Source organism: Arthrobacter sp. NPDC089319 (assembly GCF_040684925.1).
Taxonomy (GTDB): Bacteria; Actinomycetota; Actinomycetes; order Actinomycetales; family Micrococcaceae; genus Crystallibacter.
Genome location: NZ_JBFBGZ010000001.1, coordinates 450,261 through 506,322, shown reverse-complemented (window position 1 = coordinate 506,322; position 56,062 = coordinate 450,261). Strand labels below are relative to the sequence as shown.

The window sequence follows — 56,062 nt, the reverse complement described above, 5'->3', positions numbered from 1 at the left end:
ACGTTGAGCGTGCCGCGGATCTTATTGACAACCAGGGTGGACAGGGCTTCGCCGTCGATGTCTTCGGCGATGATGAACAGCGGCTTGTTCGCCTGCAGCACCTTCTCCAACAGGGGCAGGAATTCCTGCACCGTGGAGATCTTGCCTTGGGAGATCAGGATCAGCGCATCCTCGAGGACGGCCTCCTGGCGCTCCTGATCGGTGACGAAATACTGAGACAGCAGGCCCTTGTCGAACTGCATTCCTTCAGTGAGCACCAGTTCGGTGTCCATGCTGGAGGCTTCTTCGATGGTGATGACGCCGTCCTTGCCCACCTTGTCGAAGGCTTCGGCCAACAGCTGGCCGACCTCGGGGCTCTGGGCGGAGATGGTGGCCACCTCGGCCACCTTGTCCTCGACCTCGCGGGCGTTCTCCAGCAGGCGTGCGGAAACGGCCTCGACCGCTACCTCAATGCCGTGCTTGAGCGCTCCCGGTGCGGCGCCGGCGGCCACGTTGCGCAGGCCCTCCTTGACCAGGGCCTGGGCCAGCACAGTGGCGGTGGTGGTGCCGTCGCCGGCCACATCGTTCGTCTTGGTGGCGACTTCCTTGGCCAACTGCGCGCCAAGGTTCTCGTACGGATCGTCCAGCTCCACCTCGCGGGCGATGGTCACGCCGTCATTGGTGATCGTGGGGGCGCCCCACTTCTTGTCCAGGACCACATTGCGGCCGCGGGGGCCGAGGGTGACCTTGACGGTATTGGCGAGCTTGTCGACGCCGGCTTCCAGCGCCTTGCGGGCCGCGTCGTTGAACTCCAACTGCTTTGCCATGAATTTGTTCCTTTCACGCGAAATGCCCCGGTTGCGCTGCAATACAGCGGCAGCCGGGGCATTTCGGTTGTCCGTGGTTCCGGCTGCGGGCGTCGACTGCGCGCGCCCGAGCCGCCGGACTCAGCTGATGGGCCTTACTTGGTGACGATGGCCAGCACGTCGCGGGCAGAGAGCACCAGGTACTCTTCGCCGCCGACCTTGACCTCGGTTCCGCCGTACTTCGAGTAGATGACTACGTCACCCTCGGCTACGTCAACGGGAACCCGGTTGCCATTGTCATCGACGCGGCCGGGGCCGATCGCGACAACTTTGCCTTCCTGCGGCTTTTCCTTGGCGGTGTCCGGGATAACCAGGCCGGAGGCCGTGGTCTGCTCTGCTTCGAGCGGCTGGACAACAATACGATCCTCAAGAGGCTTAATCGAGACCGACACTCGGCTCTCTCCTTTTCATAAGCTACGAATAGGTTTGGCCAAGGAGATGTCTGCCGTCGTCGCGGTGCCGGCAGGCGGTTCCTTGTATTAGCACCCACACGGGGAGAGTGCTAACTGCGACTCTATGAGACCGATTAGCACTCGGTCAAGGCGAGTGCCAGCAGGAGATGGATCCCAGCTACCTGCACGTCCTCTTATGACGCGAGGTGGCATTTCGGGCCGCGGCCCAAGTTGCGTAAGGCTTACCTAACCCGATAGTTTTCACAGTACGCGCAAATAGCAAACGTTTATGTTGCCTAATGCCGGACTCCTCCCTCGGGGCCCGACATTTGACGAATGATGGAGTGTCAGTGAAAAAGTCCCTGAAGTCCGGCCTGCTGGTCGTGACCGCAGCCGTTTCCATGCTCGCTATGAGCGCTTGCGGTCAGCAGACCAATGCCGCAGCAGGCGCCGATGCAGAGACGATCAGCGTTGAGCATGCCTCGGGAACCACGGATGTGCCGGTGAACCCGGAGACCGTCTACACCTTCGACCTGGGCGTGCTGGACAGCCTCACCGCCCTGGGCGTCGAGGTCGACGGCGTTCCGCAGGCCGTGTTCCCCGAGTCCCTGGCGCAGTATGGCGAAGACAGCTACACCAAGATCGGCTCCATGAAGGAACCAGACTTCGAGGCGATCAGCGAGGGCGCTCCGGATCTGATCATCATCTCCGGCCGGACTGCCGAGGCGTACGACGAGCTGAGCAAGATCGCCCCGACCATCGACCTGAGCGTCGATACCGCGGCGCCGGTCGAGAGCTTCAAGGAAGTCTCAACGACTCTGGGCGAGATCTTCGGCAAGGAAACCGAAGTCGACGAGAAGCTTGCCGCCCTCGACACCAAGATTGCGGACACCAAGGCCGCGGCTGCCGACGCCGGCACCGGCCTGGTGCTGATGACCAGCGGCGGCGAAATGACCGCCTACGGCGCCGGATCCCGCTTCGGCATCGTCCATGACGTGCTGGGCGTGCAGCCCGCTGCCGAGGTGAAGTCCGAGGGACCGCACGGTGAGGCGATCTCGCACGAATTCATCGCGGAAACCAACCCGTACCACCTGTTCGTGATCGATCGAGACTCGGCCGTCGGCGAATCCGGTGAGGCAGCCACCGCTGTTCTGGATAACGACCTGGTCAACGGCACCAAGGCGGCAAAGAACGACAGCATTACCTATCTGGATTCCGCTTCCTGGTACCTGGTGGGCTACGGCCTGAACAACACGGATGCGATGATCAGCGCCGTCCAGGCAGCCGTTACGAAGTAGCACCCGTATGGCCGCCGGCTCTGAAGCCGGCGGCCTGCGCGGTGGTCCGATCTATGGCCTCCTCCACGATTTCCACACCAGCTCCGGCACCGGTTGCAGCCGCGGCCCGGCGTTCGCGTCCCCGGGGATCCGGTGCGCAGCTCGCCTGGGCGGGCACCGCCGTCGTTATTTTGGCCTGTGTCAGCATGTTCGTGGGGGTCAGCGATGTCACCCTGCCGGCGCTGCTGTCCGGCGACCAGACCGCCTGGGACATCTTCTGGATCAGCCGGCTGCCGAGGACCCTGTCCGTGATCCTGGCCGGTGCGGCACTGGGCATTGCCGGGCTGATCATGCAGCTGATGGCCCGGAACAAATTTGTGGAGCCGTCCTCCGTGGGAACCGTGGAGTCCGCTTCGCTGGGCATCCTGGTGGTCACCGTGGCGATCCCCGGCGCATCCCTGCTGGCCAAGATGTCCGTGGCCACCGTGTTCGCGGCGGCCGGAACCGGGCTGTTCCTGCTGGTATTGCGCCGGATCCCGCTGCGCAACACGCTGATCGTGCCGCTGGTGGGCATCATGCTGGGCGGCGTGATCGCGGCCGTGACCACCTTCTTTGCCTACCGGTACGACCTGCTGCAGACACTGAACAGCTGGATGATCGGCGACTTTTCCGGCGTGCTGCGCGGCCGCTACGAACTGCTCTGGATTGTTGCGGTCCTGGCCGTGGTCGGATATCTGTGCGCGGACCGGTTCACCATGGCGGGCATGGGCCAGGAATTCTCCACCAACCTGGGCCTGCACTACGGGCGGGTGATGACGCTGGGACTGGTCATCGTCTCGCTGATCAGCGCCGTGGTGGTGGTCAACATCGGCGCCATTCCGTTCCTGGGCCTGGTGGTGCCCAACCTGGTGTCGCTGGTGTTTGGCGACAGCGTCCGCCGCGCGGTCCCGTGGGTGGCGGTGTTCGGCGCCGGCTTCGTGCTGCTGTGCGACATCATCGGCCGCACCATTCGGTTCCCCTACGAGATTCCCGTGGGCGTGATTGTCTCCGCCGTAGGCAGCGCCATTTTCCTGTACCTGCTGCTGAGGACCCGCAAGAATGGCTGACACGGTTCTGCCCGCCGCACTGACGCAGCACAAGCGCCGCACGGTCAAGACCGTCCGGCCGCGGACGTGGATCATCCTGCTGGGCCTGCTCACCGCCGTCCTGGTCGCCGTTTTCATGACCGTCGACCTGCGCGGCAACCTCGGCTACATCCTTCCCCGGCGGGCCATCAAGATCGGGTCGATGCTGTTGGTGGCGTACGCCGTGGGTGTGTCCACCGTGTTGTTCCAGACGGTGACCGCCAACCGCATCCTGACGCCGTCGATCATGGGTTTCGACGCCCTGTACATGCTGATCCAGACCGGGCTGACGTTTGCCATCGGCGGCCAGGCGCTGCTGAGCATGGGCGCACCGGCCCGCTTCGTGATCGAAGTACTGATGATGGTGGCGTTCTCCTTCCTGCTGTACCGCTGGCTGTTCACCGGCGGCGGCAAGAGCCTGCACCTGATGCTGCTGGTGGGCATCGTTTTCGGCACGATGTTCCGCGGCATCTCCTCGCTGCTGCAGCGGCTGATCGACCCGAGCGAATTCATCATCCTGCAGGACCTGTTCTTTGCCAGCTTCAACAACGTGGACGGTCTGTTGCTTGCCGTCTCGGCAGTGGCCGTTGCTGCCGCCAGCATCCCCGTCTGGCGGATGCGCCGCGAGCTGGACGTGCTGGCACTGGGACGGGATACCGCGCTGAACCTGGGCGTGAACCACCGGCGCGCCGTCACCAAGGTGCTGATGGTCTGCGCCGTTTTGGTGGCCGTCTCCACCGCACTGGTGGGTCCCATCACCTTCTTCGGCCTGCTGGTGGCCAGCCTGGCCTACCTGCTGTGCTCGCATTTCCGCCACACTTATGTGCTGCCCATCGCCGTGCTGTTGGGCGCCATTGCGCTGGTCGGCGGTCAACTGGTGCTCGAGCAGGTATTCAGCTTCGACACCGCGCTGAGCATTGTCATTGAATTTGCGGGCGGCCTCCTGTTTATCGCCCTGCTGTTGAAAGGCTCCGTCAAATGATCCACGTCTCGGGCGTCTCCAAGACCTACGGCACGCAGACGGTGGTGGACGATGTCAGCTGCTACATCAAGGACGGCGGCATCACGTCGATCATCGGGCCCAACGGCGCCGGCAAGTCCACGCTGCTGTCCATGGTCTCCCGGCTGTTGCCGATGGATGCTGGGGCCGTCACCATCGACGGCCTGGACGTCAGCAAGACCGCGGGCAAGGAACTGGCCCGCAAGATGGCCATCCTGCGCCAGGACAACCAGCTGACGGTCCGCCTGACCGTCCGGGACCTGGTGGGTTTCGGCCGTTTCCCGCACAACAACGGCCGGCCGACCGTCAGCGACAAAGCCCACATCGAACAGGCCCTGGAGTACCTGGACCTGACCTCCATGGCGGACAAGTTCGTGGACGAGCTCTCCGGCGGCCAGCGCCAGCGCGCTTTCATCGCCATGGTCCTGGCGCAGGACACCGACTACCTGCTGCTGGACGAGCCGCTGAACAACCTGGACATGAAGCACGCGGTGGAGATGATGCGGCTGCTGCGCCGGCTCACCGACGAGCTGGGCAAGACCGTGGTGCTGGTCATCCACGACATCAACTTCGCCTCCTGCTACTCCGACAGCATCATCGCCATGCGCTCCGGCCGGCTGGTCCATCAGGGGCCGCCGGCGCAGATCATGCAGGCAGAGGTGTTGCGCGATGTCTACGAAATCGACATCCGGATAGAGGAAATCGAAGGAAACCGGATCGGCGTCTACTTCGCCTGAGCGGCGCAAGGGCCAAGTTCACGGGCGCGCGGTTTCCGGCAGGGCGTTCACGGGCAGCGTGCTGACCGGCGGGCACGAGCATGCGCCGCACCGTCATTCCTTGAGGACCGAGAGTATGTTGCCGGCGGGGTCCTTGAACCACGCGATGTCCGGACCGTTGCCGCGCATGATGCCCTTGTCATCGGTGGGCAGCTCGGGATCGTTGTAGATCTTGGTCTGCACGCCACGGCCGTTGAGTTGATCCACCGCGGCTTCGACGTCGTCGACGGCGAAATTCAGGACGGTGAACGTGGCCGGTTCGTGGTCCGGCTTCGGGTACATGATCATCCGGCCGCCGCCGGGGAGATGGAGCTCGAGGATGCCCATCGGGCCATCGGCTACTTTGAGGCCCAAGGTTCCGCCATAGAACTGTTTGGCGGCGGCGGTGTCATTGACGCTGAAGCCGCTGAAAGCATGGTTGGGGGTAAACCCGGCGCTGTCCATGGTGGTCTCCTTCGCTACGCGGGCGGACACTTTCCAGAGTGGCACAGCGGCATCGGTCAGAACAGTGCCCCGCCCCGCTAGCATGGAACCAGGACCCGCCGCAGGTCCGGCCGCGGGTATCGACGGAGGCGGACATGGGACAAAATCCTGCGTGGACCGCGGACGTCCCGTCACAGCAGGCAATTGCCGCGTCGCAACTGAGCAGCCTGCCCGAGCCACTGCTAGGCGACCTCTTCACCGGCAGCACCCGGGTCCGGGTGCCGGCCGGCACCCTCACCCACCGCGAAGGCGATCCCTACCCCCACTTGGAGCTGATGGTCTCCGGGCTGCTGAAGTTTTATGCCACCGCCCCCGATGGACGCACCATCACGGTGCGCTATTGCCGCCGCGGGTCGCTGATGGGAGTGGTTTCCCTGTTCTCACCGGACTTCGCCCTGCCGGTGAGCGCCGTGGCCCTGACCGACACCGAACTGGTGCGTCTCTCCCCCGTGCACGTACGTGGCGCCGCGGCGCGCGAACTGCAGGTGGCCCACGTATTCCTCCGCGAACTCAGCGAGCGCGTGCTCGGTTTCATGGCCGAGATCCCCGGCAGCGCGTTTACCTCGGTGCGGCAGCGGGTGGCCCGGCACCTGTTGGACTTGGCCGCCGGGGCCGACGCCGGCCGACTGGGCATGCCTGCTCCGATGGCAGATGCCGGATCCGAGCTGGCCGTGCGTACCACGCAGCAAGAACTGGCACAGGCAGTGGGTTCGGTCCGCGAGGTGGTGGTGCGCATTCTGCGCGAACTGCGCGAAGCCGGTGTGGTCCGTACCGAGCGGGACCGGATAGTGATTGTTGAGCCGGGGAGGCTGGCCGAGCTGGCCATCTGGAACCCAGGTTCCTGACACCGTCCGTGTGGCTCTCGACACTGGACCTATGAAGACACTACCCAAACCGGCAAAGCAGCCGGGGGCCGCGCCCGATGTACAGCTGACGGCGGAGGAACTGCAACTGGCCTCCCGCAACCATGTGATGCCGCTGGAGATGCTCAGCGCCGGCCGCACCCCGGCAGGCATGCACTATTTGCTCATTCATTTCGATGTCCCCCTGATCGACGCCGGAGCCTGGCGGGTGCGGATCGGCGGCGCGGTGCGCCGGCCGCTGGAGTTCAGCTTGGCCCAACTTCAGGCCCGCGAACAGCGCACGCTGGCCGTCACTTTGGAATGCGCAGGCAACGGCCGGAGCCTGCTCACACCCCGTCCGGTGAGCCAACCGTGGACCCACGGCGGGATCGGCACCGCCGATTGGACCGGGACGCCGCTGGCTCCGCTGCTCGCCGAAGCCGGAGTGGAACCGAAGGCGGTGGATATCGTCTTCACCGGTGCGGACCGGGGCGTGCAGGGCGGCGAAGAGCAAAATTACGCCCCGGAGCCTGAAAATCTCCGAGGCGATGTCCCCGGACGTGTTGCTGGCCTACGCCATGAACGGCGTTCCCCTGCCGCCGCAACATGGGTTCCCGGTGCGGCTGCTGGTGCCCGGGTGGTACGGGATGGCCAGCGTGAAGTGGCTGACCGACATCGAGGCAACGGCTGTCCCGTTTACGGGATTCCAGCAGATGTCCTCCTACCGCTACAACCGCAGCGAAGCCGATCCCGGCGAGCCGGTAACCCGGATCAAGGTCCGTGCACTGATGGTCCCGCCGGGCATCCCGGACTTCATCACTCGAAACCGGCTAGTGGATGCCGGCCCGGTCCTATTGCGCGGCAGGGCCTGGTCCGGGAGGGCGCCCATCCAGCAGGTCAAGGTCGCCATCGACGGGGTGTGGTCCGAAGCACAGCTGGACCCGGCGGACGGCGAATATGCCTGGCGCGGCTGGACTTTCCGCTGGCAGGCGCAACCCGGCGGGCATCAGCTGATGTGCGGGGCGATGGATGCCCTCGGGCAGGTCCAGCCGTTGGAGCCGGAATGGAACTATCTGGGCATGGGCAACAATGCCGTGCAGACGGTCCCGGTGACTGTCCGTCCGTGAAAGCAGCATCCGGACGCGGTAATATTCCGGTTCATGGTTCTGCCCGGCCCGCCGGCCCGCTCGGAACGCCCTCGGCCTGCAACTGTGTGGAGAACTCCCGGGGAAACCAGAATTCTCCTGATTGCTATTCTGGCCTCCTTCGTTGCCTTCCTCGACGCCTCCGTCGTCAACGTGGCGCTGCCGGCCATTGGCCGGGACCTCGGCGGAGGCCTGGCCGTCCAGCAATGGGTGGTGGGCGGCTATCTGCTGTCCCTGGGCGCGCTGATCCTGGTCGCAGGTGCCCTGTCCGACGTGTTTGGCAGGATCCGGATCCTGCGGCTGGGGCTGATGGTCTTTGGGATGGCTTCCGTGACTTGCGCGGCGGCGCCGACGGCAGCCGGCCTCGTGGCCGCGCGGATCGTGCAAGGCGCCGGCGCGGCGCTGCTGGTGCCCGCTTCGCTGGCCTTGATCACCATGACCTTCGCGGGCAGAGAGCAGCACAGGGCGATCGGCGTCTGGACCGGCTGGACCGGCACGGCCTACATCATCGGCCCGATTTTCGGTGGCCTGCTCGTGGACTCGGTGGGCTGGCGGGCGGTCTTTGCCGTGAACGTACTGCCCATCGCCGCCACCTTCTGGCTGATGGCCCGGCTGGCAGATCCGCCACGGCCCGAGCCGAGGGCACCGATCGATGTCCCGGGCGCGTGCCTCGCCGCCGGCGGACTCGCCGGATCGGTGTTCGCGCTGATCGAGCAGCAACGGCTCGGCTGGGCAGACCCACGCGTTCTGGTCCCGCTGGTAGCCGGGCTGATAAGTCTGGGGCTGTTTGTGTGGTGGGAACACCGAACGCGCTACCCGATGATGCCGCTGCAGATATTCGGCGTTCGTAACTTCGGCGTCGGTAACATCGCCACCGCGGGGGTCTATGCCGGACTGGCCCTGGGCCTGTTCGCGCTGCCGGTCTTTCTGCAACAGGCCGCCGGCTTCAACGCTGCCGCCGCCGGCCTGGCGACCTTGCCAATGAGCGTTCTCTCACTCGCCCTTGCCGCCTGGTTTGGCCGGCTCTCGGGCCGCTACGGGCCGCGCCTGTTCATGTCCGCGGGCCCGCCGCTGGCCGGGACCGGGTTCCTGCTCATGATGTCCGCGCACGAGCCGCTGGACTTCTGGCAGCAAATCCTGCCGGGCGTGCTGCTGGCGGGCCTGGGCCTAGCGGTCACCGTCTCCCCGCTGACCGCCGCGGTGCTCGGCGCGGTAGCGGCGGAACGCAGCGGGATCGCCTCCGCGGTGAACAACGCGGTGGCCCGCATTGCCGGGCTGGTGGCCATCGCCGCCGCCGGCACCATTACCGGCGGCATGCTGGACTATGCAGGGTTCCGCCGCGCTGCTCTGGCCGCTGCGCTGCTGCTCTTCGCCGGCGGTGTGGTCTCCGCCGTCGGCATCCGCAACCGGCCCTAGCTGGGCAAGACTACACCACGGAAAAATCCCCCGGCAGGATGGTCCGGCCTGTCAACGCCAGCAGGACCAGTGCGCCGTCCCCACGTTCGGAGGCGATTTGAATGGCCAGCCGGCCGGCTTCCAGTTCCACGTCCTTGGGCAGTTCGGCCACCAGCCCGCACGCACGGGAAAGGTCCAAGGTGTGCACGGCCAGTTCGAAGATCCGGGTCGGCAGGTAGTCGCGGAAGCGCATCCCGCCGGCGGCCGTTTCGATGATCCGGTCTTCTGCCAGCGGCAGCGTGTTCTCCAACTGGGCCAGCAGCCGGTCCACCATATCCACCGGATGCGCCCCCAACTCCTTGCCGGCCGCTATGGCCCGCTCGGTGACCCGTGGGTCATTCGCCAGACCGGTGGCCAAGTAGTAGTCGGCGGCAGACTCCACCTGCACCTTTTCGGCTGGACGCCCCAAGTACGTCAGCACCGTGGACAGGGCGCGGTTGGTGTGTCCGGCCAGGGTCCTGACGGTCCAATCATCCAGTCCGGGCGCGTTCCACGCGGTAGGCGGCACGTTGGCCAGGACTTCACGGAAGTAGCGTCCCGCGGACAGGAAAGTTGCCGCCGATTCGATCATGCGCCCATGCTAAGGCCGGCGGCTGTCCAGAACCAGCGTTTCGGCGCGCCCCGGCTCGGTCCGGTCGCGAACGACGGGAACCTCAGGCCAGGCGCCGCATGTCCTTCCGCCACGCCGGCGCGGGGACGGCGACCTCTTCCCACAGGGCCTGCCATCCGCGGTGGACGCGGTTGCTGGCCGCGATCAACTCGCCCAATTCCGCTTCGATTTCCGCCTGGCAAGCATCCGTATCGATGTCGCTCCAGTCACAGGGTGTTGACATAATCCGGGCCTCCTTCACAGTAAGCTTCCTTCGATCCTACGGATGCCCCGCTCCTCCGGCCATGGGGAGAACTACCCATGGCCTGCCACCGGCACGGACAGGGACCGTGCACCGGCCCGAATCGGCTGCACTAGGCTTGAAACCATGGCACCCGAGACCCACGCCGAGAGCATCGCCCCGATTCTGACTCCGGAAGGCTGGGAACTGCTGAACTCGCTCGGCCCGTACTCCGAGGCCGAGAGCCTGCACACCGGAACCGAACTGCGCAAGGCCGGCCATTCCCCCGAACTCGTCGCCGCAGCGATGACGCAATCGCGCCTGCGGGCCAAGGCCGAGGCGAAATTCGGCCCGTTCGCGGAGAAGATGCTCTTCACGCAGGCCGGGCTGGAACAGGCCACCCGGCTGAACATCGCGGCCCTGCACGCGCAGCGGTTCCAGGCTGCCGGGGTGGAACACGTTGCGGACCTCGGCTGCGGAATCGGCGCGGACTCCATGGCTCTGGCCACCCTAGACCGCAGGGTCACCGCCGTCGAACGTGACGAGACCACCGCCGCGGTGGCCACCATCAACCTGATGCCCTGGCCGGATGCTACGGTAGTCAACGCCGAAGCCGAAGACGTGGACCTGACCGGGATCGACGGCGTGTGGCTGGATCCGGCGCGGCGGACCACAACAACCTCGGGCACCACGCGGATCTTCGATCCGGAGGCGTTCTCGCCCCCGCTGTCCTTTGTGGAAGAACTTGCCGACCGGGGCCTGCCGGTGGGCGTCAAGATGGGTCCGGGAATCCCCCACGATGCGCTGCCGGAGAACTGCGAGGTGCAATGGGTTTCCGTCAACGGGGACGTCATCGAGGCTGCGCTGTGGTTCAACACGCTGGCCCGACCGGACGTGCGGCGTGCCGCCCTGGTGGTTGGTGCCGGCGGCACCGCCGAACTGACCAGTGCCATCAGCTTCGACCCGGCGCACCAGGACGTACAGACCGGCCCGGCCGAGGGCTACCTCTATGAGCCCGACGGCGCAGTAATCCGCGCGGGGCTGGTCGCCGACCTTGCCCGCGGCCTGGCTGGACACCTGCTCGATGAGCACATCGCCTACATCTGCGCTCCGCAGCTGCAGGAAACCCCGTTTGCCCGCGCGTATAAGGTGCTGGAGGTCAAGCCCTACAACGTCAAGAAGCTCAAGGCGTGGGTGAAGGCCAACCACATCGGCACGCTGGAGATCAAAAAGCGCGGCACCTCGGTCACCCCGGACGAGTTGCGCAAAGCCCTGTTGACCGGTTCCGGCAAGGGACCAAACAAGGCCACGCTGGTGCTGACCCGGATGGGCGAGGACCGGGTGGCGATCGTCGTCGAGCCCCTTCCGTCCGCCGGCGGCCGCAGCCGTGAGCGCACGGCCAGGCCCTGACGCACTAGAATCAAATCAGTGTCGCCGCCCGTTCTGCGCGAGACGTGCATCTCCGGCGGCAGCCGGTACCGCCAGATACGGAGCAGCGTTTGAACATCGATTTCGCCCAGTCCGCCCAATCTTCTTTGGGGGTCGAGTGGGAGCTGGCCTTAGTGGACGCACAAACCGGCGAGCTGGTCTCCGTGGCCGAACGGGTGCTGGACGCTGTCCGCGCCGGCCATCCTGAGCTGAAAGACGACGACGAGCACCCGCACGTGAAGCAGGAGCTGCTGCTGAACACGGTTGAGCTCGTCACCGGCGTCTGCAATACCGTCGGCGAGGCCAAGGCCGACCTGAGCAGCGCGATGACAGCGGTCCGCGACGTGACCGACCCGATGGGCGTGGAACTCTTCTGCGCCGGCAGCCATCCGTTTGCCGCCCCGCGGTCGCAGCCGGTGACGGACAAGGCGCGCTATGCCAAGCTGATCGACCGCACCCAATGGTGGGGCCAGCAGATGGTGATTTACGGCGTGCACGTGCACGTTGGCCTGGACCACCGGGACAAGGCGCTGCCGGTGCTGGACGGACTGCTCAACTATTTCCCGCACTTCCAGGCCCTCTCCGCCTCATCCCCGTTCTGGGCCGGAGAGGACACCGGATACGCCTCGCAGCGCGCGCTGATGTTCCAGCAACTGCCCACCGCCGGCCTGCCGTTCCAGTTCCCCAGCTGGGCGCTGTACGAAGACTATGTGCAGGACATGTTCACCACCGGTGTGATCGACACGATCAGCGAGATCCGCTGGGACATCCGGCCGGTTCCCGCGCTGGGAACCATCGAAATGCGGGTCTGCGACGGCCTGTCGACGCTGCAGGATGTCGGTGCCATCGCCGCACTCACCCAGTGCCTGGTGGACGAGTTCTCCACCGCACTGGACAACGGCTGGGCCATCCCCACGATGCCCCCTTGGCACGTGCAGGAGAACAAATGGCGCGCTGCCCGCTACGGCATGGACGCCATCATCATCCTTAACGCCGCCGGCAAGGAAATGCTGGTCACCGAACATTTGCGCGAGCACGTGCTGAACCGGTTGGAACCGGTGGCCCGCAAGCTTGGCTGCAGCAACGAACTGGCAGACGTGGAGAAGATCATCGATGCCGGTGCAGGCTACCAGCGCCAGCGACAGGTGGCCGCCGAACACGACGGCGACCTGCGCGCCGTCGTGCTCGATGCGGTTCGTCAGCTTCGCGGGGCCAACTGACCGGTTAGCTTACAGCCCGCTGGCCCGGCGCCGACGGTCGTGGCTGCCGCGCAGGTCGCGGTTCAGCCGCCGGTCACCGTGGTAGAGGATGGAACTGAAGTCGACTTCCTCGGCAGTCTTGGGAATCACCGCCGGTTCGGCAGGCTTCGACTTCTTCGGCTCCACGTAGAGCCAACTGATGGTCCCCAGCGCGATGTCCACCAGCGAGTTCTTGATCCCAATGTAGGAGTGGATCGCGTAGGTGGCCAGGCTGGCGTTAAGTGCGGCGAAGGCCGCATTGCCCCAATTGCCGGCCATGACGTCCCGGTAGAGCGTCAGCACAGAGAACGCCACCATCAGGTACGGGATCAACACGTACAGGGCCGGCGCCGCCGTGCGGTCCTTGACCTTCGGCGTACGCACGAACGGAATCTTCTCGCCGGTCAACGCCTGCTGCATCGATTTGAAGACGCCGGCCAGGTTCACCGGCAGCATCACCAAGTTGAATCCGTAGATGCGGAAGATGTCGCTGAACCGGTGGCCGCAGTCGCGCAGGTCGCTGCCCATGGCCAGGAAGTAGGGCAAGGCCGCGACGAACACCACCGGGCTCAGCAGCCGGCTGTCATATGGGTAGGCCAGCAGGAAGACCAGGCCAAAACTGGCCCAGGCGATCGAGGCCATGTAGTTCACCTTCATGAACACTTCGCGGACCAGGATCCGCTCGTGCCGGTGGCGCCGCTCAACCAGTTGCGACCACAGCTTGGGCAGGATCAGCAAGCCGCCGTTGGCCCACCGCCGCCGCTGCACCACCAGCGAGCCGAAGTCGGGCGGGGTGGCGCTGTAGCTCAGCCGCTCCGGGTAGTTGGCCAGCTTCCAGCCGTGTGCGCCCAAGTCGATGCTGGACTCGGTATCTTCGATGACCGTCCGGTCCTGGATATAGGTGCGGATCTCGAATCCGCCTACCGTCTCCACCTCGACGATGTCTTCCAGCGCCTCCTTGCGGATCACTGCATTGGCGCCTACCCAGAAGGTGGCCCCGTAGTAGGTCATGCCCTGATGCAGGATGTGCTGGATGTCGGTGGTCGCGCCGGCTACCCGCTCAATGCGCGTGGGAGCCCCGCGGAAGGCGGAGTAGGGCGTCTGGGTGACCGCAACGCGTTCATTGCCCGGGGACTCGAGGAAGTAAACCAGCCGCAGGCAGTAATCGCGCAGCAACTGGGAGTCGGCGTCCAGCGTCAGCAGATAGCGGGTGTCCGGGATGTCGAGGTCCGCATCCTCGCCCTCCGGCACCTGCCTCAGGACGGTGTCGCCGGCGGCGTCCTCCACCGCCCAGCGCTGGCCCATCAGGGAGATGTACGAGTTCAGGTTCATCGCCTTGTTGGCCTCGTGCGAGAGGTTCGCGTAGCGCTTCCGCTCGAATGTTTCGGTCTTCACGCTGAACGTCCGCACCAGGCGCAGGTGCAGCTCCTCGATCCGTTCGGGGGCCAGCTCCGCCGATTGGGCGGCGGCAGCCTCCAGCGCCAGCAGCACCAGCCGGAGTTCGCGGGCCAGCCCCATCACCACCAGGTCCACGAAGAACTCGTCCACATGGTCCTCGATGCGCTCCGCCTCGGCGAACTCCTCCAGCCAGACGGCAGCGGCCTGGTATTCGCTGATCAGTCGCTTCAGATCGGACGACGGCGCGTGGTCGCCATTGCGGAACGCGGTCAGGGCGGCGCGGGCACGTCCGGCCGGCTCCGCCAGCCTGTCGCTGATCTCGGTTTGCAGGGCACGAGTGCGCTCCAGCCGTTGGATGACGGCGGGATCGGTGGGGAAGGGCGGGTCGTCCAGCAGCAGCACCACGCGCAGGTCGGGGAATTCCTGCAGCGCCGCGGACCAGAGCGTGGCACGGACGATCTCCGGCTCTTCGGCGTACGACGGCACCAGGACGGTCACCCCGTCGTCGTAGCGGGCAAAGTGGCGGTCCAACTCGCCGCGCGGCACGCGCTGGTGGTCGCGGAACCGGTACAAGGCACCTTGCCGTGCCAGCAGGTACATCAAGGCGGAAAACGTCAGGAACGTAACCACCGTCAGGTAGGAGGCAGCCTCCAGCTGAAACCTGAAGCCGGCACCCGGGTTGTTGGCGAACTGGCGCAGGATGGTGGTGACCACGTAGACGATCCACGCCGTGACTGTGGTGATAATGCCCAGCCGTCCCAGCACGATCTTCCGCCCGGTCGGCTTCGGGTGCACGATGGACATCGGCTCCGACCGCTTTTCGGCACCCCACTGGCGGCGCCGCGGCGCGGGGTCCGCGACGGGAGCGATCGGCTCCGGGTGAGCGACAGGCATGGTGTCTAGCATGAAAACCCCCAACAAACAGGACGAAACAGGGCAGAGCCGTGGTGCTCTGCCCTGGTGGATCCTTGACCGGCGGAACGAACACCGGTGTTTCCATAGTCTAGAGGCCCGCGGCGCGCAACGTTACAACGTTTAAACGTGATTAACAACACTATTTCTGGCGTGTCGCCCCGTAGTGACTACCTGTTACCGTACTGACATGGATTCCAGAGTGCGGAATCAGTAGTTGGGGAGAACAATGTCGAAGAGATTTCCGGGCCGCCGCCTGTCCTGGCTGCGGCTCGGTGTGCTGATCACCGCAACCGCCGCCATCGTGGCAGCCGCAGGGGTCGGCTGGGGCCAGTTCACCGATGCCCGCGCCGCCGCGGGCAAAGCCTCCTGGTTTGCCAGCTACGTGGACGCCACAGCTACGCCGTTCTACAGCTTTGAGAATCCTTCCAGCGATGCCGAGCGCAGCGTCATCCTCTCCTTCATTGTGGCCGACCCCGAAGCGTCCTGCACACCGTCCTGGGGAGGCTTCTACGGATTCGACGAAGCCCAAGCCACCATGGACCTGGACCGGAGGGTTGCCCGGTTGGCGGATACCGGCGGACACATCGGCATTTCCTTCGGTGGCCTGCTGAACAAGGAACTCGCCACCAGCTGCACCGACCCGGCCGCACTGAAGCGGGCGTACAGCCAGGTGCTGGATCGCTACAACGTGGACATGCTTGATCTGGACATCGAAGGCGACAACCTCGCAGATACCGCGGCCGGCGAACGCCGCGCCACGGTCATGGCCCAACTGGCCGCCGAGCGGGATGCAGCCGGCAAGGACCTGGATATTTGGCTGACGCTGCCGGTTGCCCCGCATGGCCTGACCGACGAGGGCATCCGCACGGTTGAGCAAATGCTCGCCGCCAAAGTGCCGCTGGCCGGGGTCAACTTGATGACCATGGACTACGGCCAGAGCCGGCAGCCGGACCAAAGCATGCTCGATGCCTCCATCCAGGCAGCGCGGTCGGCACACGTCCAACTCCAGGCAGCCTACCGTGAGGCCGGACTGGAATCGGGCGAACGGACGGTCTGGAGCAAGATTGGCCTGACCCCGATGATCGGCCAAAACGATGTGCCGGGCGAGATCTTCAGCCTGGATGATGCCACCGGCCTGAACGCCTTCGCCTCGGAGGTCGGTATCGGCCGGATGTCCATGTGGTCCCTGAACCGCGACGCCACCTGCAGTGCCAACTATGGGGACGTGACCAAGGTTTCCGACAACTGCAGCGGCGTGGAGCAGCACGAGAGCAGCTACGCTGCCGTGCTGGGCCAGAACCTGGGCGGCCTGCCCCGGGCCGTTAGTGAACCGGATCCCACTGCCTCCGCCGCTGCGCCGGAGGACACGCCCGCCGCGTCCGCTCCCGAGATCGTGGACGACCCGGCGACCAGCCCCTACCCGATCTGGAACAGCGAGGCCTCGTACGTGGCAGACGAGCGCGTTGTCTGGCACCGCAATGTTTACAAGGCCAAGTGGTGGACGCGCGGCGATATCCCCGACGATCCCACCGCGACGGCAGAAGTGACCCCATGGACACTGATCGGGCCGGTCCTTCCGGGCGAGACTCCGCAGCCTGTGGTCACCGCCCCGGCCGGAACCTTCCCGGAGTGGAAGATTGACGCCATCTACCTCAAGAACGACCGCGTCCAACTCGAAGGCCGCGTGTTCGAGGCGAAGTGGTGGACCCAGGGCGACAGCCCCGAGGCCGCCCTGCAAGGATCGGACAGCACGCCGTGGCTGGTCCTGACCAACGAAGACGTGGCCAAGCTGCTCTCCGACCTCCAGAAGTAGCGGCTCCCCTGTAACGGGACCTTGCCCGGGTCGGGCAGGGCCCGTTACAGGTGCACGCTGGTGACCGGCATGGAGGAATCCGGCGCGAACTCGATGCCGGACGGCTGGCCGCCGGCCATCACCACCTGGGCGCCAAGCGCGGCGACCATGGCTCCGTTGTCGGTGCACAGCGAGACCGGCGGCACCCGCAGCGAGATGCCGTGTGCAGCGCAGCGCTCTTCCGTCAGTGCGCGCAGCCTCGAGTTCGCCGCCACTCCGCCGCCCAGCAGCAGGTTGCTGATGCCGTGCTCGGTACAGGCCAGCATGGCCTTGGCGGTGATCACGTCGGCCACCGCCTCCTGGAAGGACGCCGCGATGTCGGCCACCGGAAGCGGCTCGCCCGCGGCCTCGAACTGCTCCACACAGCGGGCCACGGCCGTCTTCAGGCCGGAGAAAGACCAGTCGTAGCGGTGCGGTCCCGGCGCCTCGGCCGAACCCATGTACTTGGGCTGGCTTAGCCCGCGCGGGAAGCGGATCCGTTTCGGATCTCCCTCACGGGCCAGTTTGTCGATGGCCGGACCGCCGGGATACCCCAGGCCGAGGATGCGGGCCACCTTGTCGTAGGCTTCGCCGGCCGCGTCGTCGATGGTCGAACCGAGCAGTTCCACGTCGTCGGTCAGGGAGCGCACCCGCAGGATCTCCGTGTGGCCGCCGGACACCAGCAGCGCACCCAGATTCTCCGGCAGCACTCCCCCGTCCAGCACACCGACGCCCACGTGGGCCACCAGATGGTTGATCGCGTACAGCGGCTTACCGGTGGCCAGCGAGAGCGCCTTGGCTGCACAGACGCCCACCATCAGCGCGCCGGCCAGCCCGGGCCCCGACGTCACGGCGAGTGCGTCCACCTCGTCCAACGTGACGCCGGCGGTCTCCAGCGCCTGCGCCAGCGTGGGGATGAACGCGTCCAGATGGGCGCGCGAGGCGATCTCCGGGATCACCCCGCCGAAGCGAACGTGCTCGTCCATCGAGGAGGAAACGGTGTTCGCCAGCAGGGTGTCGCCGCGGACGACGCCAACGCCGGTTTCATCGCAGGAGGATTCGATCCCCACCACCAGCGGCTGGGTGCGGTTCATCGGCTCTCCTCCGTCGTTTTCGGTTGCTCGCCTGCGGTGCCCGCCGCTGCGGCGTCCCGGCCGGGCATGCCGGCCCAGTCCTTGAGCTTCAGCCGCATGATCAGCGCGTCGGTTCCGCCGCGGTAGTAGCGCGGCCGCACGTGGATCTGTTCGAAGCCGAACCAGCGGTAGAGCCGCTGCGCCCGCGGATTGTCCGCGCGCACTTCCAGCAGCACGTCCTCCGCCCGCTGTTCTGCGGCCTGCTCGATCAGCAGCGTCAGCAGCCTGCTGCCGATCCCCTGCCCCTCGCGCTCGGGCACCACGGCAATGGTCTGCACATCGGCGATCGGCCGCACACACATCAGGCCGGCATAGCCGATGACTCCGCCGAGCGCATCGACGGCCACGTAGTAGCTTCGGGTGTCCTGCGCCAGTTCCTCATAGAACATTTCGGTGGGCCAGGCATCGGCCGGAAAAAGTTTCTGCTCCAGGGCGTCCACCGCCGGAATATCGGCCTCGGTCATCGCCCTGATCCGGCCCGCGGGCTGCGCGCCGGCGGTCACAGTGCGCGCTTCCGCGGTCCGGGGACCTTCGCGTCGGATTCGCGCAGGTACAGCGGCGCGGTGTCCAGCAGGTCAAGCCCCTTTTCCAGCTTGACGACGGCGGTGCGGCCCAGCGCTTCGGCCGTCGGCTGGGTGCCGCTGTACTCGGTGACGCCGCGCAGCTGCTCCGGGTACAACCCGGCGCCCATGCCGTAAACCGGCAGGTCCGGGACCTCGGACGGTGCGGCGACGTGCGGGCCGTCCAGCAGTTCATGTGTGCCGCCGGTGCTGCGGTAGCGCGCCCAGTACACTTCCTTGCGCCGGGCGTCGGTCGCCACCACGAATTCGTCCACGCCGGCGCGCCACGCGTCCAGCGCGGCATCCACGGCGATGGCATCCAGGCTCATCACGCCGTGCAGCGGTTTGCCCCAGGCGAAGGCCAGCGACCGAGCGGTGGCAATGCCGGAGCGCAGGCCCGTGAACGGCCCCGGGCCCACGCCCACCACCAGGGCGTCGATGTCTGCGCCGGTGACGTCTGCCGTCGTCATGATCTTGCCGATTCCGGGGGCCAGCACTTCGGCGTGGCTGCGGGTGTCCTCGGTGGCGAAGGCGGCCAGGGTCTCTCCCTGTCCGGTCAGCAGCGCGGCGCTGGCGATGGCGGAGGTATCAACGGAGAGGATCAGCACGCATCAATTTTACTTGAGGTCTACCGCAGCCCATCCCATCGGCCCCGGCGCCCGCAGGTCTGCGGGCGGGCCGAGCGGTCACGACGGCGGCTGGCCGGCGATATTCACCATCCACTGGACGCCGAACTTGTCGGTGCACATGCCGAAGGTGTCGCCCCAGGGAGCCTGTTGCAGCGGTTCGGTGACATCGGCGCCGTCGATCAGCTTGTCCCAGTAGCCGCGCAGTTCGGCCTCGTTGTCTCCGCTGAGCGAGAGCGAGTGACTGGAACCGGGGGTGTAGTCCATGTTGTTGGGCGTGTCCGCGGCCATCAGCACCAGGCCGCGCTCGGTGGCCAACTGCGCGTGCATGATCTTGTCGATCTCCGCCGGGTCGTCGCTGGCGTGGAAGTCGCCGAAGGTATTCAGCGTCAGTTCGCCGCCGAACACCGACTGATAAAAGGTCATGGCCTCTTTCGCCTGGTCGCGGAATCCCAGGTACGGGGTCAGCGCTGTCTCCATGGTTGGCCTCCTCGCGGGTCTGCTCTCGCCCTCGATTATGGACCTGTGCCCGGGGGCAGTGAAGAGCGCATGCACCAGGGGCGCCTCCCGCTGCGCTAAATCGTCCGGAACGCCCTGCGGCTTCAGGCTGCGGCTTCAGGCGAAGATGTACGCGGCCCAGCGCGGCCCGTAGGCCGCCATCCGGATCAGCCGGGGCTCGCCGTCGTCGGGCTCTTCAAAATCCAGTACGACGTCGGTGCTCGCCTGCGTGCCCGCGGCGCCTTCGGCCGGGCGGTTCACCAAGTCGGCCCCGCTGGGCCGGACCAGCGAAATGTCCAGCCAGCTGTCGGAGAGATGCTCCACCCGGCCGCGGCCCCACTCCACCACCGTGACGGCCTCGTCCATGGTGTTCTCCAGGTCGATGTCGTCGATCTCGCCCTCGGACTCCAGCCGGTAGGCGTCCACGTGGACCAGGTCCGGGCCGCCGTTCATGCTCGGATGGCTGCGTACCAGGACGAAGGTGGGCGAAATGATGCCCGGCCGGACGCCGAGCCCCTCCCCCAGGCCCTGGGTAAAGGTGGTTTTCCCCGCGCCAAGCTCGCCGCTGAGCACCACCAGGTCGCCGGCCCGGAGTATCCTGCCCAGCCGGGCCGCAAGCTCCTGCGTCTCCGCCGCGGAGCCTACATGGAACTCGCGTTCCCACACCGGCGCGGGCTGTTGCTCGGGGGCCACGCCTGCCGCGCACGGCTGGCCCGCTCCGCCGGTCATGCCGCCGGTCATGCCAGCACCGCGCCGGCGTCCCCGGCGCTGTCCGTGTTCCGGTCGTCCGCCACGGGCAAGGCGGCGCGGACTTGGGCGGCTGCGGCGGCCTGTTCCGCCGCGGACGCGGTAAGCCCCGCCGCTTCCGCCACGGGAGCGGCTTCCCCGCCGTCGTCCTGGTCCTCGGCGGTCCCGGTGTAGTAGCGCGGGACGCGCGGGCTCACCCGGGTGACAATCTCATAGTTGATGGTGCCGGCGGCGACCGCCCAGTCGTGGGCATCGGGAACATCCGGGCCCGGGCCGAAGATGATCACTTCCTCGCCGGTGAGGTCGCGGGCGTTGCTGGTCCGCAAATCCACCACGAACTGGTCCATGGCCACCCGTCCCACCACGTCGTAGCGCTTGCCCTCGATGGCCACCTGGACGCCGGAGGCGCTGCGCGGGATGCCGTCTGCATAGCCCAGCGGCACCAGGACCAGCGTGGTGGGCTCGGTGGTCAGGTAGTTCAGCCCATAGGAGACGCCCTGGCCGGGCGGTACCTGCTTGCAGTTGGCCACCCGGGCGCGCAGCGTCATGGCCGGCACCAGCCCCAGTTCCTCGGGGCTCTGCCCGTCAAAGGGCGACAGCCCGTAGATGCCCAGGCCCACGCGGACCATGTCGAAGTGTGCATCCGGGCGGCTGAGCGTGCCGGGCGTGTTGGCCAGGTGCCGGACTTCCAGATCCAAGCCGGCGTTCTCTGCCACCGCCACCGCCTCCCGGAAGCGGTCCACCTGCTCGTCCGTCTCGGGCCGGTGCGGTTCATCGGCAACGGCCAAGTGGGAGAACACGCCCACCACGCGAAGCAGCCCCTGTTCCTGGTACTCCACGGCCCGGTTGACCAGGTCTTCCCAGAGCGCCGGCGGACAGCCGTTGCGGCCCAGGCCGGTGTCAATCTTCAGGTGCACGCGCGCGGGACGTTCCAACTGTCGGGCGGCCTTGACCACCGGTTCCAGCTCCCAGCCGGAAACGCCCACGTCGATCCCCGCCTCGATGCCGGCGGCGAAGTCGGTATCCGGGGTGTGCAGCCACGCCAGGATGGGGGCGTCGATGCCCGCTTCCCGCAGGGCCAGACCCTCGGTGAAGTGGGCCACGCCCAGCCAGCCGGCACCGGCTTCCAGTGCGGCGCGGGCCACGGGAATGGCGCCGTGGCCGTAGGCGTCCGCCTTGACCACCGCCATCACGCGGGCGGGGGCTGCGATCTCACGCAGGTGCCGCACGTTGACGCGGATCGCGTCCAGGTTGATGACGGCTTGACGGTCATAGGGCAGCGGTGACGTTGTAGAGCTCACGGATTTATTCTCCCATCCGAAGCTTGCTTTCCAGCTGAAGGGTTACGCGGAGCACGGGCACCGCATGGGACACGCCGGCAGGGCCCTTCGACCGGGCCGCGGATTCACGCGGCAAGGATGCGTGGTTTGCCCTAGCTGGCACAATACAAGCAAGGGGCGCGTCCCGGGCTCGGGTCCGCCGATTGTTATCCAATGTCAATGTTCGGGGGAAGCGGTGGCAACACTTGCCATTCTGGGCGGCGGCGGGTTCCGCGTGCCGCTGGTCTACCGCGCGCTGGCCGAGGGGCCGGCGGCGGGATTGGTGGACCGGCTGGTACTCCACGACGTGGACGCGGGCCGCCAGCAGGCGATCGCCCGGGTGCTGGCGGATGCTCCGTTGCCCGGGGGCGTCCGGCCGCCGAGGATTGAGTCCGCCCGCAGCCTCGACGGCGCGCTGGCCGGTGCCGACGTCGTCTTCTCAGCCATTCGTCCCGGCGGCACGCAGGGCAGGACGCAGGACGAACGCATTGCCAGCCGGCTGAACCTGCTGGGTCAGGAGACCACCGGAGCGGCAGGCATTGCCTGCGGCCTGCGGGCAGTCCCCGCCGCACTGGATATCGCCAACCGGCTGCGCGAGCTGAGCCCCGACGCGTGGCTGATCAACTTCACCAATCCCGCCGGAATGGTCACCGAAGCCCTGCTGCCGGTGCTCGGCCACCGGGTGATCGGCATCTGCGACACGCCCCTCGGGCTGGTCCGCCGCTCCGCCAAGGCCGCCGGTGCCCCGCTGCGCCGCGGCTCGTTGGCGGGAGTGGACTACGTGGGGTTGAACCATTTGGGGTGGCTGCGCGGATTGGAGCGCGACGGCGGGGACCGCCTTCCGGAGTTGCTCGCCGACCCCGGCAGGCTGCAGTCGTTTGAGGAGGGCCGCATCTTCGGGACCCGGGAACTGCAGATCCTCGGCGTCATCCCCAATGCCTACCTGTTCTATTACTACTTCCGCCGCGAAGCCACTATGGCGCTGGCCGGGGCGGCCCAGACCCGCGGCGAGTCCATCCATGAGCTGCAGCAGGAGTTGTACGGCAGGCTGCAGGCCTCCGGCACGCCGTACGCGGAATGGGAAGACGCCCTCCGGCGCCGTGAGGAAAGCTACCTGTCCGAGGCCCGCGAGATCGGCGTTTCCCGCGATGAGGAGGATCGCGCCGCAGGCGGCTACGAGCACGTTGCGCTGGACGTGATGCGCGCCCTGCTGACCGGAGAGCGGAGCGAACAGATCCTCAACGTCCGCAATGCCGGGACCATCCCGCAGCTGCCGGAGGACGCCGTCATCGAGGTACCCTCGGAGGTCGACGCCGACGGCGCCCGCCCCCTGCCGGTGAAGCCGCTGAGCCTGCACCAAGCCGGCTTGATGACCCAAATCAAAGCAGTGGAGCAGGAAGTAATCCGCGGCGGGCAGGGCGACCGTGCTGCCGCGCTGCGGGCCTTTATGATCCACCCGCTGATCACCTCCGGCCACGTGGCCCATCGGCTGCTCGAGGCCTACGAACAGGCCCACGGATACCGCTGGAACTGAGATGGAAGAGGGTCCGGGCACCAGCGGTTCAGGGTCAAGGGTGCCGACCGTGGTCCAGGCTGCGGCCTGCTTACTGGCACTGGCGGCCAGCGCCGCCGCCCTGTTCCTGCCCACGGTCGTGCAGGAGACGGTGTCCGGTTCCCCCGGAGCCGAGCCGGAACGCAGCATCGAAACTCTCACGCTGCTCCAGGCCAGTCCGGGGACCATCCTCATTCCGCTGGCTGTTCCGCCGCTGTTGACGCTGCTTCCGCTGCTGGTTCCCCGCCGCGCTGCCTGGCTGGCCGGTATCATCTGCTGCGCCTTGTTGTTTGGGTTCATCGCGCTGGCCACGGCAACGGTTGGCTGGTTCTACCTGCCCGCTTTGGCCGCAGCGGTGGTGGCCGTTTTCCTGCGCAACGCAGCCCGGGCCGCCCGCAATCCGAAGGCCGGCTGAGCGAGCCTCGCCGCCGCCGGCTTCCTGGGACATAATCATCACATGGACTTCGTTGGCGGCCTGATCGCCGTGGGCCTGGTGGTGTTGATCATCGCCGCGACCGTGGCGATGGCGTCCCGGCCATGGCGTGGCGGTCCCGGGTCATCGGGGCTCTCCGGCATGTTCGGCGCGATGGAGGAAATCTTCGCCCCGGGCCGCTACGAGGCGCGGATCGAACAGGAACGGCAACAGCAAGCTCCGGCCCCCGCCCCGATCCCCGGTGACAAGCCCAAACCCGGCGGCCAGAGCGAGGCCGGCGGCCGCGCCGACCGCGACGACGGAAACAGCCCGCAAGGCTGAGGCCCCGCCGGAACTGCCAGCCGGCCGGGCAACGCGTGGTCCGGATCAACCCTCCGACGGCGCTGGCGCCGGCGGTCGGAACGGTGGCAAGGTAAGTGCATGCCCACCGAGGACGATGCGCGCCGCCTCTGCCTGGCCCATCCCGGCGTCACTGAACGGCCCAGCTGGGGCCGGCCGGCGTGGTTCGCGAAGACGCTCATGGCCCGCATCTGGGAGCCGGGCGTGCTGACCGTCAAGACCGAGGAACGGGAGGCCCTGGCCGGCACGGACCCGGACGTTTTCTTCTGGACGCCGCACCATGACCGGTCGCCGCAACTGGTGCTCCTGCACTTGGCCAAGGTTTCACCGGCCGAACTCGAAGAACTGCTCGATGAATCGTTCAGAATCGCCGGCGGCCGGCACCTTCCCTGAGGGATGGTGCCGGCCGCCGGCAGCTGATTCGGGTTAGCGTTTCCTAGCGGATTCCGGCCGCCAGGGCCTGATCCTGCTCGGGCGTTTCCACCTGCTGAACCAGCTTGGCGCCTTCCACGTCCACGTCCGGCAGGATCTTGTCCAGCCATCGGGGCATCCACCATGCGGCCTTGCCGAACAGGTGCATGGCCGCCGGGATCAGCGTCATCCGGACCACGAAGGCGTCCAGCAGCACACCCAGTGCCAGTGCGAAGCCGATCGGCCGGACCATGGTTAGGTGGGAGAAGATGAACCCGGCGAAAACGGAGACCATGATGATGGCCGCGGCGGTGACCACCTTGGCGCCGTGGTTGAAGCCGCTGACCACGGCCGCCCTGGCGTCTTCGCCGTGCGCATACGATTCGCGCATGCCGGAGACCAGGAACATCTGGTAGTCCATCGCCAGGCCAAAGAGCACGCCGATCATGATCATCGGCAGGAAGCTCAGGATGGGCCCCGGGTCATGCACATCGAACAGGTTGCCCAGCCAGCCCCACTGATAGATGGCCACGACGGCGCCGAAGCTGGCCCCCAGCGAGAGCAGGAAACCGGCGGTGGCCAGCAGCGGAACCAGGATGGAGCGGAAGACCAGCAGCAGCAGGATCAGCGAGAGCCCGATGACGATGGCCAGGTAGACCGGCATGGCGTCCGCCAGCTTGTCCGAAACATCGATCTGCATCGGCGGCTGGCCGGTGACCGAAATCCCGACGCCGGTGCTCTGCTCGAGAGCGTCCGTCTGGGCCCGCAGGTTGTGGACCAGCTCCTCGGTGCTTTCGGCGGCCGGGCCTTCCTCCGGAATGACCTGCAGCACCGCGGTGCGGCCGTCCTCACTGGTGCCGGTCGGAACGGCGGCGGACACATGATCCATGGCGCGCAGTTCCTGCGAGAGCTTCAGCAGGGTCTCGTCCGTCTCGGCCCCCTCCAGTCCGGCCGGCAGGTCGGCCACCACGATCAACGGACCGTTGATTCCTTCGCCGAAGTTTTCGCCCAGCTGGGTGTAGGACTGGTAGGCCGTCGAGTCCGCCGGTTCGGAGCTGCCGTCCGGCAGGCCCAGCCTTAGCTCGGCGGCCGGCACTGCCATCACGCCCAGCAGGGCCACGCCCGCGATCAGCGCCAGCCACGGGTGTTTGGTGACCGATTTGCCCCAGCTGCGCTTCGGATCGTTGTGGAATTCGTGACCCGGCGCCGAGACCTGGGCATCGGCGGCCACCGGGCCGGTCAGCCCGGCCTTGGCCCAGGCCCGCTTGGAGAGGATGCGCCGGCCCATGATGGCGAGCAGCGCCGGAGTCAGGGTCAGGGCAACGACGACGGCGACGGCCACCGTTGCGGCTCCGGCCAGTCCCAGTACGGTCAGGAACGGAATGCCCGGCACGGCCAGCGCGGCGAGCGCGATGATCACGGTGAGCCCGGCGAAGAGCACCGCGTTGCCGGAGGTTCCGGTGGCACGGCCGATGGACTCGACCAGCGGAACACCGGACAGCATCTGGGTGCGGTGGCGGTTCACAATGAACAGCGAATAGTCGATGCCCACGGCCAGCCCCAGCATCAGCGCCAGCACCGGCGAAACGGAGCTCATCTCGACCAGACCGCTCAGGGCCATGGTGCCGCCTACCCCGACGCCGACGCCGACCAGCGCCATCAGCAGCGGCAGCCCGGCAGCCAGCAGCGTGCCGAGCATCAACACCAGCACCGCGGCAGCCACGGCAATACCGATGACCTCGGCCGCACCGAACAGGCTGGAAATGTCTTCGACGATGTCCTTGCTGTACTCCGCCTGGAGGCCGGAAACCAAGCCGGCTTCGGTGACTTGCTGGACCTGTTCGCGGTCCTCCTTGGAGACCGACATCATGTCCTGTTCGAACTGGACCTGGACGAAGGCGGCCGAACCGTCCTCGGCTACGAACCTGAGTCCGTCCGATGACTGCTGCTGCAGCTTGGCCGCTTCCAGATCGGCAACCCCGGTCTCATACTCGGCCCGGCCGTCCTCCAGCCGCTGCTCGGCTTCGTCCAGCTGCGCCTGCGCCTCTTCCAGCTGGGCCCGCTGCGGCTCCAGCTGGGCACGGACCTGCTCGGCCATGGCGGTTTGGCCGGCGGCTTCGAGCTGCTCGATCTGTGCCTCCGCGGCCTGTACTTGCTGCAGCCCCGGCTCCAGCTGTGCCTTGCCTGAATCCAGTTCGGCCCGGCCGTCGTCGAGCTTCTGCGCCGCGGCTTCCAGTTTCTCTTCGCCGTCGGCAATTTTCTCCGGGGCGGTGTCCAGCGAGGCCTGCAGGTCCACCGGATCCGTGGCGCGCTTGACGGCGTCCAGGTCGGTCAGGTCCGCGGAGATCTGGGCAATGGCCTCCTCCTGCTTGGCAGTGAATGCCGTGCCGTCCGCCGTCGTGAACACAATGGTGCCGAGTCCGCCGGAGGCGTCCGGCAGTTTCTCCTGCAGCTCGTCCGCCACCGCCTGCGCGGGGGTGCCCGGAATGGTAAAGCTGTTCGACAGCGTGCCCATGAAGGCTGCGACGGAAGCGCCGACGGCCACCATGATTACCAGCCATGCAGAGACAAACAACCAGCGCTTGCGCGCGGCCAGTTTGCCGAGTCTGTAGAGCAGTGAAGCCATGCGATTAGTCCTTGGAGTTGATGTTGAAACCGGTACGCAGCAGGTCGAGGCTCTCCAGCAGTTGCTGCCGGAAGGCCGACGGCGGAGGTGCCTCGCCGTCGGGCGTCTGGGTGGCTGCCATCCGCATGGCAGCCTGGGCACAGGCAATCAGCGATCCGGCGAGCGCGGTGACCGTCAGTTCGCCGGCGCTCTCCGGCAGCCGGTGGCGCAGCCCGTCTTCGAGCGACTGCTGGGCCTGGCGCCAGATCTGCAGCTGCATGCGTTCAAGCTGCGCGTCGTCGGCACCCATTTGGTAGATCTCGCAGAGCAGCGCCAGCCGTTCCTGGCTGATGTCCCCGCCCAACGTGGCGAGCACGGCGTCCATGATCGGTTCGTCGGCGGAGCGCTCATCGAGCCGTGCGAAAGACTCTTCCAGGAATTCCTCCACCGGCAGCGTGACCGCTGCCTCGATGGACGGAAAGTAATTGAAGAAGGTCCGACGCGAGACTCCCGCCTCGACGGCCAACTGGTCAACGGTGAAGCCGCCGGGCCCGTGCTCGCGGGCGAGCCGCAACGCCGCAGCCGTCATGGCTGCGCGGGTTGCCACCTTGTTCTTTTCGCGCCGCCCCTCCAGAGGGACCCCGCTGTCTACGTTCACCCCCACAGCTTAGAACTAAACTTGCACACCATGCAAAATTGCCCGGTGTGCACGGAGGACGCTTACGTAGGCATCTCCCTCAGCGGTACGCGTACATCGGAGCCGCCCTCCCGCGTCAATCGAGTCCGCACCGTCACCAGGCCCGGCGCTGGAACGAATCCGCCGGCAAAGAGGGCCTCGCCCTGCCGAAAGAACGGGGAGAGTTCGAGGAAGGTCCGCGGAACAAACCCGAAGGTGGACGCCAGCCCGTCCAGATCGCTCGGCGAGCTCATCTTCATGAGGGCCAGATTGTCGCATTGCGAGATGATGTCCGGGTCGAGCTTGGACGGCCGCTGGGTCGACAGGAGCAGCCACAAACCGAACTTCCTCCCTTCGGCGGCAATTTGGACGATGCGTTCGCGCACGGCTCGCTGCAAAGGGCTGCCAGGCTCGGATGAGCAGAGATTGTGGGCCTCATCGATCACGATGAGCAGCGGCTCTCGGGCATCCCGGGCAGCCCAGAGGCTGTCGAGGACGGACAGGACCACCACGAGCGACTCTTCGGCGAAATCGAACCCGCCCAAATCGAGTACGGTAGCGTCCGGTCGGCCGGCGAGGATCTCCGAAGCCGCGGCGTCGTGGCGTGCCCACACGCGCCATTCAGCGAGCCTGAGGTTTTCAATCCGGGATGCCAAGGCATCGGACCCTGGTGATTGGGCCCTCCGCAACTGTTCGACGATGGACTCCGGCTCGGCTCCCCCGATGAAGTTTTCTATATGCAGGAAGTCGTTGTACTCCGCCCGGTCAATCAAGGGGTCGAGGCGCAGTACCGCCGCCTGGGATCGGGTCGACATGGTTGAAAAACGGGCACGCAGCGGCTCCGCTCCCTCGACATTCGGACGCAAGACGCGGACGCTCCGGGAGCCCAGCGGGGCAGCGGACCCGGCCGCTGCTTTGTCGGCCGATTCACCCAGCAGTACGAAGTCTGCGTTGGGGTCGAGAATCACCATCGGCAGCCTGGTCCGCAGCAGTATCTCCTCAAGGACAACGCCCAAGGCATAGGTCTTTCCTGAGCCGCTTTGGCCGCACCAAAACGTATGGCGGTTGAATTTTTTCGGAATCAACCGTGCGTCGAAGCGGTCCGTGTTCGTGAAAGTACCAATCTCCAACAGGGCGCCCGAGGAAGAATGGAGCAACTCGACCAGGCTCCGGTCTGCGGCGGCGATCCGCGCCTCACGAAACCCCGCGGCGGGGACCGGTGTGACCATTCCTTCCGAATTGAAGGAACCTATGATCCGCCCCGAGCCGCTCATGACGCCGCTTTCCCCCATGCGGAGCTGATGGATCTGGCCCATCATCGGCAGCCGGTCGGGCACGTCGATGGAAACCAGTGAACCTAGATCAAGCCGTTCCCGACCCACGCCCTGAAAGCTGAAGGAACGCCCGTCCACGGACGCGGCCATGAAACCGTCAGCTGCTAGTGAGTGGTCATCGACATGGTCTGCGGCCATTGTCCCGGCTCCCGAAAGCGTGGCTTAAATTCAGCGGACTGCATTAGCTCCGCCTTGAGTTTCCCAAGCATTCCGGGCCCGCACAAGGGAGAATGCTGCCGCCGCTGAGGGCGCCCAAAGGCCGTTGAACCAGCCCCGGAATCTCACCCTTGCAGGATGAGGTGCCGGCTCTGACAGCCGGACGATACTAGCTCTACCTATCGGAGGCTCACTTGCCACGAGTCTCCGACGGCGCCTGAGAAGGCAGTCCGCTGGATAAGCCTGCGGGGTTGCGTTTGAGGGGAATCATCCCGGGCCGCAATATTTACGGTCATGGGCCAACATAATGAATAGGATTTCCGATGGACTTCTGGGAGAACTTCTGGAGCATCATCTGGTGGTTTGTTTGGGTTTTCGCCTTCACGACCTACTTGATCGCTGTGTTCATGATTATTGGCGATATTTTCCGCGACCACACTCTCAACGGCTGGCTCAAGGCAGTCTGGATGATTTTCTTGATCTTCGTACCGTTCCTGACGGCCTTGATCTATCTCATCGCCAGGGGCTCCGGCATGACGGAACGTTCGGCCGAGCGCGCACGCATCAATCAGGAGTACACCGAGTCGTACATCCGCGATGTCGCCCGGACGAGTCCCAGCGAGGAAATCTCGAAGGCTAAAGCGCTTTTGGACTCCGGAACCATCACCGAAAGCGACTACACGAAGATCAAGACCCGCGTCCTGGCCTGACGCCGGCGCTGACTTGGTGCTATGTGCGCCCAGAGGAGGTAGCCATGTGCCGCTGGCTGGCGTATTCGGGATCGCCCGTGCACTTGGACGACCTGTTATTCAAACCTGCCAATTCGCTCGTCATGCAGAGCAAACACTCCCGCTTGGGTGCTGAAACCACCAATGGAGACGGCTTCGGCGTTGGCTGGTACGGCAACTTGCCTACGCCGGGGATCTTCCGCAGCACGGAACCCGCGTGGAACGACCGCAACCTGCAGGAACTCTCGTCCCACGCGTCCTCCGGCCGTGTATTCGCGCACATCCGTGCCTCCACCGGGTCGGCCGTGCAGCAGACGAACTGCCATCCATTTCGCCACGGGCATTGGCTGTGGATGCACAACGGGCTCATCAGGGACTTTCCGAAGGTCCGGCGGGACCTGGTGCTGGCCGTGGAGCCTGGCCTCTTCCCCCTGATCGAAGGATCAACAGACTCCGAAGTGTTCTTCATGCTCGCGCTCACCTTCGGTCTGGAGCAGGACCCGCCGGCAGCGGTAGCCTCCGCAGTTGGGCTTATCGAAAGCACCGGCAAAAACCACGGCATCGAAAACCCGCTGCAGATGACCGTCGCCACTACCGACGGGGACACCACCTGGGCCTTCCGCTACTCCAGCGAAGGCCGGTCGCGCTCCTTGTTCCACAGCACAGACGTCGCGACCCTGAGAGCCCAGTATCCCGACAACCCCATGCTGAAATTGGTCTCCGACGATGCACGCTTGGTGGTATCCGAACCATTGGGCGATCTGCAGGGAGCCTGGGAGGAAGTGCCGGAGTCAACCTGCGTCGTTGTACATGACGGCGAAGTAAGCACGCATCCATTCACACCCGAGGATTCAGCCGCAACGACCTCCGGACGGTAGTTTGGGAGGGAACCCCCTTCCCCAACCCAAGGACCGCATGTGTCTCCGCGCACCCTGTTCCGGACCGTCGCTCTAGCCGAGGCCGTCACCTGGACCCTGCTTCTGGCCGGTCTGGTGCTGAAATACGGCACCCACACCACTGAACTCGGCGTGAGAATCGGCGGCGGCCTGCACGGCTTCGTCTTCCTCTGCTATGTGACCAGCACCTGCTTCACCTGGGTGAACCAGAAATGGTCCCTCGGTCAGGGCACGCTGGCGCTGGCTGCTGCCTTCGTCCCGTATGCCACGATTCCCATGGAACGTGCGATGGAGCGCCGCGGCAGACTCGATGGCGGATGGCGACTGGCTGCCGGCGGCGAGCGGCCACAGGGTGTGCTGGAGAAGCTTCAGGCGTGGGTGCTCACCAAGCCGGTCACCGCCGTCGTGGTGGCCCTCGCAGCGGTGGCAGTGGTCTTCAGCGTCCTGCTGTTCCTGGGCCCGCCCGGCACCTGGTTTTCGTAATTCGTGGGCCGCTGCTTTCCAAAGTCGGGTTCATCTCCCGCCGGCATCAGAGTTGGAGCAGGCTGTAGCCTCCGATAAAGGCACCTATGGCGAGCATCGTCACCGCCGTCACCAGTCGGCCGTTTCGTTGTAACCAGGCATAGGCGGCCGCCAGCTGCCCTTCGGCTCGTTCCGGCGCCCGAACCCAGTAGGTAATCGGCAGGACGACGGCCGACTGGGCGACAACCGCATAGCCGAGAACCAATAAGGCTCCCGCAAGGGGTGACGGTTCTTGGACGCTGATCAGCACCCCTGCGGTGATGGCCAGCAGGAGTGCCTTCGGACGCAGATTCAGTCCCAGGCCCAGTCCGATGAATTCCCACGTGCGGGCGGACTGGAACCGCGCGGTGATCTTGCCCAGCATGGCGCTCTCCCCTGTGCCCTTGCGCCGGAAAAGGTAGACGGCGTAGCCGATCAGGAAGGCGCCGATCACCAGGCCCAGCGCGGCCGTCAGCTCATCCTCGTTCCACCTCGGAATGACGGGCATGAGGCCCAGCCCAACCGAAGAGAGACCGACGATCACGACCGACCCGGCGATGGTGCTGATCAGGAACGCCAAGGCACGCCGCCGTGGACGAGGCGAGAGCAGAATGATGATGGTGATGCTGGCCGGCACCGTGCTCATCGCCCCGGCTACGGCGACCGGCACAAGGCTCACGATGAGTTGCAGCACGCGGTGCTCACCCGGCTCTGACGGCAGCGTGCCGCGACATCATTTCTTCCGCGTGCCATCGGGGTGCCGGCGGTCCGATTTCCGTCGTGGGCGGCGGGAACGGATGGCGTCGTCTTCGAGCCTCAGGGCAGATTCGATGTCCTTCTTGTCCCCCGTCAAAGCCCGACGCCAGACCTTGGTTGGGTCCGAGTCGAGGAGGATGGTGCGGACCAGCAAGGTCAGGGGAACGGCGAGGATGGCACCCACTGCTCCGAGGACGACGGCCCAGAATAGCACCGAGACAAAGGTCAAAGTCTCGCTGAGGGAGACCGCATTGCCAATGTACTTGGGCTGAATGATCGACTGGATGACGCTGTTAATCACGCCGTAGGTGAGTATGACGGCGAGGACAACGGGCCAGCCCCCGCTCAGGGCGCCAAAGACCAGCGGCGGAATAATGGCGATGAAGTAACCGATGTTGGGAATGAAGCTGCAGATAAACGACAGCACCCCCCAGGCCATGGCGCCGGGGACTTGCAGGATAAACAGGACGAGCCAGTTGAACAGGCCCTGGGCAGCTCCCAGGATGGCGGTGGCCACGGTATAACGGCGTACGTCGACGGCGAAGCCGCTGAAGGCAGTGGCCATGGCCGGCCGATGGGGCTGCAGATGGGTCAGGAGGGCGGCCACTCGTCCTCCGTCAATGGCCATCAAAATGAGCATCGTCAGGATGATCACCAGTACGCCGATAAGACCAGTGATGTTCCCCAGCAAATCGGTGATGACCCCGATGATGCGGCCGGGGGTGAATGCCTGCAGTACAGTCTGCGCCTGTTCGGAGCCGACTCCCACCGACTCCAGCATTTGGGCGATAGAGGCGCCCAGCTGGTGCAGCTGGGGAGCGTATTGCGGCAGCAGCGCAGAGAACTGAGCGAGTGCTGCAAGCAGGACAACGGAAAGGCCGATCAGCACGGCGAATCCGGCGGCGATGGTGGCGCCGGTGGCAACTCCCCGTGGTACTCCGTGCTGCTGCAACCAGCGCCGGACCGGATGCACGCAGATGGTGATCACCAACGCCAGGAATATTGGTGTGAAGATCCCCCGGATCGCGGCGATGCCGAAGGCTGCCACGGTTGCGCCGCCGAGGGCAAGCAGAATGGTGGTAGCGCGGGGAAGGCCAGGACGCGGGACCGGTTCGGACCCTTCGGGTACCGGTGATTCAGGCTGCATTGCCCCCTCCTTCGCCGCTAGTCGTAGTCTAGGGGCGCGGATGTGTTGTCAGAAGGGGACGGACGCGGCGCTTCCCGGCAGACCGGGTACGCTTCTCCGGTCCTGGACCAGCCAGCCCTCGAGGCATCGGACTTAACAGTTGAGCTCGCTTGCTACTCCGTCACGAGCGGATTTGACGTTGTCTGCTTCGTTCTTCAAGGAAGTAACCGCTTGCCGAACGGTGGCGTCATCGGGAACGTCGTCCACGGCAGCCTTCAGCTCGTCCATGGCGGAAGCCAGGGCGTCGGTCCTGTCCTTCGCCACGTTTGTGGTTGCCCCCTTGAGATCGTTAAAGGTATTGCTGACCTCTTCCCGGGCCGAGCGGATCTCATCGATGGTGGCATCCGGCGTCAGGGTGTCTCGAAAGTTTTGCAGGGCGGCTGTGAAGGCATCGGATGCCCCGCAGGCTTTGGCAACATTCTCCTCGGGACTGGCGGAGCAGCCCGTCAGCATCCCCACGGCCAGCCCTAAAGCGGCAGTTCCCAGCAAAACCGGGTGTTGTTTCGACATTGACTGTTCCTCTCTTGGATACCGGTCGCGCCGGCGCCGTCGGCCATTGGCAGACAGGTTTACAGACACTTCAAGTGTGGGTCGGGCCGCTGGTGGTGTGCTTCACCCACCGGGGGTGAATTCGGCTCCCTTAGGAGAGGGCTTTTTGCGGATAACGCCGTTTGAAGGCCGCGAGGAAGCCAGTTGGCATCGAGGAAGAGCACGACGGCGGTGCTCTGTCCGAGGAAGGGCGCGCACCCGGGCCAGCGATCAGACCCTCAGACGAGCCGGAAAGCGGTGGGCCGAGCAGACGGAGGCCCGCCGCCACCTACCTCACCCGGAATGGATGAGGTGCCTGCGACGATGGACGACGATCCTTAAGCCTAGAACGCAGGCAACGTGGCGGGACAGTGCATACCGTTGCCATTGCCTCCAGGGCGCGACCGAGAGGACTGATCGTGAACTTATGGGAAGACTTTTGGGACTTCTTCTGGTTCCTCTTTTGGACGGTCGCGTTTGTCGCCTACCTCATTACGCTGTTTTCCGTCGTCGCCGACCTGTTTAGAGACCGATCGCTGGATGGCTGGTGGAAGGCCATATGGATCGTCTTCCTGATTTTCCTCCCCTTCCTCACGGTGCTGGTCTATCTCATAGCGCGGGGAACCGGCATGGCCGAAAGAAGCCAGCAACGCGCCCTGGACACGCAGGAAGCGGTCAACAAATACATTGGGGACGTCGCCGGAACCAGTCCCAGCGACGAGATCGCGAAAGCGAAATCCCTGCTGGATATGGGCACGATCTCCGCCGACGAGTATTCGGCCATCAAGAAGCACGCGCTCCACGGCCTCCGCGTGCCCTAACGAAGATCGTCGGGGCATTTCCCCGCCCGCCACCCAGTGCGGGCGGGACCTCAGTCGTCGAACCGGGCGAAGGCACGCAAGGCGCCGCCGTCGTTGTCGGTGACCTGCGTATAGCCAAGGGATTCGTAGAACGCCTTCTGGCCTGCCTCGTCATCCGTCAGCAGGACCTTTTGCCGAACGTGGGAGACCGCACCAGCCGTCGGCCGATCCCCCGCCGCTGGAAGGCCGGACGGACCAGCACGTCCTGCAGATAGCAGATCGATGCCCCGTCGGATATCACCCGGGCCAGCCCAACCAGTTCGGTGCCGGCGTGGGCAACGGCGATGGCGGTGGAACCGGATAGGGCAGCCGAGACCGTCTCCGGCGACGAGGTGTAGGCGGTCCAACCGACGGCATCGTATAAGGCGAGAACCTGATCAAACTCCAGCGCGGCCGCATCGGTGAGGCGGACGTCCAGAGGCGTCTCGTCTGTCGCGGCGGGACGGTCCACGGAGCTAGCTTTTCGGCTTCCAGATGTTGATATCGGAGTCCACCGCGAACCGGTCGATGGCGGCGGCTTCCTCGCCCGTGAAACTGAGCTTGGCTACGGCGGCGAGGCTGTCCTCCAACTGCGTGACGCTGGACGCCCCGATCAGCGCCGAGGTCACCGGCGAGCCCTTCGACTGCTCGCGCAGCACCCAGGCGATGGCCATTTGCGCCAGCGACTGACCGCGGTTCTCCGCCATTTCGTTCAGCCCGCGCACACGGTCCAGGTTTTCCTCGGCAAGCATTTGCGGGAACAGCGACTTGTTCTGTGCCGCGCGGGAATCCTCCGGGACGCCTTTCAGGTAGCGGTCCGTGAGCATTCCCTGGGCCAGCGGCGAGAAAGCGATGCAGCCCATGCCCTCCTGGTCCAGCACTTCCAGCAGGCTCGGGCTGGCATCTTCCACCCAGCGGTTCAGCAACGAATACGAGGGTTGGTGGATCAGCAGTGGCGTTCCCAGTCCGCGCATGATGCGGGCCGCGTCCCGGGTCTGTTCGGGCGTGTAGGAGGAGATGCCGGCGTACAGAGCTTTGCCGGAACGGACCGCCTGGTCCAGGGCGCCCATCGTCTCTTCCAGCGGCGTGTTCGGGTCCGGCCGGTGGCTGTAGAAAATGTCCACATAGTCCAGCCCCATCCGCTTCAGCGAGGCATCGAGACTGGACAGCAGGTATTTACGCGAGCCCCATTCACCGTACGGCCCCGGCCACATCAGGTAGCCGGCCTTGGTGGAAATCACCAGCTCGTCGCGGTAGGGCAAAAAGTCTTCGCGCATGTGCCGACCGAAATTCGTCTCCGCGCTGCCCTCGGGCGGACCGTAGTTGTTGGCCAGATCGAAGTGTGTCACGCCCAAATCGAAGGCCCTGCGCAGGATGGCACGCTGCACCTCAAACGGCTTGTCGTCGCCGAAATTGTGCCAGAGCCCCAGCGAGACGGCAGGCAGTTTCAGGCCGCTTCGTCCCACTCGGCGGTAGGGCATGTTCTGGTACCGGTTCTGTGCAGCTTCAAACGCCATCCACTCATCATGCCATCGAGGGCCGGCAGATGCCGACCGGCCCTCGGCGGGCTACCTGCGTGAGGGTCGAATTGCTAGCGGCGGTCGCACTGGAACCGGACTTTGTTGCTCGACACCCAGCCGTCACCACTGCTGTAACTGACAGCCTTGTAGGTGCGGCCGCACCGCAGGCCGCCGTCATGGCTGGTGAAGTCGCCGCGATGGGTCCAGACGTAGTAATCGTTGACGGCCCGGTTACGGGAAACATTGACAATCCAGATATGGACGCGTTTGGCTTCGTAGTCCGAGCCGTGTAGCCGGTAGTCGCCCCGGCCGGAAATGCGCAGCGACAGTTCGGCCCCCCGACCTCTGTCCGCCTGCGACGTCGAAGACGTTGCGGCGACGCTGCTGGCACTGGCCGGCGCTGCCAGCCCCATGCTGGCGAGAAGTCCCCAAAGAACGCCGGCGATCAGCAACCACGCGCGCCATTTTGCTGAAGGTTTCATCACTCAAAGTGCTTCCGTGATTTCCGGGTGGCCCGGACGCGGAAGGCGCGTCCGCCTGTCGATCGACGGCTTGGCGGGGCCCCCGGCCCTTCTGTCGCCGCTGCCGCTTACTTGCGCCGGATAACCACGGGACTGCCCCCGGCCCATTAGTGGTTACAAGAGGTTGCCATCCCTCGGGAGGATCATGACTCCAGTGCTCCACCCCGTGCCCCTTTGGTGCGGTTTGCACGTGTATACAGCGTAGTGGAAACAGGTCAAGCCGGATACCCCGGAAAGCCCTTTTTTCCGGTGCCTCGGGACGTGCGCCGACCCATCTTCCGCCATCCCGCGGGCGGGCGGCTACGGGTTCCGGCCGGCGATGATCCTGCCTACCACATCAGGGACTGCGGCGCTGATATCGGATGCAGCCAGCGGCCGGCCCAGCGCGGATAACGACGGCGGTGCGCACCGCCCGCTGGCTGCCCCCGCAGCGCCCGGCGACGGTGTGGATGCCGCTTCGCCCCGTCGCGCCGCCTCAGCCCCGGCCAGGCCGTGGAGGCAGGCAGCCATGGCGGCAACCACCGCCCAGCGCTCCGGTTCCGCGAATCCGGCCGCTTCCAACTGCTCGCTCCGGATTGTCGCTGCGAGGGCTCCGAGGATCCCGGCGAGCGTGTCGCCGGATCCCGCCGTGGCCAGCCAGTCGGGCCCGTCGTCTTGGCAGAACAGGAGGCCGTTGGGTGCGGCGATCACCGTCACAGCGCCCTTGAGCAGCACTGTGGCGCCGGTCAGACCGGCCGCCAGCGCGGCGAATTCGGCGGGCGAGGCTTCAATATGTTCCCGATCCGTCGCCACGCCCTGGGCTTCCAGGATCCGGACCAGTTCGCCGGCGTGCGGGGTCAGGACAACATGGGGGCCAAGCTCAGCCGGGAGCACGTCGAAGGCGCCAGCGTCGGCAACCACCGGCAGCCCGGAAGCCATGGCGTCCCCGGCGCGCCGGCGCTGTTCCTCGTCGCCGTCGGTTCCAGGGCCCACCAGCCAGGCCTGGACACGGGCATCCGCCACTGCGCCCTGCGAACAGACTGCTTCCGGCGTTTGCAGGTTGATCAGCCGGCACACCTCCGACGGCCCCAGATACCTGATCATGCCGACGCCGGTGGCCGCCGCCGCCCTGGTGGCGAGCAGGGCCGCCCCGGGATAAGAGGCGGATCCGGCCGCGATGCCCAGCACCCCGCGGGTGTACTTGTGGTCCGTCCGCCGCGGCACCGGCCAGAGCATGGCCAGGTCATGCGGTTCGAGACGCCGCAGCCCCGGCTCCGGAAGCAGGAGGCCGAGGCCGATGTCCACCGTCTCGATCCTGCCGGCCAGCGCCGCCGCGGGATCGAGGAACAGACCCGCCTTGGCCCCGCCGAAGGTTACCGTGAGGTCTGCGGGCAGCACGGGGTCGTCCACCTGACCGGTTTCGGCGTTGACGCCGCTGGGCAGGTCGCACGCCACCACCAACGGCCGGCGGCCGTAGCCGCCGTCGGAATCCAGCAACGTCTGCACCAGCTCCCGGGCCGGGCCGCGGAGTCCGCCGGCGGCACCGGTGCCCACAATCCCATCGACCAGGGCGTCCGCGGCCGCGCAGATGCCTGCCGCCGCGCGAACCGCGTCGGCCAGAGCCGACGCACCACCGGTGGCCTCCGGATCCAGCCGGATCACCCGGCCGCCGCCCCGTTCGAAGGCAGCCAGCGCCTCCGGGTGCACTCGCTCGGAAGTGAGCACCGCCGTCGTCATGGCGCCGCGCTGCGCCATCGTGGCCGCAGCGAAGAGGGCGTCGCCGCCGTTGTTACCGCTCCCTGCCAGCACCACCAGGCGGGCGCCGTAGACCCGGCCGGTCACGCGTTGAAGTTCGCGGATGATGCCGCCGGCCAGCCCGGCGGCCGCGCGGGCCATCAGCTCCGGACCATGTCCATCCTCAAGCAGCGGGCGTTCGGCGGCGCGGATCTGGTCCGGGGTCCAGGCCTCGATCATGAAGTCCTTTCGGTCGGGCAAACGAGCGGGCTGGGGGGGTGGACGGTAGAAGGCGGGCTACTGCTGCCGCAGCGGCCAGGGCTGCCAGCCGTTCGGCAATAACTTCAGCGTCCGTTCGGCCTCGGAGAGTTGTGCTTCCGGGTAGTCGTGGGACGGCTCGCCGCCGCCGCCTTCCCAGCCTGAGCCATCCACCCGAACCAACTGGTATTCGGCACGCCGGTGCTGTCCCAGGGGGTAGCGCTCCGCGAAGCCCCCGGCCGCCACGGCGAGCACGTGCTGCTCCAGTCCGGCCGCCTCCGAGTCCAAGGTTTCATCGCAGGCATCGCAGCCGCAGGACGGAAACGGTGTGCTGTGCAGCAGTCCGCTGTGCAGCAGGATCCCGGGGAAATCGGTAAACGTGAAGACCAGCGGCGCCGCATCCGGACTGGCCGGATCCACCCGGACCGCCCGGAGAACGCGCACTTGGCCCCGCATCCGGGCAGTTGTTTCGGCCGTGACGTCCCTGATGCTGGCCGCGTAGGTGGAGGCCAGGTGTTCAATCAGGCTGTCCGCCACGGTGTGGAGGCCGCCGAAGCGCTCGGTGTTGCTGGTGACACTGTAAGAATCCGAGGCTGCTTCCTCGTCGCCCCACCGGATGCCGTAGGAGATTTCTGCCCCGTCCGCATCGCGGTAAACCTCCACCGGAAGGTCCGGCCGAACGTAAGGTTTCCAACCGGCGGGGAACGGAACCGGCTGCGGCAGATTCGCGTCGTGCTCCTCGAACCGGGGCAACGGCTCCGGATCCGACTCGGCCCAGCCGCGGATGGTGGCCAGCGACTCCGCAAACTGATTCACGTCGGCAGCGTGCAGCCGCTCCACCAGGCCCTGGACGACCAGGCTCATTTCGTGGTCCCCGGCCTCGGTGATGCCGCCTTCCACGCTGCGCCACTGGGCGTCCGGCCGCTGCGCCACCACGGTGTTGCCGGTGAAGACTTCCGCCGCGTTACCCAGTTCAGGTTCAGCCAGCAGCGCGGCAGTATTGGCCCGCAGGAACTCCAGCAACCGGACCGGATCGGCCGCCAGAGAAGCAGCATCTTCGCCGTGCCGGGCACAAAACCCGACGAACGATGCGTAGCCGCCGACGTGCCGGACCTCGGGTCCTTCCGCCTCCGAGCGGTACAGCGCCCGGCTGGAGTAGACGGGGAGCGGCGGCCCGGTGGCCGGTCCTTCGAACAAGTCCTCTGCAGCAGCCATGCAGCCGATCCTAGCCTGCGGCCCCGCTGTGGACTATGGCGGCCGAGTGCCCGGGCAGAACCAGTCCGGCAAACGCCCCGGCTGGCGAAGCACCGCCCGTGGTAGCGGCTGCGCTCCCGGTGGCGGCTGCGCTCCCGGCTGCAAATGCGGCGCCACCGTCCGTGGCCAGAACCACCGCGCCGGGCCCGGCCGGGACGGTGCTCGGCTCGGCGGAGAAGTTGCAGCAGATGGCCAGCGGGCCACGGTGCAGGATGAGCCAGCCGGCGGCCGCGTCGGTGTGCACCGACACCGCCGCAAAGTCAGGGTCCGTCAGCTCGGGATGCTGCTTCCGCAGCGCGATCAACCGCCGGTACAGCTCCAGCATCCGCGCGTGGTCGCCGGTTTCCGGCTCGCTCCAGTCCAGCTTGGAGTTGTGGAAGGTCTTCGGGTCCTGCGGGTCGGGCACCACCCGCGGGTCCCAGCCCATCCGTTCGAACTCCTTGAGCCGGCCGGCGGAGGTCGCTTCGCCCAGTTCCGGCTCCGGGTGCGAGGTGAAGAACTGCCACGGGGTGGACGCGGCGAACTCCTCTCCCATGAACAGCATGGGGGTGAACGGGGCGGTCAGGTTCAGCACCGCCGCGAGCGCCAGCTGCCCGTAGCTCAGGCTCCCGGTGAGCCGGTCGCCGGCGGCACGGTTGCCGATCTGGTCATGGTTTTGGGTGCAGACCACCAGTTGCGGTGCCGCCACCCGGTCCTTGTTGATCGGCCGGCCGTGGTGCCGTTCCCGGAACGAGGAATAACTGCCGTCGTGGAAGAAACCGTCCCGCAGCACCTTCTCCAGCGCTCCCAGTCCGGCGAAGTCGGCGTAGTAGCCGCTGGTTTCGCCGGTGAGGTTCACATGCACGGCATGGTGGAAATCGTCGCTCCATTGCCCGGCCAGACCGTAGCCGTTCGACTCCCGGGACTCGATCAGCCGCGGGTTGTTCAGGTCCGACTCGGCGATCAAAAACAACGGCTTGCCCAGTTCCGCCGCGCAGGTGTCCGTCACCGCCGCGATCTCCTCCAGGATGTGGACCGCCCGCTCGTCCCGCAGCGCATGCACCGCGTCCAGCCGCAGCCCGTCCACGTGGTAGTCGCGGAACCACATCTGCACGTTGTCCGTGATGAAGCGGCGCACCTCGTCCGAGCCGGGGCCGTCCAGGTTGACGGAATCGCCCCAGGTGTTCGCGCTGCCGCTGCTCAGGTACGGCCCGAACCGCGGCAGGTAGTTTCCGCTGGGGCCCAGATGGTTGTAGACGACGTCCTGGATCACGCCAATGCCTTTGGCATGCGCCGCATCAACGAACCGCTGGTAGGCGGCCGGCCCGCCGTAGGTCTCCTGCACGGCGAACCACAGCACGCCGTCGTAGCCCCAGTTGTGTGTTCCGTTGAACGCATTGACCGGCAGCAGTTCCACGTAGTCCACGCCGAGTCCGGCCAGGTAGTCGAGCTTGCCGGCGGCTGCGTCCAGCGTTCCCTCGGCGGTGAACGTGCCGAGATGCAGTTCGTAGACCACCCCGCCCAGTCCCGGGGAAACCCAGTCCTGGTCCCGCCACGGGTGAGCCGCGGCGTCGAATGTCCGGGACAGTCCATGTACGCCGTCCGGTTGGCGGCGCGACCGCGGATCCGGCAGCGCCCTGTCCTCGCCGTCCAGCAGGTAGCCGTAGTCAACCTCCCCCTCGGGCACGGCGGCGGTGTCCGGCAGCCGCCACCAGCCGTCGCCGCCGGGTTCGTGCAGCGGCAGCCGGGATGGGCCCGCCTGGAGTTCCACCGTGCCGGCCTGCGGGGCCCAGACCGCGAAGTCCCGGCTCATGCTCCTCCTTCCCCGCGCACCAGCAGCGCCACCGGCAACTCGGCCAGCACGTCGGACAGGTGGAGGGCGCCCTCGCTGCTGTGGCTCCGCCCGCTCAGCACGTCACGGTATGGTCCCGGCGAAAGGACGACGGCGGTATCCCGCCACCCGCCGTCCCGCTGCAGCCGCACCGGCAGCCGGGTGGCCAGCGTGATTGCGCCGCCGCGGTCGAAGCCGAACACGTGGTCGGCGGCGGGTCCCTGCACCGAAACGGCCTCGTAGCCGGTGAACAACTCTGGCCGGTCCCGGCGCAACTGCAGTGCCCGGGCGACCACCAGCATTTTGGCCGCCGCGCCGTCGTCGACGGGCGGGGTCCCGTCCCTGCCCAGATCCTCGAGCGCCATGCGCCGGGCCTGGAAGTCCACCCGCCGGCGGTTGTCCGGATCCACCAGCGAGTGGTCCCAGAATTCCGTGCCCTGGTAGACATCGGGCACGCCGGGCATGGTCAGCTGGATGAGCTTCGCGGACAGCGAGTTGCTCCGGCCGAAAGCCACGGTTTCCTCCACCAGGCCGACCAGCAGGCGGTTCACCTCCGGGTCGTCGAAGGCCGCATCCACGGCGGCATGCAGTTGCTTTTCGAAATCGGCTCTGGGGTCGATCCACGAGGTGCTGTTGCCGGCTTCGCGGGCCGCCTTCTCCGCGTAGGCATGCGCACGTTCCCGGCTGAACGGCCAGGCTCCCAGCGCCGCCTGCCACAGCAGGTCCGCGAACGGCAGGTCTCCGAACGGCGCCAACCGGTCCAGCTCCGTCAGCCGGGCCGGCCATTGGTCCGCCAGTTCGGCGAGCACGGAGATCCGGGCGCGGGTGTCCTCGCTGCGTTTGGTGTCATGCGTGGAGAGCGTGGTCATCGCCAGCGGCGCCTCCTGCTGCCGGCGGATCAGCCGCATGTGCAGCTCGAACGGCTCCACCGCGAAGATCGATGGGTCTGCGCCCACCTCGTTCAAGGAGGTCAGCCGCGTGTACCGATAGAACGCGGTGTCTTCCACGCCCTTGGCCATCACCATGCCGGAGGTCTGCTGGAAGCGCACCGCCAGCTCGGTCAGGACGCCCTCAGGCTGCAGCAACGGCAACAAGGTGGTGACCGCCTCGGCCAGGTCCGGGCGGCGGGCCTGGGCCGCGACTCCGGCTTCCGCTATATAGTCCGCGCCGATCGGCAGGTAACTCCGGTACACCGGAAAACAGCTCAGCAGTTCCGCCAGCGCATCCGCGGCGACGTCGAAGTCTACTCCCGCGTCGGCCGGGACCAGCCGCGCCAGGCGCAGTACCTCGGAGCGCAGGATGCCGTCCGCTATGCCCCGTTTGGTGTCATGGATCATGTGCTGGTACGGCTGGACCGGCGCCGCCTCGGTCAGGCGTTCCCGCCCGTCGGGATCCACCAGCAGCCGGTCTATCTCCGCCAGCGCGTCATACCCGGTGGTTCCCGCGCAGGCCCAGTCCGCCGGCAGCGTCTCCCCCGGTTCCAGGATCTTCTCCACCAGCACGTAGGCGCCGCCGGTCAGCTCCTGCAGCCTCTGCAGGTAACCCTTCGGGTCCGCCAGCCCGTCCGGGTGATCCACGCGCAGCCCGTCGACCAGGCCCTCGTCGAACCAGCGTTTAATCTCGGCGTGGGACTCGTCGAAGACCCACGGCACCTCCACCCGGACGCCGGCCAGCGAGTTCACCCCGAAGAACCGGCGGTAGTTCAGCTCCGCGTCCGCCCGGCGCCAGTTCACCAGCTGGTAGTGCTGGCGCTCGTGGACTTCCCGGGCGGTGGCGCCGTCGTCGGCTGTCCCCGCTGCGACAGGGAACCTGTTCTCGTAGTAGCGCAGCTCGCCGTCGTTCAGCTCCAGCGCATCCAGTTCCGCGTCCCCGTCGCCCAGCACCGGAATCCGGATCTTTCCGCCACCGGCGTCCCAGTCGATGTCGAACGCTTCGGCATAGCGGGACCCGCGGCCCTCGGCCAGCAGCGACCACCACCAGCGGTTGTTGGCCGGAGTCCCCACGCCCATGTGGTTCGGGACGATGTCCACCAGGACGCCCAGCCCTGCTTTCCGCGCGGCTGCGGAGAGCGCGCGCAGCCCGTCGATCCCGCCTCTGGCCGGATCCACCGCACCGAAGTCCACCACGTCGTAGCCGTGATCGGATCCCGGTTCCGCGGTGAGCAGGGGCGACAGATAGACCCAGTCGACGCCGAGGTTGTGCAGGTACGGCACCAGGTCTGCCGCGTCATACAGCGTGAGCGATTCCCTGATTTGCAATCTGTAGGTGGACGCCGGTGCCCTCATCCTTACTGCTTCCCCTTCTTGCCCTTGGCTGCCGGCTTTGCGTCGGATTCATCAGCGGCCGCCTCCGGCGCAGCGCCAGCGTCCGGTTGCTGCCCGGGGGCCGACGCCTGCGCAGATTCGGCGGCCTCGGGTTCCGCAGCCTGCCCGGATTCGGCCAGCCGCTCCGACTCGGACATGGCTGCCACCGAAGCCGCCACGGAATGGTCCGGTTCGTCTTCCTGCGGTGAATGGGCCCGCAGCACCATGGTGGACTTCGCCGCCACCGGCGCGGTCTCCCCGGCCTTCAGCGGCCCGGTCGAGTCCCCGCCGCCCGCGGTATCGATGATGATGTCCCACGCCGGCGCATATTCCCGCGGCGGCAGCACGAATGGCACATCGTCGTCGTCCGCATTGAAATAGATCAGGAAGTGTTCATCGGTGATCCGCTGCCCGCGGTCGTCGCGCCCGCGGATGCCTTGGCCGTTGAGGAAGACACCGATGCACCGGCCCAGCGCTTCGTCCCAGTCCTCCGGTTCCATCAACGTCCCCTCCGGGGTAAGCCAGACGACGTCGCTCAGCGGTTCTCCCTCGCCGCGGCGGACGGGCTTCCCGTCGAAGAACGTCCGGCGCCGGAACGTGGGGTGCTCGGCCCGCAGCCGGTTGATCGCAGCCACGAACTCGAGCAGCGGCTGGTCCAGATTGTTCCAGTCCACCCAGGACAGTTCCGAGTCCTGGCAGTACACGTTGTTGTTGCCCTGCTGCGTGCGGCCCAGCTCGTCGCCGTGGGCGATCATGGGCACGCCCTGGCTCAGCAGCAGGGTGGTCAGGAAGTTCCGCTGCTGGCGGGCGCGCAGGGTGAGGACCGCCGGGTCGTCGGTGGGGCCTTCGACCCCGCAGTTCCACGAGCGGTTGTGCGATTCGCCGTCGTTATTGTCTTCGCCGTTGGCCTGATTGTGTTTTTCGTTGTAGGAGACCAGGTCCCGCATGGTGAAGCCGTCGTGGGCGGTGATGAAGTTGATGGAGGCGACGGGCCGGCGGCCGGTGGCCTCGTACAGGTCGGATGACCCGGTGATGCGGGACGCGAATTCGCCCAGCGTGGAGGGCTCGCCCCGCCAGAAATCGCGCACAGTGTCCCGGTAGAGGCCGTTCCATTCGGTCCACAGCGGCGGGAAGTTGCCCACCTGGTAGCCGCCCGGACCGATGTCCCACGGCTCCGCGATCAGCTTTGTCTGGGACACGATGGGGTCCTGCTGCACCATTTCAAAGAACGTCGAGAGCCGGTCCACATCGTAGAACTCGCGGGCCAGCGTGGAGGCAAGGTCGAAGCGGAATCCATCGACGTGCATTTCCGACGCCCAGTAGCGCAGCGAGTCCATCAGCAGCTGCAGCGAGTGGGGGTGGCGCACATTCAGCGAATTTCCCGTGCCTGTGTAGTCCATGTAGTACTGCGGCTGGTCGTCCACCAGCCGGTAGTACGCCCCGTTGTCCAGCCCGCGGAAGGACAGGGTGGGGCCCAGATGGTTTCCTTCTGCCGTGTGGTTGTAGACGACGTCGAGGATCACCTCGATGCCGGCCAAGTGCAGTTCACGGACCATCGCCTTGAATTCCTGCACCTGCTGCCCGGTATCACCGGAGGAGCAGTAGGTATTCTGCGGCGCGAAAAAACCGATGGTGTTGTAGCCCCAGTAGTTGGACAGTCCCTTGTCCTGCAGGGTGCTGTCGTTGACGAACTGGTGGACCGGCATCAGCTCGATGGCCGTCACGCCCAGCTTCTTGAGGTGCTCGATCACCGCCGGATGCGCAATTCCGGCGTAGGTGCCGCGCTGTTCTTCCGGGATCTCCGGATGCAGCTGGGTCAGCCCCTTGACATGGGCCTCGTAGATCACCGAGCGGTGGTACGGCGTGCGCGGCTTGCGGTCGCCATCCCAATCGAAGAAAGGATTGACGACGACGCCGAGCATCATGTGCTCCGCGGAGTCCTCGTCGTTGCGGGAGTCCTCGTCGCCGAAGTTGTAGCCGAACAGCGGCTGGGCCCAGTCGATCTGGCCGCTGACCGCCTTGGCATAGGGGTCCAGCAACAGCTTGTTCACGTTGCAGCGCAGCCCCTGGCCGGGATCGTAGGGGCCTTCCACCCGGAAGCCGTACTTCTGGCCCGGCTGGATCTGCGGCAGATAGCAGTGCCACACGTAGCCGTCAACGTCTTTGAGTTCGATCCGCTGTTCGACGCCGTCGTCGTCAAACAGGCACAGGAACACGGCATCCGCTGCTTCACTGAACACTGCAAAGTTGGTGCCGTTGCCGTCGTAGGTTGCCCCCAGCGGGTAGGCGTCTCCCGGCCAAACTTCCATGCGCAACTCCTGATCATCGATGGGGATCCCCTCATCCTTTCTTACCTCATGGCCCGGACAATGGACATCCCGGGTGGTCCGTCCAACGGGTCGGATAACGACGACGGAGCCCGGCCCCGCGCGGAATCCGCCGTGTGGAGGGCGTGCTGAATTGCCCTGCCAACTGGTGCCTGCGGGGCGCGTCCGGGCACCCCGGCACCACCGGGCCTACACAACGACTGGTACTACTGTCGGCCGGGACAGGGCGGGCGTATCGTTGACCTACTATCAGGTTCTGGTGAAGCGGGGGCTGGCCATGGCTTGCGGCGATGCGGGATCCAGCGGCGTCGTCTCGCGGCGCGAGTTCACCACGGCGACGGCCCTGACGGTGCTCGGCGCGGCAGGCCTGCTCAGCGGCAGTCTTTCCCGGGCTGTCACCGCCGGCCTCCCCGGCGGCCCCCTTGAGCTGAGCCTGGCGGCAGCGGTCATTAATAGGGTCTACCGTGTCACAGCCCGGGAACCGGCCAGGGTCACGGATATGCCCAAGCACGAGTTCCGCGGCTTCTGGCTCTCCACCGTGCTCAACATCGACTGGCCGTCCCGCTCCGGGCTGACGGCGGCGGCCCAGCAGACCGAACTGCGCAGCTGGCTGGACCTGGCCCGCAACCGGAACCTTAATGCGGTCATGCTGCAGGTCCGACCGGCCGCCGACGTCTTCTGGCCTTCCGCTGCGGGAGAGCCTTGGTCCCGCTACCTCACCGGCACGCAGGGGCGGAACCCGGGCTACGACCCGCTGGCCTACGCGATCGGCCAGGCGCATGCACGGAACCTGCACTTGCACGCGTGGTTCAACCCGTTCCGCGTCTCCATGACACCCAATCTGGCCGACCTGATTTCCTGGCATCCGGCCCGTAAGAATCCCGGCTGGACCTTCGCCTTCGGAGGCCGGCGCTACTACAACCCTGGCATCCCCGCCGTTCGCAGCTTCATCATCAAGGTGATCGCGGAGGTCGCGGCGAAGTACGACGTCGATGGCATCCATCTGGACGACTATTTCTATCCCTATCCGGTCGCGGGGCAGAGCATCCCGGACTCGGCCGCCTACAACACCTACCGGCGGGCGGGCGAGAGTCTGGCCGATTTCCGCAGGCGCAGCGTCAATACCTTCGTCCGCGACCTGAGCGCCAAAATCTTCGCCGCGAAACCTCGGATGCTGTTCGGCATCAGCCCCTTCGGTATCTGGCGCAACCAGTCGACTGACAGCCGGGGCTCGGCCACCTCCGGCCTGCAGAGTTATGACGCCACGTTCGCCGATTCCCGTCTCTGGGTGAAGCAAGGCTGGATCGATTATGTGGTCCCGCAGCTCTACTGGCACCAAGGCAACGCAGCCGCGGACTACAACACGCTGGTGAATTGGTGGGCGGGGCAGGTCAAGGGCACCACCTGCAAGCTCTACATCGGTGAGGGTGCCTACAAAGTGGGCGACGCTGCCCAGGGAGCCGCTTGGCAAAAGCCCCGGGAACTCTACAACCACACCGCCAAGTGCCGGGCCACCTCGGGGGTCAGCGGGCAGGTCTATTTCTCCGCCAGCTCCGTCCGGTCCAACCGGCTGAACAGCATCGGCCTGGTGAAGGACAAATTCTACCGGCGCGTGGCGATGACCCCGGTGATGTCCCATCTGGGCGCCCAGCGACCCTACGCACCGCTGATCGCCAGCGCGCGGTGGAACGGCACCGCCGTCGAACTTATCTGGCGGGGCGCCACCAGCGGGACGCTGCCGCGGCATTATGCCATTTACCGCTGGGAATCCAACGGCGCCGCCGCTGCCGTGATCCCGTCTCAGGCCGGCGCGCTCCGGCGGGTGCAGCGGCGCCGCGGCAATCCGGAGCGGTTCGTGGACACGGGCACGGTCCGGGGACGCACCTATTGGTATGTGGTGGTCGGCATGAGCGATGTCATGGTCGAATCCGCCGCGGCTTCCGCCATCTTCATTCGAGCCTGAGAGGACGTTGTGACGAAACCGCCCCGGTCGGACGGCGATCAGGACCTTGTCCTGCTCGAGGCCCTAGCCCGCCGCTTTTCCAAGGACCCGCTGGTGGAGAGCGGCACCATGTTCCGCAGTCCTGGCCTTCGGGTCGGCGGAATAATTTTCGCGTTCCTCGGCCACGACCACCGCCTGATCGTCAAGGTCCCCCGGCCGCGCGCCAAATCTGCTGTGGCTTCCGGTGCGGCAGAACCGGTCACCATGGGAGAGCGGACCATGAAGGAATGGGTGGCCTTTCCGGCGGTAACCGACGATGCGTCGGCCACCGAGCAACTGTGGGGCAGCGTCGCCGAGGAGGCCTACTCGTACGTCAAGAGCATCGGCGGCGGCTGAGGGTGGCCACCGGTCACGCCGGTGCCTGCGGTGCGGGCTGGAACAGTTCCACTAGATTCCCTGCCGGGTCGGTGAGCAATATTTGCCGGCCGCCGGGCCCTTCCACCACATCGCTGCAGAACTGCAGCCCTGCACCGCGCAGCCGGCCGATTTCTGCGTCCAGGTCCTCAACGATCAGGTGGATGCGGTTGCGTCCGGCGGCCGCATACTCCGCCGGAGTGGCGCGGGCGCCCGAACTGGGTGGCCCGGATAGCAACAGCCGCAGCGGGCCGCGCGTCACGTCGGCAAAGCCGGGAAATTGCAGATGCACGGTGAAGCCGAAATTCTTGGTGTAAAAATCCACGGCCGCCCCCACGTCGTCCACCAGGTAGCGGACGCTTGCGTACTGGTCCGGTGCTGTCACGGCTCATTCTCCTTCGATCATGGCCTGCTGCCAGTGCCAGCAGAATACATCGGGCAGTCGTCTCCGAATAGGCCCGTATCCGCTGCGCCCGCGAGGACAGCAGCCGTTCCCCTGACGGAGCTGGTCGGCAACAATGGGATCACGCTCCCCCCGCCCTTCCGATCAGCTCAGGAGTTATCGTGGCCAAACTGCTGTATACAGCCATCATGTCGCTGGACGGCTACATTGCCGACCAGAACGGCAACTTTGACTGGAGCATGCCGGACGAGGAAGTTCATTCGTTCGTTAATGACTTGGAGGATCGTGTCGGTACTTATCTTCTCGGTCGCCGGATGTATGAGGTGATGGTGTTCTGGGAAACCGTGCCGACCGGCGGCGATGTCGCTCCGGTCGAACGCGAGTTCGCCGAGTCGTGGTTGCGGAAGGACAAGGTGGTCTATTCCCGGACCTTGGACAAGGCCTCCAGCGCCCGCACCCGGATCGAGCGGGAGTTTGACCCGGATCTCGTCCGCCGGATGAAAAACGAGGCTGCAGAAGACCTGAGCATTAGCGGACCGGAACTGGCCAGCCACGCGTTCAGCGCAGGGCTGGTCGATGAATGCCGGTTCTTCGTGTCGCCGATCGTGGTCGGCGGCGGAAAGCGCTTCCTGGCGGAAGACATGAAGGTGGACCTCGAGCTGCTGGACGAGAGGCGCTTCGGCAATGGGGTGGTGTACCTGCGCTACCGGGTGGCGGCTGGCTGACCGCTACTTTTCGGCTACCACCATTGCCGTGGCCAGATCGCCGTCGTGGCTCATGGACAGGTGCCAGTACTTCACGCCCCGGGCCTGGGCTGCCGCGGCAACGGTGCCGGTGAATTCCGGATAGGGATCTCCGCCAGCGTCGACGCAGATAGTGCAGTCCTGCCAGTTCATTCCCGAGGGGGCGCCCAGCGCCTTGGCGATCGCTTCTTTGGCGGCGAAGCGGGCAGCCAGTGACCTGGTGTTGAGTTCACGCTCAGCTGGGGTGAAGAGCCGCTCGAGCAAGGCCGGGGTGCGCTGCAACTGCCGGCGGAATCTGGAAACTTCCACCACGTCCACGCCGATGCCGACGATCATTTCCCGGCCCCGGCGCGCACGGCCCACGGCGAGCGGGCGCACCTAGGCGCCAGCACGGGCTCCGGACTGGATCGGAGCGTGCACCGCTCCGGCGGCACGGAGAGCAGCCGCACGCGCAGCCGCAGCGCTGCCCGCCCCGCGCGCACCCGACGCTGGGGAACCGAGCAGTCCCCGATCCGGTTGTACGGGGATCGGGGCGCTGCAAAGAGGAGGCGTGTGGCCATGCTTGCTGAGGCCCTTTATTCGACGGTGACGCTCTTGGCCAGGTTGCGCGGCTGGTCGACGTCGAAGCCTTTGGCCGTGGCCAGTGCGCAGGCGAAGATCTGCAGCGGAACCGTGGTCAGCAGCGGGGCCAGCAGGGTGGGCGTCTCCGGCACGAAGAAGACGAACTCCGCGAAGTCCTTGACCGCCTCGTCGCCCTCTTCGGCGATGACGATGGTCTTGGCGCCGCGTGCCCGGATCTCCTGGATGTTGGAGACCACCTTGGCGTGCAGCGAATTGCGCCCGCGCGGCGAGGGCACCACCACGAAAACCGGCTGACCGTCCTCGATGAGGGCGATCGGTCCGTGCTTGAGCTCTCCTGCGGCAAAGCCTTCGGCGTGGATGTAGGCCAGTTCCTTCAGCTTCAGCGCGCCTTCCATGGCGACCGGGAAGCCCACATGCCGGCCGAGGAACAGCACCGATTTGGTGTCCGCCATGCGGACAGCCAGGTCCGTGATGTCCTTGGCGTTGTCCAGCACAGCCTGGATCTTGGCCGGGATCTTGCCCAGATCTGCCAGGATGTCCCTGATCTCGCCCTGGAACTTGTTGCCGCGAAGCTGCGCCAGGTAAAGGCCCAGCAGGTAGGCCGCGGTGATCTGCGCCAGGAACGCCTTCGTCGAGGCAACGGCGATCTCCGGGCCGGCGTGCGTGTAGAGCACTGCGTCGGCCTCGCGCGGGATGGTTGAACCGTTGGTATTGCAGATGGCCAGTACCTTGGCGCCCTGCTCCTTGGCATAACGGACGGCCATCAGGGTGTCCATGGTTTCGCCGGACTGGGAGATGGCCACGATCAGCGTGTTGGCATCCACGATCGGGTCGCGGTAGCGGAACTCGTGCGAAAGCTCCACCTCCACCGGAATCCGGCACCAGTGCTCGATCGCGTACTTCGCCACCTGGCCGGCGTAGGCCGAGGTGCCGCAAGCCAGCACGATGATCTTGCTGACCGTCTTGAGCAGCTCCGGATCGATCCGCAGCTCGTCCAGGGTCAGGCGGCCGTCCAGGTCGGACCGGCCGAGCAGGGTTTGGCCGACAGCCTCCGGCTGGTCGTGGATTTCCTTCTCCATGAAGGACGGGAAACCGCCCTTTTCCGCGGCGGCTGCGTCCCAGTCGACCTCGAACTCGGTTCCCTGGGCCGCGTTGCCGAAGAAGTCCGTGATTTCGACAGTGTCGGGGGTGATGGTGACGATCTGGTCCTGCTCCAGCTCCACCGCGCGGCGGGTGAAGTCGATGAAGCCGGAAACATCGGAGCCCAGGAAGTTCTCCCCCTCGCCCAGTCCGACGACCAGCGGCGAGTTGCGGCGGGCAGCGACGACGACGTCGGGCTGGTCCTTGTGGATGGCCAGCAGAGTGAACGCGCCCTCGAGCCGCTGGCAGGCGAGCTGCATGGCGTTGGCCAGGGTGGCTGTGGCAGGGTCCTTGGCCACCAGCGAACGGTAGATGTCACCGAGCAGCACTGCCGCAACTTCCGTGTCGGTCTCTGAGAGCAGCGTGTGGCCCTTGGCCAAAAGAGACGCACGGATTTCGGCGAAGTTCTCGATGATGCCGTTGTGGATCACGGCCAGCTGATCATCGTCGGCCAGGTGCGGGTGCGCATTCTGGTCGGTGGGTCCGCCGTGCGTTGCCCAGCGGGTGTGGCCGATGCCGGTCAGCGACTCGGGCAGCGGGTCGGCCTCGAGTGCGTCCAACAGGTTACTCAGTTTGCCCGACTTCTTCCGCGATTCGATACCGGACTCGGAGATGACGGCTACCCCCGCGGAATCGTAGCCGCGGTATTCAAGGCGGCGAAGACCTTCGAGAACAACATCCAGGGCGCTGTGATCAGCAACGCTGACTCCGGCCCCGCCGTCGCGGCGGCCAACATATCCTACGATTCCACACATGGGGTTAAGGGTACCTGCCCGCAGCGCAGCCGTTGACAGCCTGGCCTCTCCGCCCTGCCATCGGCCGCGGGCGGAGAGCCGACGGCGTAACCAGGCTCGCCGCCGTCGCGCGCCTTTTGGGATTTGAAACCCGCAGCAGGCACAATTCATAGGTGACTGATGCGACACCGAAGACGACGGCGTCAAGCGGTGAGAGTAATTTCACACCATACGTTGAGCTGGACCGGCAGACCTGGTCCCGGCTGTCCAACGAGATTGAACAGCCCCTTGACCAGGACGATATTGAGCGGCTCCGCGGCCTGGGCGATGCCCTGAACCTGGACGAGGTCCGCGAGGTCTACCTGCCGCTCTCCCGCCTGCTGAACCTGTACGTGGGCGCGGCCGGCGAGCTGCATAAAGCCACCACCACGTTCCTGGGCGAGACCACCCGCCGCACCCCGTTCGTGATCGGCGTGGCAGGGTCGGTCGCTGTCGGAAAATCCACCACGGCCCGGGTGCTGCGCGAGATGCTGCGCCGCTGGCCGGACACCCCGAACGTTGAACTGATCACCACGGACGGGTTCCTGTACCCGAATGCGGAGCTGGCGCGGCGCGGCCTGATGGAACGCAAGGGCTTCCCGGAGTCCTACGACCAGCGGGCGCTGCTGCGGTTCGTGTCCGAGGTCAAGTCAGGTGCCGAAGAAGTGCGGGCGCCCTGGTATTCGCATCTGACCTACGACATCGTGCCGGACAAGGAAGTGGTGGTCCGCCGCCCGGATGTGCTGATTGTTGAGGGGCTCAACGTGTTGGCTCCGGCACGCCCGCGGGCGGACGGACGGACCGGGCTGGCCTTGAGCGACTTTTTCGATTTCTCCGTTTATGTGGACGCCAAGACGTCCTATATTGAGCAGTGGTATGTCAGCCGCTTCCACAAACTGCGGCGGACGTCGTTCGCCGACCCGGAATCCTATTTCCACCGCTACGCCTCGCTCAGCGACACCGAGGCCACCGAAACAGCGCTGGGGATCTGGCGCCGGATCAATGAACCGAACCTGAGGGAGAACGTGCTGCCGACACGCGGCCGGGCACAACTGGTGCTGACGAAGGATGCGGACCACTCGATCCGCAGAATGCTGCTGCGGAAAACCTGACATGACAGCTCTGAGGGCCCCGGTGCTCGCCGCCGGCCTGGCCGCCGTGCTGGCCCTGCTCACCGGTTGCGTTCCGGCGGACGAACCCACCCCCTCCCCCAGTACGACGGCGGCTGTGCCGGGTCCGTCGGAGGACGCCACTTCCCTCCCGGTTCCGTCGCAGAGCACGAAGGCCGCGAAGAAGAAGGCCGAAAAGTCGCCCGGTGCCGGGGAGGACCACACCAACCCGGCGAGCATCGGCGTCGTCGTGAACAAGCGCCGGCCGCTGGTCCCGCTGAACTACCACCCGGGCGACCTGCGCCGGCCGGCCGTGAGCATCGGGACCGGCGGCGAATCTGCCCTGCTGCGCGATGCCGTGGCGGACGCCACCGAAAAGATGTTCAACGCGGCCGCGGCCGACGGCGCGCCAATGGTCATGGTCAGCGGATTCCGTTCCTATGCCACCCAGGTGGACACCTACAACCACTGGGTACGCCAGCACGGAAGCGAGGCCGCCGCAGACATGATCTCGGCGCGTCCCGGCTATTCCGAGCACCAGACCGGCCTGTCCATGGACGTCGGCGACATCACCGGTGCGTGCAATCTGCAGCAGTGCTTCGCCGAGACCGCCGCCGGCATCTGGGTCGCCAACAACGCCCAGCGGTTCGGGTTCATCATCCGCTACTCGCCCGGGGAAGAGAAGGTGACCGGGTATTCGCCTGAGCCGTGGCACCTGCGCTTTGTGGGCAAGAAGGTGGCCGGGAAGATGGCACAACGAAGCATCAATTCGCTCGAAGAATACTTCGGCTTGCCCGGTGCGCCCGGATATTCATGATGCCTTCGGGAGACATTCCACTTGAGGTCTCTGCATCTGCGGCGATCAGGGATAAATTTGCGGCATGTTAAAGGGATTCAGGGAATTCATTATGAAGGGCAACGTCGTTGACCTTGCCGTCGCTGTTGTTATTGGCGGAGCTTTCGGCATGGTGGTCAATGCCCTGGTCAATAGCGTGCTGATGCCGTTTATCGCCGGTGTGGTGGGCTCGCCCGACTTCAACAGCTTCCTGCTGTGGAACTTCAGGGGCAACGAGGTGGCCTTCGGGGTGCTGCTGACCGCCATCGTGAACTTCTTGCTCATTGCGGCGGCGGTTTACTTTGTGGTCGTGGTCCCGATGAACCACATGATCGAGCGGCGTAACCGCCGGCTCGGCATCACCCAGGAAGAAGAAGCCATGGATCCGCAGATCGCGCTGTTGACCGAGATCCGCGACGCGCTGCAGGCCCCCAACCGTCGGTAGCAGCGAAGCGCGGCATCCGGCGCGCCAACCTCTTCAGGCCTGTCCCGTATCACTGCGGGAAGGGCCTGACGTTTCGGCTCGGTCGGCGTACGCTCGGAGCATCGACACCGGCAGGCGACCGGTGGACTCATCCCGAAGCATCCGAAGAATCAGGTGAATCTCCATGAAACACCATTCGCCACTTTCCCTGTTTGCCAAGCTGGCTGCCGCCCTGTTGACGTCCCTCGCTCTCCTCTTAACCGGGGTGCCGGCTTCCGCCGGCCATCAGGTGTCCGACAACTTCCATTCACCGTCCGGGCGGACGGACAGAATCATCGACCTGCCGGACGCTACCTCCGCCGAGGGAATTGCCGCTGGCCGCGGCAGCACGTTCTACGCCGGCGACTTGTACGCAGGCGACATTTTCCGCGGGGATCTGCGCCGCGGCACGGCCAAAAAGTTCATCGACGCCCCGAAGGGACGCTTCGCGGTCGGGATGGCCGCCGATACGCACCGGCACCTGCTGTTCGTAGCTGGCGGCCCCACCGGCAAGGCCTATGTTTACAACACCCGGACCGGAAAGCCGGTTGCCGATTTCCAACTGAACGACCCAGCCCATTCGTTCATCAACGACGTGGCACTTGGCCGTGGCGGCGCTTGGTTCACCAACTCTGTTGACGACGAGCTGTATTTCCTGCCGATCGGCGAACACGGGCGGCTCGGGAAGCCCAAGACACTGCAGCTGAGCGGACCCGCCGCAGAGCTGAGCGGGGACTTCAACCTCAACGGGATCGTGGCGGCCGACTATGGGCGGAAGCTGATCGTGGCCCACACGGCCAACGGGGCCCTGTACACGGTGGACCCGCGGACCGGTGCCAGCCGCAAGGTCTCCGGCGTCAAGGTCAGCAACGTCGACGGGCTGGACCTGAAGGGCCGTTGGCTGTGGGCCGTCCAGAATACCGACAACCGGATCAGCAAGATCAAACTGGACCACAAGCTGGCGTCCGGGACGGTCCGATCCGTCATCACCAGCGACGCCTTCCAGACGCCGACCACCGCAGCACTGATCGGCGACAAGCTGGCCGTGGTGAACGCCAAGTTCGACACCGGCAACCCGCCGACGGCGGACAGCTACGAGGTAGTAGTGGTCGATGCCTGGCGCTGACCTCGGCGGCGCGCGCTCTGGCCT

General features: G+C 66.2%; 54 protein-coding genes and 1 pseudogene (1 of these 55 running past the window's edge). 26 read left to right on the top strand and 29 right to left on the bottom strand.

The features are described from left to right. Positions 1–806: the 5' portion of a chaperonin GroEL gene (gene groL, locus AB0N75_RS02495; protein ID WP_364644543.1), read on the bottom strand. 799 nt of this gene lie to the left of the window's left edge; the window shows 806 of its 1,605 coding nt (coding positions 1–806); its start codon is at positions 804–806; its stop codon lies off the left edge, out of view. 134 nt (positions 807–940) lie between these two features. Then, positions 941–1,237 (bottom strand): co-chaperone GroES, encoded by a 297-nt coding sequence (gene groES, locus AB0N75_RS02490; protein ID WP_127511177.1) that lies wholly within the window; start codon positions 1,235–1,237, stop codon positions 941–943. Between the two features lie 350 nt (positions 1,238–1,587). Here groES and AB0N75_RS02485 point away from each other — a divergent pair, with 350 nt between their 5' ends. The 4 genes from AB0N75_RS02485 to AB0N75_RS02470 are packed head-to-tail and all read left to right on the top strand — an operon-like array spanning position 1,588 to position 5,375. Further along, complete coding sequence (locus AB0N75_RS02485) at positions 1,588–2,535, top strand: siderophore ABC transporter substrate-binding protein (RefSeq protein WP_364644540.1); 948 nt, start codon at positions 1,588–1,590, stop codon at positions 2,533–2,535. A gap of 53 nt (positions 2,536–2,588) precedes the next feature. Beyond that, complete coding sequence (locus AB0N75_RS02480) at positions 2,589–3,620, top strand: ABC transporter permease (RefSeq protein ID WP_364644537.1); 1,032 nt, start codon at positions 2,589–2,591, stop codon at positions 3,618–3,620. Next, complete coding sequence (locus AB0N75_RS02475) at positions 3,613–4,620, top strand: iron chelate uptake ABC transporter family permease subunit (RefSeq protein WP_364644534.1); 1,008 nt, start codon at positions 3,613–3,615, stop codon at positions 4,618–4,620. Before AB0N75_RS02480 ends, AB0N75_RS02475 begins: the two co-directional genes overlap by 8 nt. Next, a complete protein-coding gene (locus tag AB0N75_RS02470) occupies positions 4,617–5,375 on the top strand; it encodes an ATP-binding cassette domain-containing protein (protein WP_364644531.1) in 759 nt (252 codons plus the stop codon). Before AB0N75_RS02475 ends, AB0N75_RS02470 begins: the two co-directional genes overlap by 4 nt. Before the next feature lie 93 nt (positions 5,376–5,468). On the opposite strand, the gene AB0N75_RS02465 is transcribed toward AB0N75_RS02470, so the two are convergent. After that, positions 5,469–5,858 carry a VOC family protein gene (locus AB0N75_RS02465; protein WP_364644528.1) on the bottom strand — a complete coding sequence of 130 codons (390 nt, stop codon included), beginning with the start codon at positions 5,856–5,858 and terminating at the stop codon, positions 5,469–5,471. A gap of 134 nt (positions 5,859–5,992) precedes the next feature. Here AB0N75_RS02465 and AB0N75_RS02460 point away from each other — a divergent pair, with 134 nt between their 5' ends. From AB0N75_RS02460 to AB0N75_RS02445, 4 genes and pseudogenes are all read left to right on the top strand, one after another. Beyond that, entirely contained in the window at positions 5,993–6,742 is a 750-nt protein-coding gene (locus AB0N75_RS02460; protein ID WP_364644525.1) for a Crp/Fnr family transcriptional regulator, read from the top strand. Positions 6,743–6,773: 31 nt separating this feature from the next. Continuing rightward, positions 6,774–7,196, top strand: a pseudogene (locus AB0N75_RS02455) (molybdopterin-dependent oxidoreductase); the annotation flags it as partial. A 91-nt stretch (positions 7,197–7,287) separates the two neighbouring features. Beyond that, the gene (locus AB0N75_RS02450; protein ID WP_364644523.1) at positions 7,288–7,866 is read left to right on the top strand and encodes a molybdopterin-dependent oxidoreductase; all 579 of its coding nucleotides are present in this window, start codon (positions 7,288–7,290) and stop codon (positions 7,864–7,866) included. 84 nt (positions 7,867–7,950) lie between these two features. Then, on the top strand, positions 7,951–9,300 hold the full coding sequence (locus AB0N75_RS02445; protein WP_364644520.1) for an MFS transporter: 1,350 nt from the start codon (positions 7,951–7,953) through the stop codon (positions 9,298–9,300). A gap of 10 nt (positions 9,301–9,310) precedes the next feature. On the opposite strand, the gene AB0N75_RS02440 is transcribed toward AB0N75_RS02445, so the two are convergent. Further along, positions 9,311–9,910 (bottom strand): maleylpyruvate isomerase N-terminal domain-containing protein, encoded by a 600-nt coding sequence (locus AB0N75_RS02440; protein ID WP_364644517.1) that lies wholly within the window; start codon positions 9,908–9,910, stop codon positions 9,311–9,313. 82 nt (positions 9,911–9,992) lie between these two features. After that, positions 9,993–10,172: a hypothetical protein gene (locus tag AB0N75_RS02435; protein ID WP_364644514.1), complete on the bottom strand. Its 180-nt coding sequence runs from the start codon at positions 10,170–10,172 to the stop codon at positions 9,993–9,995. Between the two features lie 144 nt (positions 10,173–10,316). On the opposite strand from AB0N75_RS02435, the gene AB0N75_RS02430 reads away from it, so the two are divergent. Continuing rightward, positions 10,317–11,579, top strand: coding sequence for a class I SAM-dependent methyltransferase (locus tag AB0N75_RS02430; protein WP_364644511.1), 1,263 nt, complete (start codon positions 10,317–10,319; stop codon positions 11,577–11,579). 89 nt (positions 11,580–11,668) lie between these two features. Next, positions 11,669–12,817: a glutamate--cysteine ligase gene (locus AB0N75_RS02425; RefSeq protein ID WP_364644508.1), complete on the top strand. Its 1,149-nt coding sequence runs from the start codon at positions 11,669–11,671 to the stop codon at positions 12,815–12,817. A 9-nt stretch (positions 12,818–12,826) separates the two neighbouring features. On the opposite strand, the gene AB0N75_RS02420 is transcribed toward AB0N75_RS02425, so the two are convergent. Next, entirely contained in the window at positions 12,827–15,127 is a 2,301-nt protein-coding gene (locus AB0N75_RS02420; RefSeq protein WP_364644506.1) for a glycosyltransferase family 2 protein, read from the bottom strand. A gap of 247 nt (positions 15,128–15,374) precedes the next feature. Between AB0N75_RS02420 and AB0N75_RS02415 the strand changes: the two genes are divergently transcribed. Then, positions 15,375–16,961 carry a carbohydrate-binding protein gene (locus AB0N75_RS02415; RefSeq protein ID WP_364644503.1) on the top strand — a complete coding sequence of 529 codons (1,587 nt, stop codon included), beginning with the start codon at positions 15,375–15,377 and terminating at the stop codon, positions 16,959–16,961. A 44-nt stretch (positions 16,962–17,005) separates the two neighbouring features. Here AB0N75_RS02415 and tsaD read toward each other — a convergent pair whose 3' ends face one another. From tsaD to alr, 6 genes are all read right to left on the bottom strand, one after another. Then, complete coding sequence (gene tsaD / locus AB0N75_RS02410) at positions 17,006–18,073, bottom strand: tRNA (adenosine(37)-N6)-threonylcarbamoyltransferase complex transferase subunit TsaD (RefSeq protein ID WP_364644500.1); 1,068 nt, start codon at positions 18,071–18,073, stop codon at positions 17,006–17,008. Next, positions 18,070–18,576 carry a ribosomal protein S18-alanine N-acetyltransferase gene (rimI, locus tag AB0N75_RS02405; protein WP_364644825.1) on the bottom strand — a complete coding sequence of 169 codons (507 nt, stop codon included), beginning with the start codon at positions 18,574–18,576 and terminating at the stop codon, positions 18,070–18,072. Before rimI ends, tsaD begins: the two co-directional genes overlap by 4 nt. 35 nt (positions 18,577–18,611) lie before the next feature. Then, entirely contained in the window at positions 18,612–19,280 is a 669-nt protein-coding gene (tsaB, locus tag AB0N75_RS02400; protein ID WP_364644497.1) for a tRNA (adenosine(37)-N6)-threonylcarbamoyltransferase complex dimerization subunit type 1 TsaB, read from the bottom strand. 78 nt (positions 19,281–19,358) lie between these two features. Further along, a complete protein-coding gene (locus tag AB0N75_RS02395; protein WP_364644494.1) occupies positions 19,359–19,778 on the bottom strand; it encodes a VOC family protein in 420 nt (139 codons plus the stop codon). Between the two features lie 135 nt (positions 19,779–19,913). After that, positions 19,914–20,525, bottom strand: coding sequence for a tRNA (adenosine(37)-N6)-threonylcarbamoyltransferase complex ATPase subunit type 1 TsaE (tsaE, locus tag AB0N75_RS02390; RefSeq protein WP_364644822.1), 612 nt, complete (start codon positions 20,523–20,525; stop codon positions 19,914–19,916). A gap of 8 nt (positions 20,526–20,533) precedes the next feature. After that, positions 20,534–21,844, bottom strand: a complete 1,311-nt coding sequence (gene alr / locus AB0N75_RS02385; protein ID WP_364644491.1) for an alanine racemase — start codon at positions 21,842–21,844, stop codon at positions 20,534–20,536. A gap of 214 nt (positions 21,845–22,058) precedes the next feature. On the opposite strand from alr, the gene AB0N75_RS02380 reads away from it, so the two are divergent. The 4 genes from AB0N75_RS02380 to AB0N75_RS02365 all read left to right on the top strand — a co-directional run bounded on the left by AB0N75_RS02380 (position 22,059) and on the right by AB0N75_RS02365 (position 24,579). Beyond that, positions 22,059–23,396, top strand: coding sequence for a 6-phospho-beta-glucosidase (locus AB0N75_RS02380; RefSeq protein WP_364644489.1), 1,338 nt, complete (start codon positions 22,059–22,061; stop codon positions 23,394–23,396). A 1-nt stretch (position 23,397) separates the two neighbouring features. Then, complete coding sequence (locus AB0N75_RS02375; RefSeq protein ID WP_364644486.1) at positions 23,398–23,829, top strand: hypothetical protein; 432 nt, start codon at positions 23,398–23,400, stop codon at positions 23,827–23,829. 42 nt (positions 23,830–23,871) lie between these two features. Next, positions 23,872–24,168: a hypothetical protein gene (locus tag AB0N75_RS02370; protein WP_364644483.1), complete on the top strand. Its 297-nt coding sequence runs from the start codon at positions 23,872–23,874 to the stop codon at positions 24,166–24,168. A gap of 99 nt (positions 24,169–24,267) precedes the next feature. Further along, entirely contained in the window at positions 24,268–24,579 is a 312-nt protein-coding gene (locus tag AB0N75_RS02365; RefSeq protein ID WP_364644480.1) for an MmcQ/YjbR family DNA-binding protein, read from the top strand. 43 nt (positions 24,580–24,622) lie between these two features. Here the strand turns inward: AB0N75_RS02365 and AB0N75_RS02360 are convergent, their stop codons facing one another. The 3 genes from AB0N75_RS02360 to AB0N75_RS02350 all read right to left on the bottom strand — a co-directional run bounded on the left by AB0N75_RS02360 (position 24,623) and on the right by AB0N75_RS02350 (position 29,350). Next, positions 24,623–27,223, bottom strand: a complete 2,601-nt coding sequence (locus AB0N75_RS02360) for an MMPL family transporter (protein ID WP_364644477.1) — start codon at positions 27,221–27,223, stop codon at positions 24,623–24,625. 4 nt (positions 27,224–27,227) lie between these two features. Further along, positions 27,228–27,860, bottom strand: a complete 633-nt coding sequence (locus AB0N75_RS02355) for a TetR family transcriptional regulator (protein ID WP_364644474.1) — start codon at positions 27,858–27,860, stop codon at positions 27,228–27,230. 62 nt (positions 27,861–27,922) lie between these two features. Then, on the bottom strand, positions 27,923–29,350 hold the full coding sequence (locus AB0N75_RS02350) for an ATP-binding protein (RefSeq protein ID WP_364644471.1): 1,428 nt from the start codon (positions 29,348–29,350) through the stop codon (positions 27,923–27,925). 341 nt (positions 29,351–29,691) lie between these two features. Here AB0N75_RS02350 and AB0N75_RS02345 point away from each other — a divergent pair, with 341 nt between their 5' ends. Genes AB0N75_RS02345 through AB0N75_RS02335 form a run of 3 tightly spaced genes read left to right on the top strand, consistent with a single transcriptional unit; the run spans position 29,692 to position 31,475 of the window. Then, entirely contained in the window at positions 29,692–30,078 is a 387-nt protein-coding gene (locus AB0N75_RS02345; RefSeq protein WP_364644468.1) for an SHOCT domain-containing protein, read from the top strand. A 44-nt stretch (positions 30,079–30,122) separates the two neighbouring features. Next, positions 30,123–30,974, top strand: coding sequence for a class II glutamine amidotransferase (locus AB0N75_RS02340; RefSeq protein WP_364644465.1), 852 nt, complete (start codon positions 30,123–30,125; stop codon positions 30,972–30,974). A gap of 39 nt (positions 30,975–31,013) precedes the next feature. Further along, positions 31,014–31,475 (top strand): DUF3817 domain-containing protein, encoded by a 462-nt coding sequence (locus tag AB0N75_RS02335; protein ID WP_364644462.1) that lies wholly within the window; start codon positions 31,014–31,016, stop codon positions 31,473–31,475. Positions 31,476–31,521: 46 nt separating this feature from the next. Here the strand turns inward: AB0N75_RS02335 and AB0N75_RS02330 are convergent, their stop codons facing one another. The 3 genes from AB0N75_RS02330 to AB0N75_RS02320 all read right to left on the bottom strand — a co-directional run bounded on the left by AB0N75_RS02330 (position 31,522) and on the right by AB0N75_RS02320 (position 33,945). Beyond that, positions 31,522–32,187, bottom strand: coding sequence for a GAP family protein (locus AB0N75_RS02330; RefSeq protein WP_364644460.1), 666 nt, complete (start codon positions 32,185–32,187; stop codon positions 31,522–31,524). Positions 32,188–32,226: 39 nt separating this feature from the next. Then, complete coding sequence (locus tag AB0N75_RS02325) at positions 32,227–33,396, bottom strand: AI-2E family transporter (RefSeq protein WP_364644457.1); 1,170 nt, start codon at positions 33,394–33,396, stop codon at positions 32,227–32,229. Between the two features lie 132 nt (positions 33,397–33,528). Further along, positions 33,529–33,945: a hypothetical protein gene (locus tag AB0N75_RS02320; RefSeq protein WP_364644454.1), complete on the bottom strand. Its 417-nt coding sequence runs from the start codon at positions 33,943–33,945 to the stop codon at positions 33,529–33,531. Between the two features lie 437 nt (positions 33,946–34,382). Here AB0N75_RS02320 and AB0N75_RS02315 point away from each other — a divergent pair, with 437 nt between their 5' ends. Continuing rightward, positions 34,383–34,784 (top strand): PLD nuclease N-terminal domain-containing protein, encoded by a 402-nt coding sequence (locus tag AB0N75_RS02315; protein ID WP_364644452.1) that lies wholly within the window; start codon positions 34,383–34,385, stop codon positions 34,782–34,784. A 157-nt stretch (positions 34,785–34,941) separates the two neighbouring features. On the opposite strand, the gene AB0N75_RS02310 is transcribed toward AB0N75_RS02315, so the two are convergent. The 8 genes from AB0N75_RS02310 to glgX all read right to left on the bottom strand — a co-directional run bounded on the left by AB0N75_RS02310 (position 34,942) and on the right by glgX (position 46,490). Beyond that, complete coding sequence (locus AB0N75_RS02310; protein ID WP_364644449.1) at positions 34,942–35,274, bottom strand: GNAT family N-acetyltransferase; 333 nt, start codon at positions 35,272–35,274, stop codon at positions 34,942–34,944. Positions 35,275–35,278: 4 nt separating this feature from the next. Next, positions 35,279–36,319 carry an L-glyceraldehyde 3-phosphate reductase gene (mgrA, locus tag AB0N75_RS02305; protein ID WP_364644446.1) on the bottom strand — a complete coding sequence of 347 codons (1,041 nt, stop codon included), beginning with the start codon at positions 36,317–36,319 and terminating at the stop codon, positions 35,279–35,281. Positions 36,320–36,393: 74 nt separating this feature from the next. Then, a complete protein-coding gene (locus AB0N75_RS02300) occupies positions 36,394–36,804 on the bottom strand; it encodes a hypothetical protein (RefSeq protein ID WP_364644443.1) in 411 nt (136 codons plus the stop codon). Positions 36,805–37,143: 339 nt separating this feature from the next. Beyond that, positions 37,144–38,796 carry an NAD(P)H-hydrate dehydratase gene (locus AB0N75_RS02295; protein WP_364644440.1) on the bottom strand — a complete coding sequence of 551 codons (1,653 nt, stop codon included), beginning with the start codon at positions 38,794–38,796 and terminating at the stop codon, positions 37,144–37,146. A 57-nt stretch (positions 38,797–38,853) separates the two neighbouring features. Continuing rightward, complete coding sequence (locus AB0N75_RS02290; protein WP_364644437.1) at positions 38,854–40,029, bottom strand: DUF6226 family protein; 1,176 nt, start codon at positions 40,027–40,029, stop codon at positions 38,854–38,856. A 10-nt stretch (positions 40,030–40,039) separates the two neighbouring features. Then, positions 40,040–41,860, bottom strand: coding sequence for a malto-oligosyltrehalose trehalohydrolase (gene treZ / locus AB0N75_RS02285; protein WP_364644434.1), 1,821 nt, complete (start codon positions 41,858–41,860; stop codon positions 40,040–40,042). Then, a complete protein-coding gene (gene treY, locus AB0N75_RS02280) occupies positions 41,857–44,163 on the bottom strand; it encodes a malto-oligosyltrehalose synthase (protein ID WP_364644431.1) in 2,307 nt (768 codons plus the stop codon). Before treY ends, treZ begins: the two co-directional genes overlap by 4 nt. Before the next feature lie 2 nt (positions 44,164–44,165). Continuing rightward, on the bottom strand, positions 44,166–46,490 hold the full coding sequence (gene glgX / locus AB0N75_RS02275) for a glycogen debranching protein GlgX (RefSeq protein WP_364644428.1): 2,325 nt from the start codon (positions 46,488–46,490) through the stop codon (positions 44,166–44,168). Positions 46,491–46,746: 256 nt separating this feature from the next. On the opposite strand from glgX, the gene AB0N75_RS02270 reads away from it, so the two are divergent. Beyond that, a complete protein-coding gene (locus tag AB0N75_RS02270) occupies positions 46,747–48,471 on the top strand; it encodes a family 10 glycosylhydrolase (protein ID WP_364644425.1) in 1,725 nt (574 codons plus the stop codon). Positions 48,472–48,480: 9 nt separating this feature from the next. After that, positions 48,481–48,846 carry a hypothetical protein gene (locus AB0N75_RS02265; protein WP_364644422.1) on the top strand — a complete coding sequence of 122 codons (366 nt, stop codon included), beginning with the start codon at positions 48,481–48,483 and terminating at the stop codon, positions 48,844–48,846. 13 nt (positions 48,847–48,859) lie between these two features. Here AB0N75_RS02265 and AB0N75_RS02260 read toward each other — a convergent pair whose 3' ends face one another. Continuing rightward, positions 48,860–49,249, bottom strand: a complete 390-nt coding sequence (locus AB0N75_RS02260; protein ID WP_364644419.1) for a VOC family protein — start codon at positions 49,247–49,249, stop codon at positions 48,860–48,862. 179 nt (positions 49,250–49,428) lie between these two features. On the opposite strand from AB0N75_RS02260, the gene AB0N75_RS02255 reads away from it, so the two are divergent. Then, complete coding sequence (locus tag AB0N75_RS02255; RefSeq protein ID WP_364644416.1) at positions 49,429–49,992, top strand: dihydrofolate reductase family protein; 564 nt, start codon at positions 49,429–49,431, stop codon at positions 49,990–49,992. Positions 49,993–49,995: 3 nt separating this feature from the next. On the opposite strand, the gene AB0N75_RS02250 is transcribed toward AB0N75_RS02255, so the two are convergent. Beyond that, entirely contained in the window at positions 49,996–50,346 is a 351-nt protein-coding gene (locus AB0N75_RS02250; protein WP_364644819.1) for a holo-ACP synthase, read from the bottom strand. A 239-nt stretch (positions 50,347–50,585) separates the two neighbouring features. Further along, the gene (glmS, locus tag AB0N75_RS02245; RefSeq protein ID WP_364644414.1) at positions 50,586–52,487 is read right to left on the bottom strand and encodes a glutamine--fructose-6-phosphate transaminase (isomerizing); all 1,902 of its coding nucleotides are present in this window, start codon (positions 52,485–52,487) and stop codon (positions 50,586–50,588) included. Between the two features lie 152 nt (positions 52,488–52,639). Between glmS and coaA the strand changes: the two genes are divergently transcribed. From coaA to AB0N75_RS02225, 4 genes are all read left to right on the top strand, one after another. After that, positions 52,640–53,617 carry a type I pantothenate kinase gene (gene coaA / locus AB0N75_RS02240; RefSeq protein WP_364644411.1) on the top strand — a complete coding sequence of 326 codons (978 nt, stop codon included), beginning with the start codon at positions 52,640–52,642 and terminating at the stop codon, positions 53,615–53,617. A 1-nt stretch (position 53,618) separates the two neighbouring features. Further along, complete coding sequence (locus AB0N75_RS02235; RefSeq protein ID WP_364644408.1) at positions 53,619–54,431, top strand: M15 family metallopeptidase; 813 nt, start codon at positions 53,619–53,621, stop codon at positions 54,429–54,431. A gap of 64 nt (positions 54,432–54,495) precedes the next feature. Continuing rightward, positions 54,496–54,894, top strand: coding sequence for a large conductance mechanosensitive channel protein MscL (gene mscL / locus AB0N75_RS02230; protein WP_364644405.1), 399 nt, complete (start codon positions 54,496–54,498; stop codon positions 54,892–54,894). Positions 54,895–55,057: 163 nt separating this feature from the next. Next, entirely contained in the window at positions 55,058–56,038 is a 981-nt protein-coding gene (locus AB0N75_RS02225; protein ID WP_364644402.1) for a hypothetical protein, read from the top strand. Positions 56,039–56,062 lie beyond the last annotated feature (24 nt).

What these genes read in the sequence shown, in the direction of transcription:
- AB0N75_RS02325 (WP_364644457.1), bottom strand. Translation starts at nt 33,396, where the DNA reads ATGCAGCCTGAATCACCGGTACCCGAAGGGTCCGAACCGGTCCCGCGT.
- AB0N75_RS02435 (WP_364644514.1), bottom strand. Translation starts at nt 10,172, where the DNA reads ATGTCAACACCCTGTGACTGGAGCGACATCGATACGGATGCTTGCCAG.
- AB0N75_RS02375 (WP_364644486.1), top strand. Translation starts at nt 23,398, where the DNA reads ATGGAAGAGGGTCCGGGCACCAGCGGTTCAGGGTCAAGGGTGCCGACC.
- AB0N75_RS02475 (WP_364644534.1), top strand. Translation starts at nt 3,613, where the DNA reads ATGGCTGACACGGTTCTGCCCGCCGCACTGACGCAGCACAAGCGCCGC.
- AB0N75_RS02440 (WP_364644517.1), bottom strand. Translation starts at nt 9,910, where the DNA reads ATGATCGAATCGGCGGCAACTTTCCTGTCCGCGGGACGCTACTTCCGT.
- AB0N75_RS02340 (WP_364644465.1), top strand. Translation starts at nt 30,123, where the DNA reads ATGTGCCGCTGGCTGGCGTATTCGGGATCGCCCGTGCACTTGGACGAC.
- tsaD (WP_364644500.1), bottom strand. Translation starts at nt 18,073, where the DNA reads ATGAACCGCACCCAGCCGCTGGTGGTGGGGATCGAATCCTCCTGCGAT.
- AB0N75_RS02395 (WP_364644494.1), bottom strand. Translation starts at nt 19,778, where the DNA reads ATGGAGACAGCGCTGACCCCGTACCTGGGATTCCGCGACCAGGCGAAA.
- tsaE (WP_364644822.1), bottom strand. Translation starts at nt 20,525, where the DNA reads ATGACCGGCGGAGCGGGCCAGCCGTGCGCGGCAGGCGTGGCCCCCGAG.
- AB0N75_RS02450 (WP_364644523.1), top strand. Translation starts at nt 7,288, where the DNA reads ATGTCCCCGGACGTGTTGCTGGCCTACGCCATGAACGGCGTTCCCCTG.
- AB0N75_RS02420 (WP_364644506.1), bottom strand. Translation starts at nt 15,127, where the DNA reads ATGCCTGTCGCTCACCCGGAGCCGATCGCTCCCGTCGCGGACCCCGCG.
- AB0N75_RS02290 (WP_364644437.1), bottom strand. Translation starts at nt 40,029, where the DNA reads ATGGCTGCTGCAGAGGACTTGTTCGAAGGACCGGCCACCGGGCCGCCG.
- mscL (WP_364644405.1), top strand. Translation starts at nt 54,496, where the DNA reads ATGTTAAAGGGATTCAGGGAATTCATTATGAAGGGCAACGTCGTTGAC.
- AB0N75_RS02225 (WP_364644402.1), top strand. Translation starts at nt 55,058, where the DNA reads ATGAAACACCATTCGCCACTTTCCCTGTTTGCCAAGCTGGCTGCCGCC.
- AB0N75_RS02300 (WP_364644443.1), bottom strand. Translation starts at nt 36,804, where the DNA reads ATGAAACCTTCAGCAAAATGGCGCGCGTGGTTGCTGATCGCCGGCGTT.
- rimI (WP_364644825.1), bottom strand. Translation starts at nt 18,576, where the DNA reads ATGACCGAGGCCGATATTCCGGCGGTGGACGCCCTGGAGCAGAAACTT.
- glgX (WP_364644428.1), bottom strand. Translation starts at nt 46,490, where the DNA reads ATGGAAGTTTGGCCGGGAGACGCCTACCCGCTGGGGGCAACCTACGAC.
- AB0N75_RS02480 (WP_364644537.1), top strand. Translation starts at nt 2,589, where the DNA reads ATGGCCTCCTCCACGATTTCCACACCAGCTCCGGCACCGGTTGCAGCC.
- AB0N75_RS02295 (WP_364644440.1), bottom strand. Translation starts at nt 38,796, where the DNA reads ATGATCGAGGCCTGGACCCCGGACCAGATCCGCGCCGCCGAACGCCCG.
- AB0N75_RS02320 (WP_364644454.1), bottom strand. Translation starts at nt 33,945, where the DNA reads ATGTCGAAACAACACCCGGTTTTGCTGGGAACTGCCGCTTTAGGGCTG.
- AB0N75_RS02250 (WP_364644819.1), bottom strand. Translation starts at nt 50,346, where the DNA reads ATGATCGTCGGCATCGGCGTGGACGTGGTGGAAGTTTCCAGATTCCGC.
- AB0N75_RS02460 (WP_364644525.1), top strand. Translation starts at nt 5,993, where the DNA reads ATGGGACAAAATCCTGCGTGGACCGCGGACGTCCCGTCACAGCAGGCA.
- treZ (WP_364644434.1), bottom strand. Translation starts at nt 41,860, where the DNA reads ATGAGCCGGGACTTCGCGGTCTGGGCCCCGCAGGCCGGCACGGTGGAA.
- AB0N75_RS02365 (WP_364644480.1), top strand. Translation starts at nt 24,268, where the DNA reads ATGCCCACCGAGGACGATGCGCGCCGCCTCTGCCTGGCCCATCCCGGC.
- AB0N75_RS02345 (WP_364644468.1), top strand. Translation starts at nt 29,692, where the DNA reads ATGGACTTCTGGGAGAACTTCTGGAGCATCATCTGGTGGTTTGTTTGG.
- treY (WP_364644431.1), bottom strand. Translation starts at nt 44,163, where the DNA reads ATGAGGGCACCGGCGTCCACCTACAGATTGCAAATCAGGGAATCGCTC.
- AB0N75_RS02350 (WP_364644471.1), bottom strand. Translation starts at nt 29,350, where the DNA reads ATGGCCGCAGACCATGTCGATGACCACTCACTAGCAGCTGACGGTTTC.
- AB0N75_RS02235 (WP_364644408.1), top strand. Translation starts at nt 53,619, where the DNA reads ATGACAGCTCTGAGGGCCCCGGTGCTCGCCGCCGGCCTGGCCGCCGTG.
- AB0N75_RS02370 (WP_364644483.1), top strand. Translation starts at nt 23,872, where the DNA reads ATGGACTTCGTTGGCGGCCTGATCGCCGTGGGCCTGGTGGTGTTGATC.
- AB0N75_RS02430 (WP_364644511.1), top strand. Translation starts at nt 10,317, where the DNA reads ATGGCACCCGAGACCCACGCCGAGAGCATCGCCCCGATTCTGACTCCG.
- AB0N75_RS02360 (WP_364644477.1), bottom strand. Translation starts at nt 27,223, where the DNA reads ATGGCTTCACTGCTCTACAGACTCGGCAAACTGGCCGCGCGCAAGCGC.
- AB0N75_RS02415 (WP_364644503.1), top strand. Translation starts at nt 15,375, where the DNA reads ATGTCGAAGAGATTTCCGGGCCGCCGCCTGTCCTGGCTGCGGCTCGGT.
- glmS (WP_364644414.1), bottom strand. Translation starts at nt 52,487, where the DNA reads ATGTGTGGAATCGTAGGATATGTTGGCCGCCGCGACGGCGGGGCCGGA.
- AB0N75_RS02465 (WP_364644528.1), bottom strand. Translation starts at nt 5,858, where the DNA reads ATGGACAGCGCCGGGTTTACCCCCAACCATGCTTTCAGCGGCTTCAGC.
- AB0N75_RS02470 (WP_364644531.1), top strand. Translation starts at nt 4,617, where the DNA reads ATGATCCACGTCTCGGGCGTCTCCAAGACCTACGGCACGCAGACGGTG.
- mgrA (WP_364644446.1), bottom strand. Translation starts at nt 36,319, where the DNA reads ATGGCGTTTGAAGCTGCACAGAACCGGTACCAGAACATGCCCTACCGC.